The organism is Bacillus sp. JZ39 (assembly GCF_053903145.1).
In genome coordinates this window covers 2,281,459-2,338,384 of sequence record NZ_CP096389.1, presented here as the reverse complement: position 1 = coordinate 2,338,384, position 56,926 = coordinate 2,281,459, and the positions used below count along the sequence as shown (strand labels likewise).

The 56,926-nt window shown below is 45.3% G+C and carries 60 protein-coding genes (2 of these 60 running past the window's edge); 43 read left to right on the top strand and 17 right to left on the bottom strand.

The features are described from left to right. Positions 1–484 carry the 3' portion of a SpoIVB peptidase gene (gene spoIVB, locus M1D65_RS11910; protein ID WP_032726122.1) on the top strand. The gene continues 797 nt to the left of window position 1, outside the view, so the window shows 484 of its 1,281 coding nt (coding positions 798–1,281); the start codon falls outside the window, past its left edge; the stop codon is at positions 482–484. A gap of 275 nt (positions 485–759) precedes the next feature. Next, a complete protein-coding gene (gene spo0A, locus M1D65_RS11905) occupies positions 760–1,563 on the top strand; it encodes a sporulation transcription factor Spo0A (protein ID WP_032726121.1) in 804 nt (267 codons plus the stop codon). A gap of 465 nt (positions 1,564–2,028) precedes the next feature. Here the strand turns inward: spo0A and M1D65_RS11900 are convergent, their stop codons facing one another. Next, positions 2,029–3,147 (bottom strand): NADH-dependent flavin oxidoreductase, encoded by a 1,119-nt coding sequence (locus tag M1D65_RS11900; protein ID WP_456270585.1) that lies wholly within the window; start codon positions 3,145–3,147, stop codon positions 2,029–2,031. A gap of 72 nt (positions 3,148–3,219) precedes the next feature. Continuing rightward, positions 3,220–3,372 (bottom strand): hypothetical protein, encoded by a 153-nt coding sequence (locus M1D65_RS11895; RefSeq protein WP_014480226.1) that lies wholly within the window; start codon positions 3,370–3,372, stop codon positions 3,220–3,222. 307 nt (positions 3,373–3,679) lie between these two features. On the opposite strand from M1D65_RS11895, the gene M1D65_RS11890 reads away from it, so the two are divergent. From M1D65_RS11890 to prpB, 9 genes are all read left to right on the top strand, one after another. After that, positions 3,680–3,976, top strand: a complete 297-nt coding sequence (locus tag M1D65_RS11890) for a hypothetical protein (protein WP_014480225.1) — start codon at positions 3,680–3,682, stop codon at positions 3,974–3,976. A 19-nt stretch (positions 3,977–3,995) separates the two neighbouring features. Continuing rightward, positions 3,996–4,616 (top strand): N-acetylmuramoyl-L-alanine amidase family protein, encoded by a 621-nt coding sequence (locus tag M1D65_RS11885; protein ID WP_080477816.1) that lies wholly within the window; start codon positions 3,996–3,998, stop codon positions 4,614–4,616. Positions 4,617–4,694: 78 nt separating this feature from the next. Continuing rightward, on the top strand, positions 4,695–5,426 hold the full coding sequence (locus M1D65_RS11880) for a glycerophosphodiester phosphodiesterase (RefSeq protein ID WP_069703866.1): 732 nt from the start codon (positions 4,695–4,697) through the stop codon (positions 5,424–5,426). 126 nt (positions 5,427–5,552) lie between these two features. Further along, a complete protein-coding gene (locus tag M1D65_RS11875; RefSeq protein WP_072175556.1) occupies positions 5,553–6,734 on the top strand; it encodes an acetyl-CoA C-acetyltransferase in 1,182 nt (393 codons plus the stop codon). Positions 6,735–6,758: 24 nt separating this feature from the next. Continuing rightward, positions 6,759–7,622 (top strand): 3-hydroxybutyryl-CoA dehydrogenase, encoded by an 864-nt coding sequence (locus M1D65_RS11870; protein ID WP_456270584.1) that lies wholly within the window; start codon positions 6,759–6,761, stop codon positions 7,620–7,622. Positions 7,623–7,649: 27 nt separating this feature from the next. Then, positions 7,650–8,789 carry an acyl-CoA dehydrogenase gene (locus tag M1D65_RS11865; RefSeq protein WP_133953140.1) on the top strand — a complete coding sequence of 380 codons (1,140 nt, stop codon included), beginning with the start codon at positions 7,650–7,652 and terminating at the stop codon, positions 8,787–8,789. 33 nt (positions 8,790–8,822) lie between these two features. Further along, a complete protein-coding gene (gene mmgD, locus M1D65_RS11860) occupies positions 8,823–9,941 on the top strand; it encodes a citrate synthase (protein ID WP_046160570.1) in 1,119 nt (372 codons plus the stop codon). Positions 9,942–9,955: 14 nt separating this feature from the next. Beyond that, complete coding sequence (locus M1D65_RS11855) at positions 9,956–11,374, top strand: bifunctional 2-methylcitrate dehydratase/aconitate hydratase (protein WP_456270583.1); 1,419 nt, start codon at positions 9,956–9,958, stop codon at positions 11,372–11,374. Positions 11,375–11,391: 17 nt separating this feature from the next. After that, on the top strand, positions 11,392–12,297 hold the full coding sequence (prpB, locus tag M1D65_RS11850; protein ID WP_072173942.1) for a methylisocitrate lyase: 906 nt from the start codon (positions 11,392–11,394) through the stop codon (positions 12,295–12,297). 41 nt (positions 12,298–12,338) lie between these two features. On the opposite strand, the gene M1D65_RS11845 is transcribed toward prpB, so the two are convergent. Beyond that, entirely contained in the window at positions 12,339–12,575 is a 237-nt protein-coding gene (locus tag M1D65_RS11845) for a DUF2627 domain-containing protein (RefSeq protein WP_003230304.1), read from the bottom strand. A gap of 152 nt (positions 12,576–12,727) precedes the next feature. On the opposite strand from M1D65_RS11845, the gene M1D65_RS11840 reads away from it, so the two are divergent. From M1D65_RS11840 to bfmBB, 8 genes are all read left to right on the top strand, one after another. Beyond that, entirely contained in the window at positions 12,728–14,806 is a 2,079-nt protein-coding gene (locus M1D65_RS11840) for a sigma-54 interaction domain-containing protein (protein WP_004398669.1), read from the top strand. A 124-nt stretch (positions 14,807–14,930) separates the two neighbouring features. Further along, positions 14,931–15,830, top strand: coding sequence for a phosphate butyryltransferase (gene yqiS, locus M1D65_RS11835; RefSeq protein WP_326154208.1), 900 nt, complete (start codon positions 14,931–14,933; stop codon positions 15,828–15,830). A gap of 11 nt (positions 15,831–15,841) precedes the next feature. Beyond that, positions 15,842–16,936, top strand: a complete 1,095-nt coding sequence (bcd, locus tag M1D65_RS11830; protein ID WP_003230309.1) for a branched-chain amino acid dehydrogenase — start codon at positions 15,842–15,844, stop codon at positions 16,934–16,936. Between the two features lie 18 nt (positions 16,937–16,954). Beyond that, on the top strand, positions 16,955–18,046 hold the full coding sequence (buk, locus tag M1D65_RS11825) for a butyrate kinase (protein WP_003230311.1): 1,092 nt from the start codon (positions 16,955–16,957) through the stop codon (positions 18,044–18,046). A gap of 20 nt (positions 18,047–18,066) precedes the next feature. Continuing rightward, positions 18,067–19,491, top strand: coding sequence for a dihydrolipoyl dehydrogenase (lpdA, locus tag M1D65_RS11820; protein WP_014477284.1), 1,425 nt, complete (start codon positions 18,067–18,069; stop codon positions 19,489–19,491). Positions 19,492–19,512: 21 nt separating this feature from the next. Further along, positions 19,513–20,505 carry a 3-methyl-2-oxobutanoate dehydrogenase subunit alpha gene (gene bfmBAA, locus M1D65_RS11815; RefSeq protein ID WP_097080583.1) on the top strand — a complete coding sequence of 331 codons (993 nt, stop codon included), beginning with the start codon at positions 19,513–19,515 and terminating at the stop codon, positions 20,503–20,505. 13 nt (positions 20,506–20,518) lie between these two features. Further along, positions 20,519–21,502 carry a 3-methyl-2-oxobutanoate dehydrogenase subunit beta gene (gene bfmBAB, locus M1D65_RS11810; RefSeq protein WP_004398638.1) on the top strand — a complete coding sequence of 328 codons (984 nt, stop codon included), beginning with the start codon at positions 20,519–20,521 and terminating at the stop codon, positions 21,500–21,502. Between the two features lie 22 nt (positions 21,503–21,524). Next, the gene (gene bfmBB, locus M1D65_RS11805; protein WP_456270582.1) at positions 21,525–22,799 is read left to right on the top strand and encodes a branched-chain alpha-keto dehydrogenase complex dihydrolipoyllysine-residue (2-methylpropanoyl)transferase; all 1,275 of its coding nucleotides are present in this window, start codon (positions 21,525–21,527) and stop codon (positions 22,797–22,799) included. A 54-nt stretch (positions 22,800–22,853) separates the two neighbouring features. On the opposite strand, the gene bmrR is transcribed toward bfmBB, so the two are convergent. From bmrR to M1D65_RS11790, 3 genes are all read right to left on the bottom strand, one after another. Next, complete coding sequence (bmrR, locus tag M1D65_RS11800) at positions 22,854–23,690, bottom strand: multidrug efflux transcriptional regulator BmrR (RefSeq protein WP_172861333.1); 837 nt, start codon at positions 23,688–23,690, stop codon at positions 22,854–22,856. Positions 23,691–23,762: 72 nt separating this feature from the next. Beyond that, a complete protein-coding gene (bmr, locus tag M1D65_RS11795) occupies positions 23,763–24,932 on the bottom strand; it encodes a multidrug efflux MFS transporter Bmr (RefSeq protein WP_085186460.1) in 1,170 nt (389 codons plus the stop codon). A gap of 100 nt (positions 24,933–25,032) precedes the next feature. Beyond that, entirely contained in the window at positions 25,033–25,926 is an 894-nt protein-coding gene (locus tag M1D65_RS11790; RefSeq protein ID WP_064671045.1) for a diacylglycerol kinase family lipid kinase, read from the bottom strand. A 160-nt stretch (positions 25,927–26,086) separates the two neighbouring features. Here M1D65_RS11790 and brxB point away from each other — a divergent pair, with 160 nt between their 5' ends. The 6 genes from brxB (at position 26,087) to M1D65_RS11760 (ending at position 30,635) form a co-directional block, all read left to right on the top strand. After that, complete coding sequence (brxB, locus tag M1D65_RS11785; protein ID WP_003226477.1) at positions 26,087–26,524, top strand: bacilliredoxin BrxB; 438 nt, start codon at positions 26,087–26,089, stop codon at positions 26,522–26,524. Positions 26,525–26,792: 268 nt separating this feature from the next. Beyond that, positions 26,793–27,560, top strand: coding sequence for an arginine ABC transporter substrate-binding protein ArtP (artP, locus tag M1D65_RS11780; RefSeq protein ID WP_004398706.1), 768 nt, complete (start codon positions 26,793–26,795; stop codon positions 27,558–27,560). A 79-nt stretch (positions 27,561–27,639) separates the two neighbouring features. After that, positions 27,640–28,299, top strand: coding sequence for an arginine ABC transporter permease ArtQ (artQ, locus tag M1D65_RS11775; protein WP_003230340.1), 660 nt, complete (start codon positions 27,640–27,642; stop codon positions 28,297–28,299). After that, the gene (gene artR / locus M1D65_RS11770; RefSeq protein WP_003230342.1) at positions 28,292–29,014 is read left to right on the top strand and encodes an arginine ABC transporter ATP-binding protein ArtR; all 723 of its coding nucleotides are present in this window, start codon (positions 28,292–28,294) and stop codon (positions 29,012–29,014) included. Before artQ ends, artR begins: the two co-directional genes overlap by 8 nt. A gap of 70 nt (positions 29,015–29,084) precedes the next feature. Further along, on the top strand, positions 29,085–30,053 hold the full coding sequence (locus M1D65_RS11765; RefSeq protein WP_014480207.1) for an aromatic acid exporter family protein: 969 nt from the start codon (positions 29,085–29,087) through the stop codon (positions 30,051–30,053). Positions 30,054–30,104: 51 nt separating this feature from the next. Then, on the top strand, positions 30,105–30,635 hold the full coding sequence (locus tag M1D65_RS11760) for a L,D-transpeptidase (RefSeq protein ID WP_047182850.1): 531 nt from the start codon (positions 30,105–30,107) through the stop codon (positions 30,633–30,635). A gap of 19 nt (positions 30,636–30,654) precedes the next feature. Here M1D65_RS11760 and prli42 read toward each other — a convergent pair whose 3' ends face one another. Continuing rightward, positions 30,655–30,747 carry a stressosome-associated protein Prli42 gene (gene prli42 / locus M1D65_RS11755; RefSeq protein WP_003226489.1) on the bottom strand — a complete coding sequence of 31 codons (93 nt, stop codon included), beginning with the start codon at positions 30,745–30,747 and terminating at the stop codon, positions 30,655–30,657. 89 nt (positions 30,748–30,836) lie between these two features. Between prli42 and mce the strand changes: the two genes are divergently transcribed. The 3 genes from mce to M1D65_RS11740 are packed head-to-tail and all read left to right on the top strand — an operon-like array spanning position 30,837 to position 33,908. Next, a complete protein-coding gene (gene mce, locus M1D65_RS11750) occupies positions 30,837–31,259 on the top strand; it encodes a methylmalonyl-CoA epimerase (protein WP_021479984.1) in 423 nt (140 codons plus the stop codon). Then, complete coding sequence (locus M1D65_RS11745; protein ID WP_410617636.1) at positions 31,252–32,775, top strand: acyl-CoA carboxylase subunit beta; 1,524 nt, start codon at positions 31,252–31,254, stop codon at positions 32,773–32,775. Before mce ends, M1D65_RS11745 begins: the two co-directional genes overlap by 8 nt. A 17-nt stretch (positions 32,776–32,792) precedes the next feature. Beyond that, positions 32,793–33,908 (top strand): tripeptidase T, encoded by a 1,116-nt coding sequence (locus M1D65_RS11740; RefSeq protein ID WP_003230352.1) that lies wholly within the window; start codon positions 32,793–32,795, stop codon positions 33,906–33,908. Positions 33,909–33,948: 40 nt separating this feature from the next. Here M1D65_RS11740 and M1D65_RS11735 read toward each other — a convergent pair whose 3' ends face one another. The 3 genes from M1D65_RS11735 to mifM form a co-directional block, all read right to left on the bottom strand. Then, positions 33,949–34,677 (bottom strand): YqjF family protein, encoded by a 729-nt coding sequence (locus M1D65_RS11735; protein ID WP_072173319.1) that lies wholly within the window; start codon positions 34,675–34,677, stop codon positions 33,949–33,951. A gap of 180 nt (positions 34,678–34,857) precedes the next feature. Beyond that, positions 34,858–35,685 (bottom strand): membrane protein insertase YidC, encoded by an 828-nt coding sequence (locus M1D65_RS11730; RefSeq protein WP_003230359.1) that lies wholly within the window; start codon positions 35,683–35,685, stop codon positions 34,858–34,860. Positions 35,686–35,715: 30 nt separating this feature from the next. Continuing rightward, positions 35,716–36,003, bottom strand: coding sequence for a membrane protein insertion/folding monitor MifM (gene mifM, locus M1D65_RS11725; RefSeq protein ID WP_010886563.1), 288 nt, complete (start codon positions 36,001–36,003; stop codon positions 35,716–35,718). Positions 36,004–36,075: 72 nt separating this feature from the next. On the opposite strand from mifM, the gene M1D65_RS11720 reads away from it, so the two are divergent. Next, positions 36,076–37,320, top strand: coding sequence for a DNA polymerase IV (locus tag M1D65_RS11720; protein WP_043940162.1), 1,245 nt, complete (start codon positions 36,076–36,078; stop codon positions 37,318–37,320). A gap of 109 nt (positions 37,321–37,429) precedes the next feature. Then, positions 37,430–38,839, top strand: a complete 1,410-nt coding sequence (gndA, locus tag M1D65_RS11715; protein ID WP_003230365.1) for an NADP-dependent phosphogluconate dehydrogenase — start codon at positions 37,430–37,432, stop codon at positions 38,837–38,839. A 111-nt stretch (positions 38,840–38,950) separates the two neighbouring features. Here the strand turns inward: gndA and zwf are convergent, their stop codons facing one another. After that, on the bottom strand, positions 38,951–40,420 hold the full coding sequence (gene zwf, locus M1D65_RS11710) for a glucose-6-phosphate dehydrogenase (protein ID WP_456270581.1): 1,470 nt from the start codon (positions 40,418–40,420) through the stop codon (positions 38,951–38,953). Positions 40,421–40,646: 226 nt separating this feature from the next. Here zwf and rnz point away from each other — a divergent pair, with 226 nt between their 5' ends. Together rnz and rpmG are read left to right on the top strand one after the other, a co-directional pair. Beyond that, positions 40,647–41,570: a ribonuclease Z gene (gene rnz / locus M1D65_RS11705; protein ID WP_014477267.1), complete on the top strand. Its 924-nt coding sequence runs from the start codon at positions 40,647–40,649 to the stop codon at positions 41,568–41,570. An 81-nt stretch (positions 41,571–41,651) separates the two neighbouring features. Then, positions 41,652–41,801: a 50S ribosomal protein L33 gene (gene rpmG / locus M1D65_RS11700; protein WP_003226511.1), complete on the top strand. Its 150-nt coding sequence runs from the start codon at positions 41,652–41,654 to the stop codon at positions 41,799–41,801. Positions 41,802–41,843: 42 nt separating this feature from the next. On the opposite strand, the gene M1D65_RS11695 is transcribed toward rpmG, so the two are convergent. Both M1D65_RS11695 and namA read right to left on the bottom strand, forming a co-directional pair. Beyond that, on the bottom strand, positions 41,844–42,605 hold the full coding sequence (locus tag M1D65_RS11695) for an alpha/beta fold hydrolase (protein WP_014477266.1): 762 nt from the start codon (positions 42,603–42,605) through the stop codon (positions 41,844–41,846). A gap of 109 nt (positions 42,606–42,714) precedes the next feature. Further along, on the bottom strand, positions 42,715–43,731 hold the full coding sequence (namA, locus tag M1D65_RS11690) for an NADPH dehydrogenase NamA (RefSeq protein WP_003230377.1): 1,017 nt from the start codon (positions 43,729–43,731) through the stop codon (positions 42,715–42,717). A 171-nt stretch (positions 43,732–43,902) separates the two neighbouring features. On the opposite strand from namA, the gene M1D65_RS11685 reads away from it, so the two are divergent. Next, positions 43,903–45,546, top strand: coding sequence for a M20/M25/M40 family metallo-hydrolase (locus M1D65_RS11685; RefSeq protein ID WP_276352856.1), 1,644 nt, complete (start codon positions 43,903–43,905; stop codon positions 45,544–45,546). A gap of 40 nt (positions 45,547–45,586) precedes the next feature. Here the strand turns inward: M1D65_RS11685 and proC are convergent, their stop codons facing one another. Beyond that, positions 45,587–46,423, bottom strand: coding sequence for a pyrroline-5-carboxylate reductase (gene proC, locus M1D65_RS11680; RefSeq protein ID WP_014477264.1), 837 nt, complete (start codon positions 46,421–46,423; stop codon positions 45,587–45,589). Between the two features lie 404 nt (positions 46,424–46,827). Here proC and M1D65_RS11675 point away from each other — a divergent pair, with 404 nt between their 5' ends. The 5 genes from M1D65_RS11675 (at position 46,828) to M1D65_RS11655 (ending at position 51,415) form a co-directional block, all read left to right on the top strand. Next, on the top strand, positions 46,828–47,787 hold the full coding sequence (locus M1D65_RS11675; protein ID WP_038829766.1) for an MBL fold metallo-hydrolase: 960 nt from the start codon (positions 46,828–46,830) through the stop codon (positions 47,785–47,787). A 5-nt stretch (positions 47,788–47,792) separates the two neighbouring features. Next, on the top strand, positions 47,793–48,572 hold the full coding sequence (locus M1D65_RS11670) for an SDR family oxidoreductase (protein ID WP_032726087.1): 780 nt from the start codon (positions 47,793–47,795) through the stop codon (positions 48,570–48,572). Positions 48,573–48,646: 74 nt separating this feature from the next. Further along, positions 48,647–49,993 carry a D-serine ammonia-lyase gene (gene dsdA / locus M1D65_RS11665; protein ID WP_276352853.1) on the top strand — a complete coding sequence of 449 codons (1,347 nt, stop codon included), beginning with the start codon at positions 48,647–48,649 and terminating at the stop codon, positions 49,991–49,993. Positions 49,994–50,064: 71 nt separating this feature from the next. Further along, a complete protein-coding gene (gene coaA / locus M1D65_RS11660) occupies positions 50,065–51,024 on the top strand; it encodes a type I pantothenate kinase (RefSeq protein ID WP_003245966.1) in 960 nt (319 codons plus the stop codon). Between the two features lie 4 nt (positions 51,025–51,028). Further along, positions 51,029–51,415 (top strand): VOC family protein, encoded by a 387-nt coding sequence (locus tag M1D65_RS11655; protein WP_004398989.1) that lies wholly within the window; start codon positions 51,029–51,031, stop codon positions 51,413–51,415. On the opposite strand, the gene M1D65_RS11650 is transcribed toward M1D65_RS11655, so the two are convergent. The 3 genes from M1D65_RS11650 to M1D65_RS11640 all read right to left on the bottom strand — a co-directional run bounded on the left by M1D65_RS11650 (position 51,412) and on the right by M1D65_RS11640 (position 53,605). Continuing rightward, positions 51,412–51,570, bottom strand: a complete 159-nt coding sequence (locus M1D65_RS11650) for a hypothetical protein (RefSeq protein ID WP_004398585.1) — start codon at positions 51,568–51,570, stop codon at positions 51,412–51,414. The genes M1D65_RS11655 and M1D65_RS11650 overlap by 4 nt on opposite strands. Before the next feature lie 29 nt (positions 51,571–51,599). Beyond that, positions 51,600–52,853, bottom strand: a complete 1,254-nt coding sequence (locus M1D65_RS11645; RefSeq protein WP_122894919.1) for an MDR family MFS transporter — start codon at positions 52,851–52,853, stop codon at positions 51,600–51,602. A 545-nt stretch (positions 52,854–53,398) separates the two neighbouring features. Next, positions 53,399–53,605, bottom strand: a complete 207-nt coding sequence (locus M1D65_RS11640) for a YqzH family protein (protein ID WP_014477257.1) — start codon at positions 53,603–53,605, stop codon at positions 53,399–53,401. Between the two features lie 165 nt (positions 53,606–53,770). Here M1D65_RS11640 and M1D65_RS11635 point away from each other — a divergent pair, with 165 nt between their 5' ends. The 5 genes from M1D65_RS11635 to M1D65_RS11615 form a co-directional block, all read left to right on the top strand. Further along, the gene (locus tag M1D65_RS11635; RefSeq protein ID WP_010886562.1) at positions 53,771–55,009 is read left to right on the top strand and encodes a DNA polymerase IV; all 1,239 of its coding nucleotides are present in this window, start codon (positions 53,771–53,773) and stop codon (positions 55,007–55,009) included. Then, positions 55,006–55,344: a YolD-like family protein gene (locus M1D65_RS11630; protein WP_021479968.1), complete on the top strand. Its 339-nt coding sequence runs from the start codon at positions 55,006–55,008 to the stop codon at positions 55,342–55,344. The genes M1D65_RS11635 and M1D65_RS11630 overlap by 4 nt, the downstream gene beginning before the upstream one ends. A 184-nt stretch (positions 55,345–55,528) precedes the next feature. Further along, positions 55,529–55,999 carry a GNAT family N-acetyltransferase gene (locus M1D65_RS11625; protein WP_015384025.1) on the top strand — a complete coding sequence of 157 codons (471 nt, stop codon included), beginning with the start codon at positions 55,529–55,531 and terminating at the stop codon, positions 55,997–55,999. Positions 56,000–56,008: 9 nt separating this feature from the next. After that, positions 56,009–56,353, top strand: coding sequence for an antibiotic biosynthesis monooxygenase family protein (locus tag M1D65_RS11620; RefSeq protein WP_044144006.1), 345 nt, complete (start codon positions 56,009–56,011; stop codon positions 56,351–56,353). After that, positions 56,346–56,926 carry the 5' portion of a GNAT family N-acetyltransferase gene (locus M1D65_RS11615; protein ID WP_032726079.1) on the top strand. 451 nt of this gene lie beyond the right edge of the window, so 581 of the gene's 1,032 nt are visible here — the first part of the coding sequence; the start codon lies at positions 56,346–56,348; its stop codon lies beyond the right edge, outside the window. The genes M1D65_RS11620 and M1D65_RS11615 overlap by 8 nt, the downstream gene beginning before the upstream one ends.

Sequence of the window (56,926 nt, the reverse complement as noted above, 5' to 3'; positions counted from 1 at the left end):
AGGCGGTAATCCGGGTGAAAAACTGGCGCGATTTTCCTCAGAACGCAAAACGATCGGGGATATTAACAGAAACAGCCCGTTTGGGATTTTCGGCACACTGCATCAGCCGATTCAAAACAACATATCAGATCAAGCATTGCCGGTTGCGTTTTCTACCGAAGTCAAAAAAGGGCCGGCTGAAATTTTAACGGTTATTGATGATGACAAAGTAGAAAAATTCGATATTGAAATCGTCAGCACAACGCCGCAAAAATTCCCTGCGACAAAAGGAATGGTGTTGAAAATTACCGATCCAAGGTTGTTGAAAGAAACAGGAGGCATCGTACAGGGGATGAGCGGAAGCCCGATTATTCAAAATGGAAAAGTGATCGGTGCTGTCACCCATGTATTTGTAAATGACCCGACAAGCGGCTACGGTGTTCATATTGAATGGATGCTGTCAGAAGCAGGAATCGATATTTACGGAAAAGAAAAAGCAAGCTGACTGCCGGAGTTTCCGGCAGTTTTTTTATTTTGATCCCTCTTCACTTCTCAGAATACATACGGTAAAATATACAAAAGAAGATTTTTCGACAAATTCACGTTTCCTTGTTTGTCAAATTTCATTTTTAGTCGAAAAACAGAGAAAAACATAGAATAACAAAGATATGCCACTAATATTGGTGATTATGATTTTTTTAGAGGGTATATAGCGGTTTTGTCGAATGTAAACATGTAGCAAGGGTGAATCCTGTTAACTACATTTGGGGAGGAAGAAACGTGGAGAAAATTAAAGTTTGTGTTGCTGATGATAATCGAGAGCTGGTAAGCCTGTTAAGTGAATATATAGAAGGACAGGATGACATGGAAGTGATCGGCGTTGCTTATAACGGACAGGAATGCCTGTCGCTGTTTAAAGAAAAAGATCCCGATGTGCTCGTATTAGATATTATTATGCCGCATTTAGACGGACTTGCGGTTTTAGAGAGGCTGAGGGAATCAGATCTGAAAAAACAGCCGAATGTCATTATGCTGACAGCCTTTGGACAGGAAGATGTCACGAAAAAGGCCGTCGATTTAGGCGCGTCCTACTTTATTCTCAAACCGTTTGATATGGAAAACCTTGTCGGCCATATCCGCCAGGTCAGCGGAAATGCCAGCAGTGTGACGCATCGTGCGCCATCATCGCAAAGCAGTATTATACGCAGCAGCCAGCCTGAACCAAAGAAGAAAAATCTCGACGCGAGCATCACAAGCATTATCCATGAAATCGGCGTCCCAGCCCATATTAAAGGCTATCTCTATCTGCGCGAAGCAATCTCAATGGTATACAATGACATCGAATTGCTCGGCAGCATTACAAAAGTCCTCTATCCAGACATCGCCAAAAAATTTAACACAACCGCAAGCCGTGTAGAAAGAGCGATCCGCCATGCAATTGAAGTGGCATGGAGCAGAGGAAACATTGATTCCATTTCCTCGTTGTTTGGTTATACTGTCAGCATGACAAAAGCTAAACCGACAAATTCGGAATTCATTGCAATGGTTGCGGATAAGCTGAGATTAGAACATAAGGCTTCTTAAACATGAGCTTATTAAGTGGTCATTAAATCAAACGTCTTTTATTTATTAGTTTGCGCTGATAAATAGGAGGCGTTTTGTTTTGGGGACATTTGTAGTATGGGAGAAGAATATTAAGTATCCGCATATAGTAAAGGATAGGTTTGAAAAGTAAGGAAAGGCAAATGGCGATATTACCTGCACTCTTGGTCCATTCATACATCTTATAGGATCACGAAGCATGATCGACCCTAAATGTGTCCGTTATAAAATGAAACCTTTCTCCTGCAAAATCGTAAGTAAGGCGTATTCATGTAAAAAGGAGACGTACGAATGAAAAAGAAAAAAGCAAGAAAGCGTGAGGGGTTTTTCCTGGATTTTCTTTTCGAAGTTGGTGGGGAGCTCTTTCTTTTGCTGTTTAGATGTGTACACAAACTATTTATATAAAGGGAAAAAGACTGCCGAATCGTTTCGGCAGTCTTTTGCACATTAATCTTTATAAGGCACCCAGCCTGGCGTGTTCACAATTGCTTTCCAAAGCGGTTCAGGCAAATGATATTTTTCTTTATCTGTGCCTTTGATCACTGTTTCGATTTGCTTTTCACGGCCTTCTTTTACTTTTACCGTCCAGTTAGGGTCAACTAGAATTTCGCGTCCCATAGCGACTAACGGAATACCGTTTTCGATGACGGCAAGCGCGTCATCAGCGGAATGGATGGAACCGACGGCGATCAGCGGCACTTTGTTTCCGACACGTTCATTCAATAAGTCCATGCGTGTGCGAGTCGGATCTGCACCGCGGCGCGCTTTTGAATTCACGTCCATCAGTGAGATATGAAGATAATCCAATTCTTTATCCCCTAAAGCATCAACAAGCGTATAAGTTTCAGTCATTGTCAATCCCGGTGTCTCAGGTTCTTCCGGAGACAGACGGTAGCCGACTAAGAACGCACCCTTCGCATGTTCTGAAGCGGCTTTTTTCACTTCATCGACAATAGCGAGCGGGAAGGCTAATCGTTTTTCATCGCTTCCTCCCCAGCGATCCGTGCGCTGGTTGGTTTTCGGAGAATAAAACTGCTGAATTAAGTAGCCGTTTGCACCGTGAATTTCGACACCGTCAAAGCCGGCTTCAATGGCGCGTCTTGTCGCTTCTCCAAACGCCTTCACAATGTTTTCCACTTCTTCTTCTTTTAATGCGCGAGCAATTTGTTTGCCGTTATCAAACACGTCACTTGGCCCCACAACATCCTGTTGAGGAACGAGCTCAGACGGGCACTCAATACCGCCGTGATGAATTTGCACAACGGCTTTAGCGCCTTGTGCCTGAATGGCTTGTGCTAACTTTTTTAAACCTGGAATGTTGGAATCGTCATGGATGGCCGGCTGCCCGGGGAATGCTTTTCCGTCCGGTGTAACATTTGCGCAGGCTGTAATCACCATTCCCATCTCTTTTGAACGGGGGATGATGTAGTCGAGCTCCGCTTCAGATATTGTACCGTCTTCATTAGAAGCGTAATGAGTCATCGGTGCTACTGCGATCCGGTTGTTGATTGTAACGCCGCTTTTAAACGTAAATGGTTCAAACAGAGGCTTATACTTAGGATTCATTTGATCATCTTCTTTCGTTTGGATTCGCACATATTCTAGCCTATATGTAAAAATTAATGCAATTGATCTGCTTTACCGACTGAATATCTTGAGTGCAGAGTGATGTTTTCGCCGCTCTTTTTCGGGGCCTTTGTAGCCGCCGCTGATTTGGTGGCCGATGGAGCATGTGATGACAGCTGCCGCCAGCAGCAGAACGAATTTTTTCATGGCTTTAACTTCTTTCAATAAAGTAAATATCCTTTAAAAGGTTACGCTTGGCTGACCCACCCGTCAAACGATTTGCTCACCCTATTCTCAAATTTTTTAAAATGAATAAAAAGTTGCTTCTTTCCGCTAATTTTTTCTAATTGACGCCTCAATTAGAGCCATCCTCATAGACAAATCTGCTCGTTATCTTTCTAACAACAGGAAATGATCGGGTCGTATAGCCCTTTTGAAAATCATGGAACTTGCTCGCCTGCATTCGCGTTGTCTTTACAAATTCGCCATTCTGGTCAAAGATAAAAGCCAAACATCAGGAAGAGGTGGTCATGTGAAACAAACGGTTCTTTTGCTGTTTACTGCGCTCTTTCTTTCGGGGTGCAGTGTTGCAAGTGCGGATGACTCAGTGCCAAGGTTTACCGAAGAGGGAAAATACATTGGCTCGGCTGATCCTCATACGATTGCGGTTTCTCTTAATGGAGAAGAAACCATGATACAAGTTCCGAAGGATAAACGTGATGAATGTGAATCACTGCCAGATCAGACACATGTCCTGGTGAAATATACAAAGAAGGATAATGGAACTTTACAGCTGGAAGATATTCAGCTGCGAAAGAACTCGTCATAAAAAGACCGGAGGGAGTAAGTTGAGAATGTTATGGAGGAGCTTGGCGCTGTGCGGATTGGCTTTGACGCTCGCGCCTTGTGCACAGGCAGCAGAGCCGATAGAAGGAAAAACAGTGTATATTGATGCCGGACACGGCGGTGAAGACAGTGGAGCGGTCGGAAACGGGCTCTTTGAAAAGGATATTAATTTGGCTGTCTCAGAGCATGTGACAGACAAACTAAAAGAGGAGGGAGCCAATCCTGTTGCATCCCGGTCTGACGATCATTTTCTGACCTTGGAGGAAAGAGTGGCTAAGGCAAGTGCCAATCAGGCTGACCTTTTTGTCAGCATCCATGTGAATTCAGGGGTTACTTCAGCTTCAGGAACAGAAACGTATTTTCAATCTGATTATGAAGGGGAGAGCAGCCGGCGTCTAGCATCCGATATTCAGTCAGAGCTCGTTTCTTCCTTACAAACGAGAGACAGGGGCGTGAAAGAATCAGACTTTTACGTCATTACATATTCACAAATGCCAAGTGTGTTGGCGGAGCTTGGGTTTATCACGAACAGCTCTGATGCGGACAAGCTGGGAAGTGAAGAATACCAGCAAAAGGCCGCAGATGCGATTGTCAACGGCATTGATTCTTATTATGATCAGTAGATTGATACAGCCTTAATCCTAGAGTGGAGCCGACAAAATAAGTATAATGGAGAAAACTTTAGGGTTTGAGGTGAAACGATGACAAAGATTTTTGCCCACCGGGGGGCCTCAGGTCAATTTCCCGAAAATACAATGCTTGCATTTGAAAAAGGAATTGAAGCCGGAGCGGATGGGATAGAGCTTGATGTACAGCTGACGAAAGACGGACGCATTGTTGTGATTCATGATGAAAGACTTAATCGCACGACATCACTTAAAGGATTCGTGAAGGATACAGCCTATGATGAGGTAAAGACTGCGAATGCGGCCGCTGGTCACGATCAAGCGTACAGCGATATAAAAGTGCCGCTGCTAGAAGATGTGCTCTCGTGGGCGGTAAAAAAGGATTTTCTCATCAACATTGAATTAAAAAACAGCGTGATCCGCTATGAGGGAATGGAAGAAAAAGTGCTGGAGGCAGTGAAGCGATTCAATGTAGAGGAGAGAGTCATCCTATCCACGTTTAATCATGACAGCTTGGCGCTATGCGCCCGGCTTGCACCGCATATCGAACGGGCAGTATTAACTTCAGATGTGCTTTATCAGGCAGATCGATATATCGCGTCTATTCCGGCTTCCGGCTATCACCCGAAGTTAAACAGCCCAGGGGTCACAGATGAAGTGCTGAAGAAAATGAGGAACAGTTCGATTAAGGTAAGGCCGTATACAGTCAATCGTCCGGAAGATATGAAGTGTCTCATTGAAGCGGGAGCAGACGGCATGTTTACCGACTTTCCAGAAAAGGCTTCGGCATTGCTGAAAAATGAATAGTTGTTAGAAGGAGGCTGTTTGACGCAGCCTTCTTTTTTCATTCATTCATGCCCGTTTCAAAGCATACATTCATAGAAGACAACTAGAAATTGTAAGCGCTGTCTATCTTCTGAATGAGGTGAAACCATGAGGAAAACAGTCATTGTAAGTGCTGCAAGAACGCCATTTGGCAAATTCGGCGGAGTATTGAAAGAGGTGAAAGCTGCTGAGCTTGGGGGCATTGTGATGAAGGAGGCGCTGCAACGGGCTGGAGTCTCTGGAGATGATGTAGAAGGAAACGTCATGGGCATGGTTGTCCAGGCCGGCTCAGGGCAGATACCTTCCCGTCAAGCTGCCCGTCTGGCGGGAATGCCTTGGAGTGTGCCGTCAGAAACATTGAATAAAGTCTGTGCTTCCGGCCTTCGCGCTGTCACTTTATGTGATCAAATGATTCGGGCGCAGGATGCGGACATACTTGTTGCGGGGGGAATGGAAAGCATGAGCAATATTCCGTATGCCGTTCCCGCCGGGCGCTGGGGAGCACGGATGGGGGACGGCGAGCTTAGGGACTTAATGGTGTATGACGGATTAACGTGCGCATTTGACGAGGTGCACATGGCTGTTCACGGAAATACAGCTGCCATGGAATATGCAATCTCACGAAGAGAGCAGGACGAATGGGCGTTGAGAAGTCATGCAAGGGCAGCTAAGGCCGCCGATGAAGGGAAGTTTCAGGATGAAATTGTTCCCGTCAACTGGATCGGTCGAAAAGGAAAACCAAACGTTGTTGATAAAGATGAAGCGATTCGCCGTGACACAAGTCTGGATCAGCTCGCGAAACTTGCTCCTATTTATGCAAGTGACGGTTCTATCACAGCCGGCAATGCTCCTGGAGTCAATGACGGAGCCGGCGCGTTCGTGCTGATGTCTGAGGAAAAAGCTGCTGAGCTTGGCAAACGGCCTCTGGCTACAATTCTTGGTTTTTCAACTACGGGAATGCCAGCGCACGAGCTGGCGGCAGCGCCGGGATTTGCCATTAACAAGCTCCTGAAAAAGAACGGTTTAACTGTCCAAGATATTGACTTGTTTGAAGTAAATGAAGCTTTTGCTTCAGTTGTTTTGACATGTGAAAAAATCGTAGGTTTCGATCTTGAAAAAGTAAATGTAAATGGCGGTGCGATCGCGATCGGCCATCCGATCGGCGCGAGCGGGGCGAGAATTCTCATGACGCTTGTTTATGAATTAAAGCGGCGGGGAGGGGGGCTGGGCGTTGCCGCTATTTGCAGCGGGGCAGCACAGGGAGACGCCGTCTTAGTGCAGGTTCATTAAAACATGATGAAAAAGGGGATTTGAATGGAAATCAAACAAATCATGGTAGCTGGCGCAGGTCAGATGGGAAGCGGAATTGCTCAAACAGCTGCCGACGCGGGCTTTTATGTGCGGATGTATGATGTGAATCCAGAGGCCGCGGAGGCAGGATTGAAACGGCTGAAGAAACAGCTGGCCCGCGATGCTGAGAAAGGAAAAAGGACCGAGACGGAAGTGAAGAGCGTAATCAGCCGCATTTCGATTTCTCAAACGCTTGAGGAGGCAGAGCATGCGGACATTGTGATTGAGGCTATCGCAGAAAACATGGCGGCAAAAACTGAGATGTTTAAAACACTTGATCGCATGTGCCCGCCTCATACGATTTTGGCCAGCAATACATCTTCCTTGCCTATTACAGAAATCGCTGCTGTAACAAGCCGGCCTCAACGGGTTATTGGCATGCATTTTATGAATCCCGTCCCTGTAATGAAGCTGGTTGAAGTGATTCGCGGCTTGGCTACATCAGAAGAAACGGCCTTAGATGTTATGGCATTAGCGAAAAAGATGGGGAAAACAGCGGTAGAAGTCAATGATTTTCCTGGGTTTGTTTCCAACCGTGTGCTTCTTCCAATGATTAATGAAGCCATCTATTGCGTGTATGAGGGAGTGGCGAAGCCGGAGGCAATAGACGAAGTGATGAAGCTGGGCATGAATCATCCGATGGGTCCGCTTGCATTAGCGGATTTTATCGGACTGGATACGTGTTTATCAATTATGGAAGTCCTTCACTCAGGCCTTGGCGATTCCAAATACCGTCCTTGCCCGCTGCTCCGCAAGTATGTCAAAGCAGGCTGGCTTGGCAAAAAGAGCGGACGCGGTTTTTATGACTATGAGGAGAGGACTTCCTAAAGTCTATTCCATCCGGGGGTGGCCGAGTTGCATGTAACCCAAGAGCAAGTCATGATGCGAAAAATGGTGCGTGATTTTGCACGAAAAGAAATTGCTCCCGCTGCGGAAATCATGGAGAAAACGGACGAATTTCCCTTTCAGCTGATCAAAAAAATGGGTGAACACGGACTGATGGGAATACCGGTGCCGGAACAATACGGCGGTGCCGGGGCGGACGTTGTTTCTTATATTTTGGCGATTCATGAGATTTCTAGAATCAGTGCGGCTGTCGGCGTGATACTCTCCGTTCATACCTCAGTCGGCACGAATCCGATTCTGTATTTCGGCAACGAAGAACAAAAGATGAAATATATACCAAAGCTCGCGTCAGGAGACCATTTGGGCGCATTTGCACTAACGGAGCCTCACTCGGGGTCGGATGCCGGGAGCCTCCGCACAACAGCAATCAAAAAGAACGGCAAATATCTATTAAACGGATCGAAAATATTCATAACGAATGGCGGAGCAGCTGATATCTATATCACATTTGCTTTAACAGCTCCAGATCAAGGCAGGCACGGGATTTCGGCTTTTATTGTTGAAAAAAACACACCCGGTTTTACCGTTGGAAAAAAAGAAAGAAAGCTGGGGCTTTATGGCTCCAATACTACGGAACTGATTTTTGATAATGCAGAAGTGCCTGAAGCCAATTTGCTTGGCAAAGAGGGGGATGGCTTTCACATTGCCATGGCGAATTTAAATGTCGGCCGGATCGGCATTGCGGCACAGGCCCTCGGAATTGCAGAGGCAGCTCTTGAGCATGCCGTTGATTATGCGAAGCAGCGAGTGCAATTTGGAAGGCCGATCGCAGCCAATCAAGCCATTTCATTTAAGCTGGCTGATATGGCAACTAGAGCTGAGGCGGCAAGACATCTTGTCTACCACGCTGCAGACCTTCATAACCGCGGCCTAAACTGTGGAAAAGAAGCGTCTATGGCTAAACAATTTGCTTCCGATGCAGCCGTAAAGGCGGCGTTAGACGCCGTTCAAATTTATGGAGGATATGGCTATATGAAGGATTATCCGGTTGAGCGCTTGCTTCGCGATGCAAAGGTGACGCAAATCTATGAAGGGACGAACGAGATTCAAAGACTGATTATTTCTAAGTATTTGCTTGGCGGAACCTGATGGACAAAAAACGCATAAACGGAGGTTGAGGATATGGAGGAGAAACAGCAATATTCTCCAGGGTTGGACGGTGTGATTGCGGCAGAAACTCATATTTCTTATCTTGACACGCAGTCCAGCCAGATTTTGATAAGAGGCTATGATTTAATAGAACTTTCTGAAACAAAAAGCTATCTGGAGCTTGTCCATTTATTGCTGGAGGGCAGGCTGCCAGAAGAAAGTGAAATGGAGACGCTGGAACGTAAAATAAACAGTGCCGCAAGCCTGCCTGCTGATCATCTCCGTCTGCTTGAGCTGCTCCCTGAGGACACTCACCCAATGGATAGTCTGCGTACCGGCCTGTCGGCACTTGCTGGCTATGATCGGCAAATTGATGATCGGTCTCCCTCCGCAAACAAAGAACGCGCCTATCAGCTTCTTGGGAAAATGCCTGCCCTCACTGCTGCCAGCTACAGGATCATTAATAAGAAAGAACCGATTCTTCCGCTTCATACCTTATCCTACAGTGCGAATTTTCTATACATGATGACAGGGAAATTGCCGTCTTCATTGGAAGAACAGATTTTTGACCGGTCGCTCGTCCTGTACAGTGAGCATGAGATGCCGAATTCAACCTTTGCGGCCAGGGTCATTGCATCTACACATTCAGATCTTTATGGGGCTTTGACTGGGGCTGTCGCTTCCCTGAAAGGGAATCTTCACGGAGGAGCAAACGAAGCTGTGATGTATTTGCTTTTGGAGGCAAAAACGACATCTGATTTTGAGCAGCTTCTGCAAACAAAACTGAAAAGAAAAGAAAAAATCATGGGCTTCGGCCACCGGGTGTATATGAAAAAAATGGACCCAAGAGCACTCATGATGAAAGAGGCGCTGCAGCAATTATGCGATAAAGCCGGTGACCATCGTTTATATGAGATGTGTGAAGCGGGTGAGCGGCTGATGGAGAAGGAAAAAGGGCTTTACCCGAATTTGGATTACTATGCTGCCCCGGTGTATTGGATGCTCGGCATACCGATTCCTTTATATACGCCGGTCTTTTTCAGCGCGAGAACGTCCGGTTTATGCGCCCATGTGATCGAACAGCATGCCAATAATCGGCTCTTCCGTCCCCGTGTCAGTTACATGGGCCCGCGATATCAAACAAAATCATGAAAGGAGCTGGTAGAATGCCGAAAACGGATCGTGTAATCGTAGAAATCACAGACTATGTGCTTGAAAAAGAGATTACTAGTGCCGAAGCGTATACAACAGCGGGGCATGTATTGCTGGATACCCTGGGCTGCGGGATCTTGGCGCTACGATATCCGGAATGCACAAAGCTGCTTGGCCCGATTGTTCCAGGAACGACTGTGCCGAATGGAAGCAAAGTGCCGGGAACGTCATATGTTCTCGATCCTGTGAGGGCAGCGTTTAATATCGGCTGCATGATTCGCTGGCTCGATTACAACGATACGTGGCTGGCGGCGGAGTGGGGGCATCCATCCGATAACTTGGGAGGAATCCTTGCCGCTGCTGATTATGTATCAAGAGTGAGGCTGTCTGAAGGAAAAGAGCCGTTAACAGTACGCGAAGTACTTGAGATGATGATCAAAGCACACGAGATTCAAGGTGTGCTGGCGTTAGAAAACAGCTTAAATCGAGTTGGCCTTGACCATGTGCTGTTTGTCAAAGTTGCGACAACCGCTGTTGCGGCAAAGCTTTTGGGCGGCGGAAGAGAAGAAATCAAAAATGCGCTTTCGAATGCATGGATTGACAATGCAGCATTGAGGACATACCGCCATTCACCGAATACAGGCTCGCGTAAATCATGGGCGGCAGGAGATGCAACGAGCAGAGGTGTTCATTTGGCGCTGATGTCGTTAAAAGGGGAAATGGGTTATCCGACAGCCCTGAGTGCACCGGGTTGGGGGTTCCAAGACGTTTTATTCAATAAGAAAGAGATCAAGCTTGCCCGTCCGCTTGACGCTTATGTCATGGAAAATGTGTTATTTAAAGTGTCTTATCCTGCGGAATTTCACGCCCAGACAGCGGCGGAGTGCGCCGTCATTCTTCACCCGCAGGTAAAGAACCGGATTGACGAGATAGACCGAGTTGTTATCAGAACGCATGAATCCGCTATCCGTATCATTGATAAAAAAGGCCCGCTCCACAATCCGGCAGACCGTGATCACTGTCTCCAATACATTACAGCAATCGGTTTGCTTTTTGGTGATATCACCGCACAGCATTATGAAGCTGAAACAGCGAATGATCCGAGAATAGATAAACTTCGTGATAAAATGGAAGTGACTGAAAATAAAACATATACCGAGGATTATTTGAAGCCTGATAAACGCTCCATCTCAAATGCCGTTCAGGTTCATTTTAAAGACGGAACGAGCACGGAAATGGTGGAATGTGAGTTTCCCCTCGGCCATCGTTTTCGAAGAGAGGAAGCAGTGCCTAAACTGCTGGAAAAGTTTTCTGACAATCTCAAAACCCATTTTCCTGATAAACAGCACAAACACATTTATGAGCGCTGTACCAGCTATGAGACATTACAAACGATGCGCGTAAATGAATTCGTAGACATGTTCTGCATGTAAAAGGGGGATTTTGTTTCATGTCGTGGATCGTCAATAAGCAATCGTCACAAGAGGAGCTTGCCGGGCGTTTCCGCAAGCTGATGTCAGCACCGGACATTCTTCAAATTCCCGGCGCCCATGACGGGATGGCCGCTTTGCTTGCGAAAGAAGCCGGTTTTTCTGCTATTTATTTGTCCGGTGCTGCCTATACAGCCAGCAGGGGGCTGCCTGATTTAGGGATCATCACATCGGCAGAGATAGCTGAACGTGCCAAAGATCTTGTGCGTGCAGCTGATCTGCCTTTGCTTGTGGATATCGATACGGGATTTGGCGGTGTCTTAAATGCCGCCCGAACAGCCCGGGAGATGCTTGAAGCCAGGGTAGCAGCCGTTCAAATAGAAGACCAGCAGCTCCCAAAAAAATGCGGACATTTAAATGGCAAACAGCTAGTTCCGATAAAGGAAATGGCGCAAAAAATAAAAGTCATTAAACAAACGGCACCCTCCCTTATTGTTGTTGCCCGTACTGATGCCAGGGCGCAGGAAGGGCTTGATGCCGCAATAAAACGTTCAGAGGCTTACATTGGGGCGGGAGCGGACGCAATTTTCCCGGAAGCGCTACAGGCGGAGAATGAATTCCGCCAGTTTGCTGAGCGTATCCCCGTTCCGCTCCTTGCGAATATGACTGAATTTGGGAAAACGCCGTATTATCGTGCCGATGAATTCGAAGATATGGGGTTTCACATGGTGATATATCCTGTCACCTCGCTTCGAGCGGCGGCAAAAGCTTGTGAGCGGATGTTTGGTTTGATGAAGGAGCACGGCTCACAAAAAGAAGGACTTCATGATATGCAGACACGAAAAGAACTGTACGATACGATTTCTTATTATGACTATGAAGCGTTAGACAAAACGATTGCCAAGACCGTTTTGCCTGACGAATAGTGCAACAAAAAAAGCCGGAGCATTCTCCGGCTTTTTTTCAGCTATCGTTTTCTGAATCGCGGGCTGACTTGATTGCGTTTTCTGTCTCTGTATAAAATGAACCCGGCCAGCACATAGAGGCCGATCGCAAAAAAGATGAATCCTGACAACCCTTGGAGCCAAAGAGCTGAAAATGGCTTGATTGTATGGCCGAAAAGTGTATCTCTCATCAGTTTAATGCCTAAAGCAGAAATAGCCCCGGGGATGACTAATATTAAAAGCGCAAGAAGTCGGCTCATCTTCAGAAAACCCCTTTATCTTTTCATTTCCTTTATTGTCCAGCGGAAAAAATATTTTGTCAAGAGAAGAAAACGTGGTAACATAGGGTTGTGCAAATTATTGCAACGGAATAAATAGGTGTGCAAATTTTTTCATGCAAAGGGGTATCGGGATGCAAAAGGTACTGATAGTAGGTGCCGGCAAAAGGGGAACGGCGTTATTACATATTCTGATTAAAACAGCCATCATAGATATCATTGCCGTAGTTGACAAAGACCCCGAAGCGCCGGGATTGAAAGAAGCAGAACAGTATGGGATTGCCGTATCATCTGATTGGAAACCTTACATACAACAAAAACCGGATATCGTCATTCATACCACCGGCGATCAAGCCGTGTTTGACGAGCTCCTTCAAAGAAAGCATGAAGATACCATTGTCATGCCAGGAAAAATGGCATACATCGTTTTTCAGCTGATGGAAGAAAAGCAGCACCTGATTCAAATGCTAAAAGAGCAAACCTATAAATATGACAGAATTTTTAATTCCACCCATGATGGAATGATTTTTATTGATATCAATGAAGAAATCATTCTCTTTAACCATATGGCCGAAAAAATGGTCGGAAAAAAACGTGAGGAAGTCATTGGGCGCCCAATAAAAGAAGTGATTCCGAGCACTAAGATGCCGCGGATTTTAAAAACAAGAGTGCCTGAATACAACCAGAAGCAGCTGTTAGGCGATCATTTGCAAATTGTGACCACAAGACTGCCGATTATTGATGAAGGCGGACGTCTGCTCGGGGCTCTTTGTGTGTTTAAAGATATCACTGATGCGGTCGAGCTGGCAGAGGAAGTGACCAACTTAAAGCAGGTCCGTACGATGCTGGAGGCAATTATTCAATCCTCCGATGAGGCGATTTCTGTCGTTGATGAAAACGGCATCGGCCTGCTAATCAATAAAGCGTATACGAAAATGACGGGGCTTTCTGAAAAAGAAGTCATCGGCAAGCCTGCAAACACTGATATTTCCGAAGGCGAAAGCATGCATTTAAAGGTGCTTGAAACAAGACGTCCTGTCCGCGGTGTCAGAATGAAGGTCGGCCCGAATGAAAAAGAGGTCATCGTTAATGTAGCACCGGTGATTGTGGACGGGATTTTGAAAGGCAGCGTCGGCGTGATTCACGATGTTTCCGAAATTAAAATGCTGACAGCGGAGCTTAACCGCGCCAGACAAATTATTCGCACGCTTGAAGCGAAATACACGTTTGACGACATTATCGGCAAAAGCGAGCAAATGCTGGTTGCGCTTGAGCAGGCGAAGCTCGGTGCGAAAACACCTGCAACCATCTTGCTGCGCGGGGAATCAGGAACAGGAAAAGAACTGTTCGCCCATGCCATCCATAACGAAAGTGACCGGAAATACAATAAATTTATTCGCGTGAATTGTGCAGCCCTTTCTGAAAACCTGCTCGAATCAGAATTGTTCGGCTATGAGGATGGTGCGTTTTCAGGAGCGAAGCGCGGCGGTAAAAAGGGTTTATTTGAGGAAGCAAATAACGGCAGTATTTTCTTAGATGAAATCGGTGAGCTGACACAAAATATGCAGGCCAAATTGCTACGCGTCCTTCAAGAAAAGGAAATCGTCAGAGTGGGCGGCACGAAAGCGATCCCTGTCAACGTCAGAGTGATTGCGGCGACAAATGTAAATATTGAAAAGGCGATGGCGGACGGAACATTCCGGGAAGACCTGTATTACCGGATCAATCGCTATCCGATCTCCATCCCGCCTTTGCGGCAGCGGTTGGAGGACATTGAAGCATTGAGCGTCAGACTTATCCAAAAGATCAACCGGGATTACGGCAGGAATGTAAAAGGGCTCTCACAGCAAGCCTTGCGCGCCTTATCTGCCTACCATTGGCCTGGGAATGTCCGGGAGCTTGAAAATGTCCTTGGACGAGCCATGATTTTTCTGAATCCGCATATGGAATGGATTGAAAAAGATCACTTGCCTGTATTCGAACTTGAGCAAAAAGAAAATGACACAGATCAGGGAACAGGTTTTGATTTTCCGGATATTGAAGGCGAAAAGCTGTCTGTCGCAGTAGAAAAATTTGAAGCGCATTTGATCCAGCAAACGCTTGAAAAGCATCATTTTAACCGGACAAAAACAGCAAAAGCTCTCGGTGTCAGCATTCGGAACTTATATTACAAAATGGATAAATATGGCCTTGCAAATGAAGGCATGCAATAATTTGCAGAATAAACGCAAACATCTGCACGAATGTTTCGGTATACCTGGTATGACAGCACCCTTAAGAGCTGGCATGGAACTTGCATAATAAAAGGCGGAGTCGAAACAAGAAAGGTGGTAACAGATGAAGCTGAGAGATTTAATCGGCAAAGCGTCGATACACAAAAATAAGACCATTGCGGTTGCTCATGCTGAGGATGAGGAAGTGATCCGGGCTGTAAAGCTGGCAGCCGAGCACCTATCCGCCCGTTTCTTGTTAACGGGCGACAGCAAAAAACTGAACGAGCTGACATCATCCATGCAAGGGCATCAAGTGGAAATCGTCCATGCCAATACTCCTGAGGAATCGGCGAAATTAGCGGTTCGTGCTGTGCATCATAAAACAGCGGACGTTTTAATGAAAGGCAATGTGCCGACTTCTGTTTTGCTTAAAGCGGTATTGAACAGACAGGAGGGGCTTCGGTCAGCAAGTGTCCTTTCTCACGTGGCTGTCTTCGATATACCGGATTTTGACCGGCTGATGTTTGTGACAGATTCGGCAATGAATATTGCTCCTTCGCTGGAAGAGCTCCGGCAGATTTTGCAAAATGCCGTTCATGTGGCCCATGCAGTGGGGAGCAATATGCCAAAAGCAGCTGCCCTTGCAGCGGTCGAAACGGTGAACCCTAAAATGGAAGCGACCGTGAATGCAGCTGCTCTAGCTCAAATGTACAAAAGGGGCCAGATCAAAGGCTGCATTGTTGATGGACCGCTTGCTTTGGATAACGCAGTTTCACAAATTGCCGCGGCCCAGAAAAAAATTTCGGGAGACGTAGCGGGCAACGCAGATATCCTTCTCGTCCCAACAATTGAGGCCGGCAATATTTTATATAAATCACTGATTTATTTTGCCAAGGCCAGCGTGGCGGCTGTCATTACAGGAGCAAAAGCACCGATTGCTTTAACAAGCAGAGCGGACTCTGCTGAAAATAAACTGTATTCCATTGCGCTGGCAATATGCGCATCTGAAGAATACACACATTAGGAGGAACGAACATGGAACTTTTTAAATATATGGAGAAATACGATTACGAACAATTGGTATTCTGCCAGGATGAACAATCTGGATTAAAAGCGATTATCGCCATTCATGATACAACGCTTGGTCCGGCGCTTGGCGGAACGAGAATGTGGACATATGAAAATGAAGAAGCGGCAATTGAAGATGCGCTCAGATTGGCAAGAGGCATGACCTATAAGAACGCGGCGGCCGGCTTAAACCTTGGCGGCGGAAAAACAGTCATTATCGGCGATCCGCGCAAAGACAAAAATGAGGAAATGTTCCGCGCGTTTGGCCGCTATATTCAAGGACTGAATGGCAGATACATCACGGCTGAAGATGTGGGCACAACGGTCGAGGATATGGATATCATTCATGATGAGACAGACTATGTCACAGGGATTTCTCCTGCTTTCGGCTCTTCTGGAAATCCGTCCCCAGTCACAGCGTACGGGGTGTACAGAGGAATGAAGGCAGCAGCTAAAGCTGCTTTCGGAACCGACTCTCTTGAAGGAAAAACCATTGCTGTACAGGGTGTTGGGAACGTAGCCTATAACCTTTGCCGCCACCTGCATGAAGAAGGAGCAAACTTAATCGTTACGGATATCAACAAACAATCTGTACAGCGTGCAGTTGAAGATTTTGGCGCCCGTGCGGTAGATCCTGATGACATTTATTCACAAGACTGCGATATTTATGCGCCGTGTGCCCTTGGTGCAACGATTAACGACGACACCATTAAACAGCTGAAGGCGAAAGTGATCGCAGGTGCGGCTAACAACCAATTAAAAGAGACACGCCATGGTGATCAAATTCACGAAATGGGCATCGTTTATGCACCGGATTACGTGATTAACGCGGGCGGTGTTATCAACGTGGCAGATGAGCTTTACGGCTATAATGCAGAACGTGCATTGAAAAAAGTTGAAGGCATTTACGGCAATATCGAGCGTGTACTAGAGATTTCTCAGCGTGACGGCATTCCTGCATATTTAGCGGCTGACCGCTTGGCAGAGGAACGAATTGAACGCATGCGCCGCTCAAGAAGCCAGTTTTTGCAAAACGGCCACAGTGTATTAAGCAGACGTTAAGAAATTGATCTGGAGGTTATGAAAGTGCTACATGACGAAAAACGCATTCTCACAATTAATCCAGGCTCAACTTCAACGAAAATCGGTGTTTTTCATAACGAAAGAAGCATTTTTGAAAAAACATTGAGACACAACATAGAAGAGCTGCAGCGATTTGACCGAATTATTGATCAGTATGAATTTCGTAAAAACCATATTCTCGAAACGCTTCATGAACAGGGAATCAATATCTCAAAGTTTGATGCAGTCTGCGCAAGAGGCGGCCTTCTCCGGCCAATTGAAGGCGGGACCTACGTGGTGAATGATGAGATGATTGAGGATTTGAAAAGCGGCTACGCCGGTCAGCATGCTTCTAATCTCGGCGGCATTATCGCGCGGGAAATCGCTGATGGCCTGAATATCCCTTCGTATATCGTCGACCCTGTTGTCGTAGACGAAATGTCAGTGCTTGCGAAAGTTTCAGGCATGCCTGAAATTGAACGGAAAAGCATTTTCCATGCGTTAAACCAAAAAGCTGTCGCTCGTAAAGCGGCAGCCTCTCTTGGCAAACGATATGAGAACATGAAAATGATTATTACCCATATGGGCGGAGGTATTACAATTGGCGTCCATGACCGCGGGCGAGTGGTAGATGTCAATAACGGCCTGCACGGCGAGGGACCATTCAGTCCTGAACGAGCAGGAACAGTGCCTGCGGGAGATCTTGTTGATCTATGTTTTTCAGGGGAATATACAAAAGAAGAAATCATGAAAAAGCTTGTTGGCACCGGCGGACTTTTAGGCTATCTCGGTACAAATGATGCAGTAAAAGTAGAACAGATGATTCAAGGGGGCGATGAAAAAGCCCGCTTCATTTATGATGCCATGGCATATCAGGTAGCAAAGGAAATCGGGGCAGCCAGCGCGGCGTTAAAAGGCGAAGTTGAAGCGATTGTGCTGACGGGAGGCCTTGCGTACGGCAAAAGCTTTGTTTCTGCTATCAGATCATACATAGATTGGATTTCAGACGTTTTAGTCTATCCGGGTGAAAATGAACTGCAGTCTCTTGCCCAAGGGGCGCTCAGAGTATTGCAGGGCGAAGAGCAATCCAAACAATATCGTATTGAATAGACAGACAGGAGTGAGTCACCATGGCAACTGAGTATGACGTAGTCATTCTGGGCGGCGGTACCGGCGGTTATGTTGCGGCCATCAGAGCCGCTCAGCTCGGCTTAAAAACAGCCGTTGTGGAAAAGGAAAAACTCGGAGGAACATGTCTGCATAAAGGCTGTATCCCGAGTAAAGCGCTGCTTAGAAGCGCAGAGGTATACCGGACAGCTCGTGAAGCCGATCAATTCGGGGTGGAAACGGCTGGCGTGTCCCTCAACTTTGAAAAAGTGCAGCAGCGTAAGCAAGCCGTTGTTGATAAGCTTGCAGCGGGTGTAAATCATTTAATGAAAAAAGGAAAAATTGACGTGTACACCGGATATGGACGTATCCTTGGACCGTCAATCTTCTCTCCGCTGCCGGGAACAATTTCTGTTGAGCGGGGAAATGGCGAAGAAAATGACATGCTGATCCCGAAACAAGTGATCATTGCAACAGGATCAAGACCGAGAATGCTTCCGGGTCTTGAAGCGGACGGTAAGTCTGTACTGACTTCAGATGAGGCGCTCCAAATGGAGGAGCTGCCACAATCAATCATCATTGTCGGCGGAGGGGTTATCGGTATCGAATGGGCGTCTATGCTTCATGATTTTGGTGTGAAGGTAACGGTTATTGAATACGCGGATCGCATATTGCCGACTGAAGATCTAGAGATTTCAAAAGAAATGGAAAGTCTTCTTAAGAAAAAAGGCATCCAGTTCATAACAGGGGCAAAAGTGCTGCCTGACACAATGACAAAAACATCAGATGATATCAGCATACAAGCGGAAAAAGACGGAGAAACCGTTACCTACTCTGCTGAGAAAATGCTTGTTTCCATCGGCAGACAGGCAAATATCGAAGGCATTGGCCTAGAGAACACCGATATTGTTACTGAAAATGGCATGATTTCAGTCAATGAAAGCTGCCAAACGAAGGAATCTCATATTTATGCAATTGGAGACGTAATCGGTGGCCTGCAGTTAGCTCACGTTGCTTCACATGAGGGAATTATTGCTGTTGAGCATTTTGCAGGTCTCAATCCGCATCCGCTTGATCCGACGCTTGTGCCGAAGTGCATTTACTCAAGCCCTGAAGCTGCCAGTGTCGGCTTAACCGAAGACGAAGCAAAGGCGAACGGGCATAATGTCAAAATCGGCAAGTTCCCATTTATGGCGATTGGAAAAGCGCTTGTATACGGTGAAAGCGACGGTTTTGTCAAAATCGTAGCGGACCGAGACACAGATGATATTCTCGGCGTTCATATGATCGGCCCGCATGTCACCGACATGATTTCTGAAGCCGGTCTTGCCAAAGTGCTGGACGCAACGCCGTGGGAGGTCGGGCAAACGATTCACCCGCATCCAACGCTTTCTGAAGCAATTGGAGAAGCAGCGCTTGCCGTAGATGGCAAAGCCATTCATTTTTAAAAGCATAAAGGAGGGGCTTGAATGAGTACAAACCGACATCAAGCACTAGGGCTGACTGATCAGGAAGCCGTTGATATGTATAGAACCATGCTGTTAGCAAGAAAAATCGATGAAAGAATGTGGCTGTTAAACCGTTCTGGCAAAATTCCATTTGTAATCTCTTGTCAAGGACAGGAAGCAGCACAGGTAGGAGCGGCTTTCGCACTTGACCGTGAAATGGATTATGTATTGCCGTACTACAGAGACATGGGTGTCGTGCTCGCGTTTGGCATGACAGCAAAGGACTTAATGATGTCCGGGTTTGCAAAAGCAGCAGATCCGAACTCAGGAGGCCGCCAGATGCCGGGACATTTCGGACAAAAGAAAAACCGCATTGTGACGGGATCATCTCCGGTTACAACGCAAGTGCCGCACGCAGTCGGTATTGCGCTTGCGGGACGTATGGAGAAAAAGGATATCGCAGCCTTTGTTACATTTGGGGAAGGGTCTTCAAACCAAGGCGATTTCCACGAAGGGGCAAACTTTGCCGCTGTCCATAAGCTGCCGGTTATTTTCATGTGTGAAAACAACAAATACGCAATCTCAGTGCCTTACGATAAGCAAGTCGCATGTGAGAACATTTCCGACCGTGCCGTAGGCTATGGGATGCCTGGCGTAACTGTGAATGGAAATGATCCGCTGGAAGTTTATCAAGCGGTCAAAGAAGCACGCGAAAGGGCACGCAGAGGAGAAGGCCCGACATTAATTGAAACGATTTCTTACCGCCTTACACCACATTCCAGTGATGACGATGACAGCAGCTACAGAGGCCGTGAAGAAGTAGAGGAAGCGAAAAAAAGTGATCCCCTGCTTACTTATCAAGCTTACTTAAAGGAAACAGGCCTGCTGTCCCATGAGATAGAACAAACCATGCTGGATGAAATTATGGCAATCGTAAATGAAGCGACGGATGAAGCGGAGAACGCCCCATATGCAGCTCCTGAGTCAGCGCTTGATTATGTGTATGCGAAGTAGGGAGGAAGAACAAATGTCAGTAATGTCATATATTGATGCAATCAATTTGGCGATGAAAGAAGAAATGGAACGAGATTCTCGCGTTTTCGTCCTTGGGGAAGATGTAGGAAGAAAAGGCGGTGTGTTTAAAGCGACAGCCGGACTCTATGAACAATTTGGGGAAGAGCGCGTTATGGATACGCCGCTTGCTGAATCTGCGATCGCAGGAGTCGGTATCGGAGCGGCAATGTACGGAATGAGACCGATTGCTGAGATGCAGTTTGCTGATTTCATTATGCCGGCAGTCAACCAAATTATTTCTGAAGCGGCTAAAATCCGCTACCGCAGCAACAATGACTGGAGCTGTCCGATTGTCGTCAGAGCGCCATACGGCGGAGGCGTGCACGGGGCCCTGTATCATTCTCAATCAGTCGAAGCAATTTTCGCCAACCAGCCCGGACTGAAAATTGTCATGCCGTCAACACCATATGACGCGAAAGGGCTCTTAAAAGCCGCAGTTCGTGATGAAGACCCAGTGCTGTTTTTTGAGCACAAGCGGGCATACCGTCTGATAAAGGGAGAGGTTCCGGCTGATGATTATGTCCTGCCAATTGGCAAGGCTGACGTAAAACGGGAAGGCGACGACATCACAGTGATCACATACGGTCTGTGTGTCCACTTCGCCTTACAAGCTGCAGAACGTCTCGAAAAAGATGGCATTTCAGCGCATGTGGTGGATTTAAGAACAGTTTACCCGCTTGATAAAGAAGCCATCATCGAAGCTGCGTCCAAAACTGGAAAGGTTCTTTTGGTCACAGAAGATACAAAAGAAGGCAGCATCATGAGCGAAGTAGCCGCAATTATATCCGAGCATTGTCTGTTCGACTTAGACGCGCCGATCAAACGGCTTGCAGGTCCTGATATTCCGGCTATGCCTTATGCGCCGACAATGGAAAAATACTTTATGGTCAACCCTGATAAAGTGGAAGCGGCGATGAGAGAATTAGCGGAGTTTTAAAGACGTAAGGGAGGATACAATCATGGCAATTGAACAAATGACGATGCCGCAGCTTGGAGAAAGCGTAACAGAGGGGACGATCAGCAAATGGCTTGTCGCCCCCGGTGATAAAGTGAACAAATACGATCCGATCGCGGAAGTCATGACAGATAAGGTAAATGCAGAGGTTCCGTCTTCTTTTACGGGTACGATAACAGAGCTTGTAGGAGAAGAAGGCCAAACCCTGCAAGTCGGAGAAGTGATTTGCAAAATTGAAACAGAAGGCGCGAATCCGGCTGAACAAAAACAAGAACAGCCAGCTGCATCAAAAGCCGCTGAGACGCCTGCGGCAAAAAGTGCCGAAGCCGCTGATCAGCCCAATAAAAAGCGCTACTCGCCAGCTGTACTCCGTTTGGCCGGAGAGCACGGCATTGATCTAGAACAAGTAACAGGAACAGGTGCCGGCGGGCGCATCACACGAAAAGATATTCAGCGCTTAATTGAAACAGGCGGCGCGCAAGAACAGAAGGCTGAGGAGCCGAAAACAGCAGCTCCTGCACCGAAGTCTGCATCAAAACCTGAGCCAAAAGAAGAGACGGCATATCCTGCGTCTGCAGCCGGTGATAAAGAAATCCCTGTCACAGGTGTAAGAAAAGCAATTGCTTCCAATATGAAGCGAAGCAAAACAGAAATTCCGCATGCTTGGACGATGATGGAAGTCGACGTCACAAATATGGTTGCATATCGCAACAGTATAAAAGATTCCTTTAAGAAGACAGAAGGCTTTAATTTAACGTTCTTCGCCTTTTTTGTAAAAGCGGTCGCTCAGGCGTTAAAAGAATTCCCGCAAATGAATAGCATGTGGGCGGGCGACAAAATTATTCAGAAAAAGGATATCAATATTTCAATTGCAGTTGCCACAGAGGATTCTTTATTTGTTCCGGTGATTAAAAACGCTGATGAAAAAACAATTAAAGGCATTGCGAAAGAAATTACCGGTCTTGCCAAAAAAGTAAGAGACGGAAAACTCACTGCAGATGACATGCAGGGAGGCACGTTTACCGTCAACAACACAGGTTCGTTCGGCTCTGTTCAGTCAATGGGCATTATCAACTACCCTCAGGTTGCGATTCTTCAAGTAGAATCCATCGTCAAACGCCCGGTTGTCATGGACAATGGCATGATTGCTGTCAGAGACATGGTTAATCTGTGTCTGTCCTTAGATCACAGAGTGCTTGACGGTCTCGTGTGCGGACGATTCCTCGGACGAGTGAAACAAATTTTAGAATCGATTGACGAGAAGACATCTGTTTACTAAATAAGAAAAAAGAGCATTTTTTGAAGTTTTGTTTCAAAAAATGCTCTTTTTCTATTATTCAGCGATTCGTATTTTCATTTCGACACGATATTCTTCTTGTTTTTTCGGGGAGTAATGAATCGGTATGATTAACTCGTATACATCACTGACAACTGTTAATTGGCGGTCTGCGATATACTTGATAAGCTTCTGTAAGTTGAGAAAATAATGTTCAGGCGAAAAATTATACGCGATACACGCATACCTCCCTTTAGGGATTGTTGTGATTTCCATATCCGGCGTAATTGATGAAATCTGTTTATTCGTCAATACAGGCGTGAAAATATGACGGTAAGTCATTTCATCAATGCTGGTGTAGGGCTGAAAAGAGAAAGTAGCGCCGTAGCTATTGTTCGTAAATCCATCTGCTGATTCGATAAATTTTTTTAATTTGCTGTAGGAGGCGTTGAGCACGTTTTCAGGCCCGATTCCTTCTGCCTCTGTCTGAATAATCCGTATTTCTTCTTCATTTAAAACAAATACCTCACCGAGCGCGGGATATTCCATCTGCCGTTTCATCCGCTTTTTCACCAACGAAATGGTTTGCTCCAGTGCTGATAAAAAGACTAATTTCTCCCTGATTTGCCTCTCCTGCTCTGTATAAAAAGCAAACAGTTCTTCCATCTCTAAGTCCTGTGCTTTTTTCATCTCTTCTAAAGGTGTGCCGATATATTTCAATGATTTGATCAAATCCAGATGAATGAGCTGAGCATCTGTATAATAGCGGTAGCTGGTATCTGGGTCGACGTAGGCGGGTTTAAATAAATCAATTTTATCGTAATAACGGAGCGCTTTAATCGACACGTTTGCCAGTTTTGAAACTTCCCCAATTGAGTAATACGATTCCTTCATGTCATCACTCCTTCTATCATCAGTATAAAGAAGAAGCGCATTCTTTGCAGTACACAAAGAATGCGCTTCTTATCACGTGCTGGCTTTAAGATGTGCAGGCGCTTTCCAAGCAATGGTCAGTGCAATCCCTATGGCTAAGGTGACCGTTGCAAAGTAGAAAGGATAGTTTACATCAATATCGAACAGCATTCCGCCGATAATAGGCCCGAATACATTGCCGATACTTGTAAACATTGAATTCATACCGCCGGCAAACCCCTGTTCATTTCCCGCAATCTTTGACAGGTAAGTCGTTACCGCAGGCCGCATGAGATCAAATCCGACAAATACGGTGACCGTAACCAGCAGAATCGCAACATATGAATGGACTGTTGTTAGCAAGAATACCAGACTCGTAGAGAGAATTAAGCTGTACCGAATTAAATGGATTTCGCCAAACCATCTTGTGAAGCGGTCGAATAAGACGACTTGCGTAATGGCGCCAACAATCGCTCCTCCTGTAATCATAATGGCAATGTCGCTGGCCGTAAATCCGAATTTATGATCCACGAATAATGCAAATAAAGATTCAAATGATGCTAAACCAAAAGACGAAATTAAGATAATGAGAAAAGCTATGAAATACATGGGGGCAAAAATCCGTTTAAAGCCTGTCTTCTGTCCTTTTATTTCCTGATTTTCAGGGTTTCGTTCCGGCTCGCGCAGCGTGAGGATTGATAAAATGGCTGCTAACAGTGCAAAAGCTGCCGCAAAGAAAAAAGGCAGCCGGGAATGGACTTCTGCTAAAAATCCCCCGATGCCGGGGCCGATAATAAATCCTGTTGAAATAGCGGCTGACATATAACCGAGCGCTTTTGGCCTCGTTTTAATGGTCGTGATATCTGCAATAAAAGCCGTGACCCCGGGCATAATGAAGGCTGCGCTGATACCGCCCAGCATACGGGAGATAAATAACATCTCAACTGTTTTTCCAATGCCGAATAAAAACTCCGACACACTAAAGAACAACAGGCCGATCACGATCATGATCTTGCGCCCGAAGCGATCAACCCATCGTCCGGCTATTGGTGAGACAATGAGCTGTGTAATAGCGAAGCAGGCAACCATATAGCCGACCGCGCTCCCCGATAAATGCAATTCATTCATAATGGTCGGCGTTACTGGAATCACAAGCCCGATCCCCAAAAAAGCAATAAATAAATTGGTTAATAATATCGTTAAGGTAATATTTTTCTTCTCCATATGACTTCCCCTTTTTCAAGTGTGTATCCCTTATACTGTAAGACCTCCTCCTAGGGGAGAGTCAACGGATTTGCAAAATCTTTCTAAAGCCTTATGACAGTTATTCATTTGCGGGAACAAGCATGTCGATATGCTGCGGCAGGACCTGAATGACTGCGGGTGTATGTGTATAAACTTCTCCATCCATATCCGCCTTTTTGGCAGTGTCTGTTTCAATTTCGATACGGGAGGCCTGGACATAGGACAGCTCTCCGGTAAAACGATCAATTGAGCCCTGTTCCATGCTCATCAGCTCCCGCAGCGCGGTGAGGTTGGTATTGCGGCATATGAGAACATCAAGTAAGCCGTCTTCAATACTGGCATCGGGCAGAGGAATTCGATTCGTTCCAATGTATTGGCCATTCATCACAAGCAGCATAACGGCTTCTTCTTTAATTTCTTTTCCGTCAATTTTTAATGTCATCGGAAACGATGCAGCGGATGAGACGGTTCGCAACGCACTTGTAAAATAGCTGATTTTTCCCAATAATGCTTTTTCCGTTTCATTAATTTGATTCGACGTTTCTGCAATTAAGCCGATCCCCCAGAAATTTAAAAAATAACGGTCATTCATCTGACATACGTCTACGCTGGTTTTATTTCCTGCCATAAGTGCTTCCGCGGCCTTTGCAAGATTTTGAGGGATGCCAAGCACTCTTGAAAAGTCATTGCACGTGCCGCCGGGCAAAATTCCGACCGCGGGTTTTCTTTCTAGAGCGCTGATAGCATTTATGCATTGATGGATCGTGCCGTCGCCGCCGAGAATGAAGACGGTGTCGACAGAATCATCAATGGATCGGCAAAAATGATACGCATCATCCTTTTTCTTTGTCTGCTTAATAATCACCTCATCTAAATGGTGAGATAAAACCGGCACCACAGCACCAAGTGCTTTTTCTATATTTTTGTTGCCGGCATTTCCGTTATGAATCAGTAACGCTTTCCGGTGGCTCATATACAACTGCTCCTTTATTTTACTTCTGGTTATATAATCCCCTTTTTCTGTAAGCAGTAAACGAAGAGCAAAAAAAGTGCACGGCGAAGCAAAGTCATTTGCCGATATGGACGTTTCCTTGCTATCATAAGAACAGATGATGAAAAAGGAGAGGTCTTCATTGAACATGGACTTTAATTTATTTATGAATGATATTGTCCGCCAAGCGAGACAAGAAATAACAGCTGCCGGATACACCGAGCTTAAAACAGCCGAAGAGGTGGATGAGGCACTTACGAAAAAAGGAACGACGCTCGTCATGGTAAACTCTGTTTGCGGATGCGCCGGAGGAATTGCAAGACCGGCAGCCTACCATTCCGTTCACTATGATAAAAGACCTGATCAGCTCGTCACCGTTTTTGCCGGACAGGATAAAGAAGCGACAGCGCGTGCGCGTGACTATTTTGAAGGTTATCCGCCATCTTCTCCGTCCTTTGCGATTTTGAAAGACGGAAAGATCATGAAAATGGTAGAGCGCCATGAAATTGAAGGCCACGAGCCGATGGCCGTAGTGGCAAAGCTGCAGGAAGCCTTTGAAGAATATTGTGAAGAAGTATAAGACGAACAACCCGGATGCTCAAAGCGGCCCGGGTTTTTTTGTGCATAAATTTCCAAGAGTATATGAATAAATATTAAGGGATTATTCAATCGGATTGTACAGTGATTTTATTTTTATCTAGTAATATCAAAAAGAGATCACTGGAAAGATAAGCTTGAAGATAATTTTTAAAAATAGTATTGCATAAAAATAAGAAACTGTTTAAAATACAAATTAACGAATAAATATTCAAATACACCAAAAGTAATGAATACGGGGGAAATGGATCATGAAAAAATGGCTCTTATTACTTGTAGCTGCTTGCATCACCTTTGCATTAACTGCGTGCGGCTCAAGCAATTCAGGTTCAGAAAGCGGAAAGAAAAAATTAATTATGGGTACTTCGGCGGATTACAAACCGTTTGAATATAAAGAAGGAGATAATATTGTCGGCTTTGATGTAGAGCTGGCAAAAGCTCTGGCAAAGAAGGCAGGCTATGAAATTGAAGTGCAGGATATGGACTTCAACAGCTTAATTACAGCGCTTAAATCAAAACAGGTGGATCTCGTTCTGTCAGGAATGACACCAACGCCTGAGCGTAAAAAACAAGTTGATTTTTCAGATGTGTATTACACAGCGAACCATATGATTGTCAGCAAAAAAGACAGCGGCATTCAATCTTTGAAAGACCTGAAAGGAAAAACAGTTGGCGTTCAGCTTGGCTCTATTCAGGAAGAGAAGGGGAAAGAGCTTTCTCCGGAATATGGTTTTAAAACAGAAGACCGCAACAGAATTTCTGATTTGGTGCAGGAAATCAAATCTGACCGCTTCGATGCCGCGATTATTGAAGACATTGTTGCAGAAGGGTATTTCAAATCAAATGATGACCTGCAAGGCTTTGTGATTCCTGATGCGAAAGCGGAAGAAGCCGGTTCAGCAATTGCTTTCAGAAAGGACAGTGAACTGACAGACAAATTCAATAAAGCGCTCAAGGAAATGGAAGATAACGGAGAGCTTGAGAAATTGAAGAAAAAATGGTTCACTGGCGAGAAGTAAAAAAAGCGGCTCAACTTTTTCGTTGAGCCTTTTTATTGAATAGGAAACTTTTTTCCTGTAAGAAAAGGAGACAAAGGCTATGAATTTGGATTTTTCAGCAACGATCCCCCAAATTCCTTTTATATTAGAAGGCTTGGCAATTACATTAAAAATTGTTGTTGTATCTGCTATTATCGGACTTATACTCGGTATTGTGCTAAGCTTATGCAAGATCAGCACATTCCGCCCGTTTATCTGGATCGCTGATTTTTATACATCAGTGTTCCGAGGCACGCCTTTAGTGCTGCAGCTTATGATTGTCTATTTTGGCCTTCCTCAGCTGCTCGGATTTCAAATTGACCAGTTTTGGGCTGCGGTTGTCGCATTGTCTTTGAATTCCGCCGCTTATGTATCGGAAATTATTAGAGCCGGAATCAATGCCATTGATAAAGGGCAAAAAGAAGCTGCTGTTGCACTCGGTGTCCCGTATGGAAAAATGATGAAGGATCTGCTGCTGCCGCAGGCCTTCAAAAATATATCACCTGCAATTGTGAATGAATTAATTACGTTAACAAAAGAATCGGCGATCGTTACCGTCATCGGGCTTGGTGATGTCATGAGACGCGCATATCAAGCTGGCGCCGCCACTTACAATTACCTTGAGCCGCTCATTATCGCGGGATTGATTTATTATGTGCTTGTCCTGATTTTAACGTTTATCGGCAAGGCTGTAGAAAGGAAGCTGAAATCCAATGATTAAGGTTGAAAAGCTGTCAAAATCATTTGGGAAACACGAAGTATTAAAAAACATTTCAACAACAATCGCTGAGGGTGAGGTTGTTGCCGTGATCGGTCCTTCAGGCTCAGGCAAATCAACGTTCTTACGCTGTTTAAACCTGTTGGAAAAGCCTAACGGCGGAACCATTACAATAAAAGACACAGAGATTACGAAGCCAAAAACCAACACATTAAAGGTCCGGGAAAACATCGGGATGGTTTTTCAGCATTTTCATCTCTTTCCGCACAAAACGGTTCTCGAAAACATCATGTACGCGCCGGTCAATGTAAAAAAAGAAACAAAACAGGCTGCACAGGAGAAAGCTGAGGACCTGCTCCGCAAAGTCGGTTTGTTTGAAAAGCGAAATGACTATCCAAACCGTTTGTCTGGCGGACAAAAACAGCGTGTCGCGATTGCCAGGGCTCTTGCGATGAATCCGGACATCATGCTGTTTGACGAGCCGACCTCCGCCCTTGATCCAGAGATGGTTAAAGAAGTGCTACAGGTGATGAAAGAGCTGGTCGAAACCGGCATGACCATGGTGATTGTCACACATGAAATGGGCTTCGCAAAAGAAGTGGCAGACCGTGTGCTGTTTATGGACCAAGGAATGATTGTCGAAGACGGCAATCCGAAGGAATTTTTTATGTCGCCAAAATCCAAAAGAGCGCAGGACTTTTTAGAGAAAATATTATAGAATATAAAAAAGAAGAAGGCTGGCCGCCTCTTCTTTTTTATTGAAGAAACAAATAGAAATGGAGTCCGACATGTTTAAAATTGGTTATCGCACAATAAAGACCGCGCTAGGAACAGCTTTGGCTATTTATATAAGCCAGTTATTGCATTTGCAAAACTTCGCATCAGCAGGAATCATCACCATTTTGTGCATACAAATCACACAAAAACGGTCGCTTCAGGCCTCATGGGCCCGCTTTGCGGCATGTTGTCTGGCAATTGTTTTTTCTTATCTCTTTTTCGAGCTTATTGGCTACCACCCGTTTGTGATCGGAGCGCTTCTTTTGATATTCATTCCGATAACGGTTCTGTTAAAAATTAACGAGGGTATCGTCACCAGTTCCGTTATTATCCTTCATTTATACATGTCCGGCGGCATTACGCTTGCTTTCATCTGGAATGAAGTTCAGCTGATTACGGTTGGCATCGGCGTCGCTCTATTGATGAACTTGTATATGCCTAGTCTTGACCGGAAACTGATTGCCTACCGCAAAAAGATAGAGGATAACTTTGCTGTCATTTTTGCAGAAATCGAACGGTATTTGTTAACTGGTGAGCAAGATTGGTCAGGAAAAGAAATTCCGGAAACGCACCAGCTCATTACGGAGGCTAAAAACCTGGCATATCGAGATGTGCAAAACCACATTTTGCGTTATGAAAATCTGCATTATCATTATTTTAAAATGAGAGAAAAGCAATTTGAAATTATCGAACGCCTTCTCCCTAAAGTGACATCGATCTCCATTACGGTAGATCAGGGAAAAATGATCGCTGAATTTATTCATGATTTGCGGGAGGCGATACACCCTGGGAATACAGCGTACAAATTTCTGAAAAGACTTGCTGACATGAGAAAAGAATTTGAGGAGATGCCGCTTCCTGCGACTAGAGAGGAATTTGAAGCGAGGGCCGCTCTCTTCCATCTTCTCGGCGAAATGGAACAATATTTAGTGATTAAAAGTTATTTTAAAGGAATAAAAGCGCAAAAATCACTCGGATGATTCGCATGAGCTCTTCCTTCATTGGTCAACCTAATGAAAAAGGAGGAGCTTATGCGTTTTTTCTTATGTTCGATTTTTATGATGATTTCACCGATTTGGCCGCTCGGCGAAAATCCGCTGCCGGGTGATCCATATGTTATTGTCAACAAGCAAACAAATGAACTTGCTGTTATCCTCGACAACAAAGTAGAAGGCGTGTACAGTGTGGCGACTGGAAAAACAGATGATTTGACGCCTGAAGGAGAGTTTTCGGTAACGGTAAAAGCTGAAAATCCTTACTACAGAAAGAAAAATATTGAAGGGGGATCTCCTGACAACCCGCTTGGGGCCAGATGGATCGGATTTGACGCGAAAGGAACGGACGGGCGGATTTATGGAATTCATGGGACAAACCGAGAGGAATCAGTAGGGAAATTTGTGTCTAACGGCTGTATACGTATGCATAACGATGAGGTCGTTCATTTGTTTCAAACGATACCAGTAGGAACGAGAGTGCTGATCACGGACGACAACCGCTCTTTTGAGGAGATTGCCATCGAGCATAAAGCTCTGATAAAAAAGCAGGATATTCCCATTGAATAAGGCGCCTGCTTTTTTATCGTTATAAAAACATAACGATTCCTGAGAGTACAGTTGAAAGAATAAAAACTCCCAAAATCACGATCAAAACGCTTTTCATCAGTTTTTGAGACATGATTTTCACTCCTTAAACAATCTGTCTATATTTTAGCGTGTTTTGAATGGGTGGACAAGCGATATCTATTAGCGAAAGCAGGGATGCAAATGAACAGGCTTGACCATATCGGGATAGCCGTTTTTTCGATAAAAGATGCTAGAAGCTTTTATGAAAATGTATTGGGGCTTGCATTTCTTCATCAAGAAACGGTTGAAGAACAAAAGGTGAATGTTGCTTTTTTTCAAGCTGGTAGCGTCAAACTTGAGCTGATAGAGCCGTTGACAGCTGACAGCCCCGTCCGTTTATTTTTGGAGAAGAAAGGGCAGGGACTGCATCATATTGCGTTTTTGTGCAACGGCCTATCTGAACAGCTTCAAGCATTGTCTGACCGGCATGTTCGATTGATTGACAGGTATCCAAGACAGGGGGCAAATGGGAAAAAGATCGCGTTTATTTCCCCTCGGGAAACAAACGGTGTTCTTATAGAGCTTTGTGAACCGAAAGGAGACCAACACAATGAGCATGAATGAGCACATGGATCATTTATACACGAAACGCAAGCAGGCAGAAGAAGGCGGAGGACAGGAAAAGCTGGCTCAGCAGCGGCAAAAGGGCAAGCTCACTGCTCGGGAAAGGATCATATTTCTTCTAGATCAGGACAGCTTTATCGAATTACACCCCTTCATGGAAAGTCAAGTGTTAACAAGAGAACAGCGCATGTTAGGGGATGGGGTCGTGACAGGGTACGGCACAATTGACGGCCGCTCAGTTTATGTATTTGCGCAAGACTTCACAGTATTCGGAGGGGCGCTTGGCGAAACCCATGCCAGGAAAATCTGCGCTTTGATGGATCTGGCAGCAAAAAATAAGGCGCCGATTATCGGGCTGAATGACTCAGGTGGTGCGAGAATTCAAGAGGGTGTGGTATCATTAGATGGATACGGTCACATATTTTACCGAAACGTCTTATATTCCGGAGTCATTCCGCAAATATCGGTTATTTTAGGGCCGTGCGCTGGAGGCGCTGTATATTCTCCGGCACTCACAGATTTTATATTTATGGCTGAACAGACCGGCCGGATGTTTATTACCGGCCCGAAGGTGATTGAAAAAGTGACAGGGGAACAGGTTGATGCGGAGAGCTTAGGCGGAGCGGGGATACATAATGCCGTCAGCGGAAACGCCCACTTTTCCGGGCATACGGAGAAGGAGGTTCTGACAGGGGTGAGAAAACTGCTGTCTTATTTGCCGCTGAATGGCCGGACAACAGAGCCGAAGCCAGAGAAAGAGGCGTCCAGACCGTTATTAAACCGTCTAGTGCCTGCTGACACGACAAAGCCGTATGATGTTCGGACGGTGATTAAGGAGATGGCCGACCCGCAGTCTTTTTTTGAGATTCAGCCATTTTTTGCGAAGAACATTGTCATTGGGTTTGCAAGGCTGGGTGAAAAAACAATCGGCATCGTGGCGAGCCAGCCGAAGCATCTGGCGGGAAGCTTGACGATTGACGCTGCTGATAAAGCAGCAAGGTTCATCCGTTTTTGTGACGCATTTGATATCCCGCTGTTGACTGTTGAGGATGTCCCGGGGTTTCTGCCCGGTATTCAGCAAGAGCACAACGGAATCATCAGGCATGGAGCAAAATTATTGTTTGCTTATGCAGAAGCGACTGTCCCAAAAGTCACACTCATCATTAGAAAAGCGTACGGCGGCGCCTATGTGGCCATGAACAGCAAAGCAATCGGAGCGGACCTTGTGTTTGCATGGCCGAATGCTGAAATCGCAGTGATGGGTCCAGAAGGTGCGGCATCGATTTTGTATGAAAAGGAAATCAAAGCTTCAGCTGACCCGCAAAAGACGAAACGCGAAAAAACAGCTGAATACAAAAAGCAAAACGCCGGCCCATACAAAGCGGCCGCTTGTGGAATGGTCGATGACATCATTTTGCCGGAAGAATCAAGGGGAAGACTGATTCAAGCTTTTCATATGCTTGCACATAAGACAGAAGAGAGACCGAAAAAAAAGCACGGTAACATACCGCTTTAATATGGAGGGACTTACAAATGGTGAATGAAAAACGCCTGCTGGAAGAATTTTTAGAGCTTGTCCAAATTGACTCAGAAACAAAGCACGAAGCTGAAATCTGCAAAGTGCTGAAACGAAAATTTTCTGATTTAGGTGTGGACGTTAAAGAAGACGATACAATGGATATCACGGGCCACGGAGCCGGTAACCTGATTTGCACGCTAAAAGGGACAAAACAAACAGATACGATCTATTTTACATCTCATATGGACACAGTTGTACCCGGAAACGGCGTAAAACCAGTTGTAGAGAACGGTTACGTCAAAACTGACGGCACGACGATTTTAGGCGCTGATGATAAAGCGGGATTGGCTGCAATGTTTGAGGCGATTAAGGTGCTGAAAGAAGAAAACATTGAACACGGCACGATTGAATTCATCATCACAGTAGGGGAAGAATCGGGTCTGATCGGAGCGAAGGCTCTTGACCGTTCTATGATCACTGCATCCTACGGCTATGCCCTTGATTCAGACGGAAAAGTCGGAAATATCATTGTGGCCGCGCCGACACAGGCGAAGGTAAGAGCGGCAATTTTCGGGAAAACCGCTCACGCCGGGGTTGAACCTGAAAAAGGCATTTCAGCGATTACAATCGCTAGCAAAGCCATTTCAAAAATGCCATTGGGCCGTATCGATGAAGAAACAACAGCTAATATCGGCCGGTTTGAAGGCGGCACACAAACAAACATTGTGTGCGACGAAGTTCATATTCTTGCTGAAGCGCGCTCTTTAGTTCCTGAGAAAATGGAAGCTCAGGTTCAAAAAATGAAAGCTGCTTTTGAAGAGGCAGCTGCTGATATGGGCGGACGCGCAGAAGTCGAAATTGAGGTTATGTATCCGGGCTTTAAATATCAAGACGGCGACCAAGTTGTTGAAATCGCGAAGAAAGCGGCTGCTAAAATCGGACGTCCAAGCGAGCTGCAAACGAGCGGCGGCGGAAGCGACGCGAACGTAATCGCTGGTCATGGCATCCCGACGGTCAATCTTGCTGTCGGTTATGAGCAAATCCATACAAAAAATGAAAAAATGCCGATCGAAGAGCTCGTTAAAACGGCAGAAATGGTTGTTGCCATTATTGAAGAGGCGGCAAAATAAAAAAAGAAAACCCGAGTGCGATTTCCCGCATCGGGTTTTTTTAGCTCCGTTTCCTAAGCGGCCAAAATAACACATCCTGTTTTTTAGCGTAATGAAGCAAGGGATCTGACTCTGGCAATGTAATGCCGTGAGCATCAGTCACCGTATTGACTGAAATTTCCGCTTCGGCGTTTTGCAGCAGCCATGGATGATGATGGATGTCTTCGTAATAGAGTTTGCTTTGATTGGTAGTATAGAGTCTATACCGTTCTGTCAGCCAGTAATCGAGCGAATCCTTTTCTGCTGTAAAAGGCGCTGAAATGGGCCGATATGCGGCGTGGAATGCTGCTTCTTTGTCATCTTTCCGCTTGCTGACATAGTCAATGGCATCACCGTTTTTTTCGGCTTTCATATCCGCGTAAAAATAAGGCAGATGAAAGAATGTGCGAGCGCCAAGGACCGCCAGACGATGATCGGCATCTAAGCTAAAAAAATAAATGCCGGGCTTACCTTTATACGTGACATAGGTGCGGAGGTTAAGCTCAGGAAATGCACGCGCACCGGGAATGGCAGGAAGATAACGCGCCCTCAGGTTCGTGAGCATAAAGGGAAGCATGCTGATCCAAGCTTGCCCGTTATATGTATCTAATTCTAAAACGGACGGTACCAAAGCGCGAAGGATAGAAACATCAACAGGCCAGTGAGCAAATAAGACATCATTCCAGGTTTGTCTCATGATCCAGATTCCTTCAGGTACAGAAATGTTTTTTTGCTGAAAGTGTTCCGTCAACGTATATGCTCCTTTCGTTTGGAGATGAGTAAAGGTATTCCCGATTTCCTTCTTTTTAAACGATACGGCTATTTTTTGGATGGCCATTTCTGCTTCAGCCATGATAAACAAGACTGTTTGGCGCGGTATGCTTTGCAAGTAACAAAAAACAACCCCGGCTTTTCGCACGGGGTTGCTTTTTTATTTCACCGACTCAGTAAGAGCGGCTGTTTTTTTACTTTTATGATGCGTCATCTGAAGGACGATGTTTTGCACTGTCAAAAACAGTCCGCTTGTAAACCAGTACAGCGGAAGGGCTGCCGGCACATTAAGCGAGAAAATCGTCATCATCACAGGGAAGATGAACACCATCAATTTTGCGGATTGCTGCGCCGCAGGGTTTTGCGGGACAGCGGAATATTTCGCGCTCAGTTTTTGAGCGATATAGGCTTGGACAAAATACATAATCCCTGCACTAAGGGACATGAGAATATCAGATTGCCCTAAACTGAACCATAGAAACGAGTGTGACGCAATTTCAGGTGTTGAGCGAATCGCGTAATAAAGCCCAATCATAATCGGAGACTGAATCAGCATTGGAAGACAGCCCATCGCAAGCGGGTTGATATTATGCTCCTGATACAGCTTCATCATTTCCATTTGCAGCTCTTTTTGCTTTTCCGGGTCCTTCGTCTTTTTCAACTTAACCTGGATACTGTCAACCTGAGGTTTAATAACGGCCATTTTCTCTTGGAAGATGCGCTGTTTTTTGAACTGATTGACAAACAAAGGCAATACAACTATACGCACAATAATGGTTACGAGGATAATAGAGAGTCCGTATTCTCCGTGAAACAGCCCGGCAACACCCTTAAGCAGAGCGGAAAACGGTTCGATTAAATAATCGTGGAAAAAACCTACGTTGCTGAGGCCTCCCACCTGATTAGTCGCTGCAAATGCAGCATTGCCCGAGCATAATACGATCAAAAAGATACCCATAGCCAAAAGTTTTTGATATGTTTTTAACAATTTTGTTCTCCTCCTTTTTATAAATGCGGTTTATAAAAGAAGAGAACCGGCGTCTTCCTCATCGTTCACAGGCGAATTCATGCGGAAGACTTTACGTATCCAAGTTGTAATGCGATGATATATAATAATAAGAAAGTCTGTTCGGTTAATGTGAAAGACCGTCTGATGTTCATCTGTTCGTTTTGATTTCCATTGCTCGCCCGCACGGCACTCCCGTAAGAGAAATGCAATTCCGATTGCCGTCAGAGCAGGAAGAATAATTGTGAAAAAATCGACTAAGAATAAAACGTCATTTATCGATTCCACAAACATTGTCATCACATCCATTCAATAGCTTCATTTTACTATATGTACAAGCTGTTGTCTAATGACCGAAAAGGAGATTTGTTTATGCCGGGAAAGAGCCGAATTATTTTCCATATTGATATGAATAGCTTTTATGCGTCGGTTGAAATGGCATATGATCCGGCTCTCCGGGGAAAGCCGGTCGCAGTTGCCGGAAACGTAAAGGAGCGAAAGGGCATTGTGGTAACATGCAGCTACGAAGCAAGAGCGCGCGGCGTCAAAACAACGATGCCGGTTTGGCAAGCGAAGCGCCATTGTCCTGAGCTCATCGTTCTTCCGCCGAACTTTGACCGCTATAGAAACTCTTCCAGAGCAATGTTTACCATTCTCCGTGAATATACTGACCTGGTGGAGCCTGTCTCCATCGACGAAGGCTATATGGACATGACCGATACACCATACAGCAGCCGCGCTCTGGAGACGGCAAAAGAAATCCAAAGCAGATTGCAAAAAGAGCTGCTGCTTCCGTCAAGCATAGGAATCGCGCCGAATAAATTTCTCGCTAAGATGGCGTCTGATATGAAAAAACCGCTTGGAATTACGATCTTAAGAAAGAGGCAAGTGCCTGATATCCTGTGGCCGCTTCCTGTTGGAGAGATGCACGGAGTCGGCAAAAAGACAGCGGAAAAACTGAAGGGACTCGGCATCCATACAATCGGAGAGCTAGCTGCAGCTGATGAACACTCGCTGAAGCGCCTGCTTGGCATCAACGGTCCGCGCCTTAAAAATAAAGCAAATGGCATTCACCATGCGCCGGTTGACCCGGAGCGCATTTACGAATTTAAAAGCGTCGGCAACTCATCGACACTTTCCCATGATTCCAGTGATGAAGAAGAGCTGTTAGGCGTTTTTAGAAAGCTTGCCGCTTCTGTGAGTGCCCGTTTACAGCGAAAGGAAGTCATGGCTTCGAAGCTTTTTATTATGATTAGATATGCGGATTGGAAAACCATCACAAGAAGCACCACGCTGAGAAACCCGATTGATCAAAAAAACGACATTTTGAAAGAAGCGGAGCACCTCTTTTTTAAACATTGGAGTAAAAATCCTGTCAGGCTGCTTGGCATTACCGGAACGGATTTAGTAGAAAAAGAGCAGGCCTATAAGCAGCTCGATTTGTTCAGCTTTAATGAGGATGCGAAGGATGAGCCCATTCAGCAGATGATGGAAAAGCTGAATAAAAAGTACGGTACCAAACTGATCAGAAAAGGGGCAACATTAAAAAAAGAGGAGAGCAAAACACAGGGAACAAGCTTTAATAAAGATTTTTTTCAAGATGAAAAGAAAAGCTGAATCGCTTGAAAAAAAGGGTGAATGTATGGTAATTTCTTTATTATAAATATCATTTTATTTTAATTTAAATTTTAAAATGATTAAACGTTTGCAGAAGGGACGTTAGAATATGTCAAAACAACAAATCGGCGTTATCGGACTTGCGGTCATGGGTAAAAATCTGGCTTTAAATATCGAAAGCCGGGGATTTTCTGTTTCTGTTTACAACAGATCAAGCAGTAAAACTGAGGAGTTTTTACAGGAGGCAAAAGGAAAAAATGTTGTTGGCACTTACAGCATTGAAGAATTTGTCCAATCCTTGGAAACACCGCGCAAAATCTTATTAATGGTTAAAGCGGGAACTGCAACAGATGCGACAATTCAATCTCTTCTTCCTCATCTAGAGAAGGATGATATTTTAATTGACGGCGGTAATACATACTATAAAGATACACAGCGCCGTAACAAAGAACTCGCTGAAAGCGGCATTCATTTTATCGGAACAGGCGTTTCCGGCGGAGAAGAAGGGGCGCTTAAAGGACCTTCTATCATGCCTGGCGGACAAAAAGAAGCACATGAGCTTGTAAAACCGATTCTTGAAGCCATTTCTGCAAAAGTTGACGGAGAACCTTGTACGACATATATCGGTCCGGACGGCGCCGGCCATTACGTAAAAATGGTGCACAACGGAATTGAATACGGAGATATGCAGCTGATCTCTGAATCATATTTCATTCTGAAACAGGTGCTGGGCCTTTCTGCTGATGAGCTTCACGAAGTTTTCGCTGAATGGAATAAAGGTGAGCTTGACAGCTACTTGATTGAGATTACAGCTGACATCTTTACGAAAAAAGACGAAGAAACAGGCAAACCGCTTGTTGATGTGATTCTTGATAAAGCAGGCCAAAAAGGAACAGGAAAATGGACAAGCCAAAGCGCACTTGACTTAGGTGTTCCGCTTCCGATTATTACTGAATCTGTATTCGCGCGCTTTATCTCAGCTATGAAGGAAGAGCGTGTGAAAGCGAGCGGCCTTCTTTCAGGACCAGAAGTGAAGCCTGTTACAGAAAATAAAGAAGAGCTGATTGAAGCGGTCAGAAAAGCGTTGTTCATGAGTAAAATCTGCTCGTACGCGCAAGGATTTGCCCAAATGAAAGCTGCTTCTGAAGAATACAACTGGGATCTGAAATATGGTGAAATCGCTATGATCTTCCGCGGTGGCTGCATCATTCGCGCGGCATTCCTTCAGAAGATCAAAGAAGCTTACGATCGCGAGCCTGAGCTTGACAACCTGCTTCTTGACAGCTATTTCAAGAATATTGTAGAAAGCTACCAAGGAGCGCTTCGCCAAGTGATTTCACTTGCAGTTGCCCAAGGTGTGCCGGTGCCATCATTCTCAAGCGCATTGGCCTACTATGACAGCTACCGCACAGCCGTACTGCCTGCAAACTTAATCCAAGCACAGCGCGACTACTTTGGCGCTCATACGTATGAGCGTACTGACAAAGAAGGCATCTTCCATACTGAATGGATGAAGTAATCAATAGAAACCCCCGAAGCTCTTAAGCTTTGGGGGTTTTGTTATTAAAGAGATTGTTCAGCGTAAAAAAGCCGAAAATGCTTGTAAACATTTTCGGCTTTTTTCTTCTTATTATATATTCCACCAGTGTAAGCCGTCTTTCGCCAAAAGATCATCAGATTCTTTCGGTCCCATGGAGCCTGATTCGTAGTTAGGAGATAAGGTTTTGTTTGCTGCCCATGTTTCAGAAATAGAGTCGACAAAGCTCCAAGAAAGGGCAACTTCATCCCAGTGTGCAAAGTTTGTTGCATCGCCAAGAAGACAGTCGTGAATTAGTTTTTCATATGCTTCAGGGGTGTTCAACTCGTCATTGCAATTGCTGCAATAATCGAGTTTGATTGGCTGCGCGTGTGCTGCTCCGCCAAGCTTTTTAGCATTTAGGTAAAGCGTGATGCCTTCGTCAGGCTGAATATGAATGACAAGCAAGTTGGGATTCATGTTGTTTTCATTGCCGTAGTACAGGTTCATCGGAATGTCCTTAAATTGAACGACAATTTTTGTGGTCTTTTCTTTCATTCGTTTTCCTGTACGGATATAGAATGGAACACCAGCCCATCTGAAGTTGTCAATCAAGAGCTTGCCGGCAACAAAGGTTTCTGTATTGGAGTCAGAAGCGACATTATCTTCTTCTGTATAAGAAGGAACCGGTACACCGTCAATTTCACCAGCTTGATATTGTCCGCGCACAAAGTATTCATCCACTTCGTCTTTTGCAATAGGACGCAGTGCTCTCAGCACCTTCACTTTTTCGCTGCGGATTTCTTCTGTGTTCAATTTGATAGGCGGCTCCATTGCAAGAAGGGCAACCATCTGCATAATATGGTTTTGCACCATGTCGCGAAGGGCGCCTGATTTTTCGTAATATCTTGCGCGGTCTTCAACGCCTAGTGATTCGCTAGATGTGATTTGAATGTTTGAAATGTAGCGGTTTGTCCAAAGCGGTTCGAAAATCGCATTGGCAAATCGAATCACTTCAATGTTCTGAACCATTTGTTTGCCTAGATAATGGTCGATTCTGTAAATTTGATCTTCCGTAAATGCTTCGCGGATTTCTTTATTCAATGCCTGTGCGCTTGGCAGATCATGGCCGAACGGTTTTTCGATGACAAGGCGGGACCAGCCGGTTGTAGCTGTTACACCCTCTGATTTTAATGTTTTTGCAATCGTTCCGAAGAATTCAGGAGCCATTGCCAAGTAGAACATTCTGTTGTTAGGAATTTGATATGTATCTTCCAGCTGGTTAAGCAATACGTTTAGCTCTTGATAAGAACCAGGGTTTGTCACGTCAAACGGGTGATAGTAAAAATGAGACGTGAAATCATCTATATGCTTATCTGCAGATGAGGAAATGGATGTTTTAACAGTTTGGCGAAGATCCTCATTAGACCAAGGTCTTCTTCCAACTCCTACCACTGCAAACTCTTCTCCGATTTGTCCGTTTTGATATAAACGGTGAATAGACGGATACAATTTTCGTTTTGCTAAATCTCCAGTTGCACCGAATATGACAATTACTGCTTTTGGTTGTTGGTTTGTTTTCACTAAAAGTACCTCACTTTATTCGAAGCTTTATTTTAGTACACCCCGTATATTTCCTTCATTTTAAATCTAAAATTCAACGAAAGCAAACATTTAAGCCCTTTTTTAAGCAGAATGCTGAAAAAATGTTTCTAGCACGAAAGGATTGTTCTTTTCAGAGGCAAGATTCACATTTTGAGCTTGATCCTGTATTCTTGTAGGTATCTGGTTCTAGTAGGAGGAAGGAAACGTGGAATTACTTTTTTTAGGGACGGGAGCCGGCATTCCCGCCAAGGCGAGAAATGTAACGTCGGTGGCATTAAAATTGCTTGAAGAAAGGCGTTCGGTATGGCTTTTTGACTGCGGGGAAGCCACACAGCATCAAATTTTACATACAACGATTAAACCTCGTAAAATAGAGAAAATCTTTATTACACACATGCACGGCGATCATGTATACGGACTTCCGGGGCTTCTGGGGAGCCGTTCCTTTCAAGGCGGAGAGGACGAGCTGACAGTGTACGGACCTAAAGGGATCAAGGCGTTTATTGAAACAAGCCTTGCCGTCACGAAGACCCATTTGACATATCCGCTTGCGGTCCAGGAAATTGAAGAAGGAATCGTGTTTGAGGACGATCAGTTTATTGTCACAGCGGTATCTGTTATTCATGGAGTGGAAGCCTTCGGGTACCGTGTGCAGGAAAAAGACGTACCGGGTTCCTTGAAGGCTGATGTATTAAAAGAAATGAACATCCCGCCCGGACCTGTATATCAGAAAATCAAAAAAGGCGAAACGGTAACGCTTGAAGACGGACGAATCATCAATGGGAATGATTTTCTGGAGCCTCCTAAAAAGGGAAGATCTGTTGTGTTCTCCGGTGATACGAGAGTAAGTGACAAACTAAAAGAGCTTGCGAGGGATTGTGATGTGCTTGTTCATGAAGCAACCTTTGCTAAGGAAGACCGTAAACTTGCTTATGATTATTATCACAGTACAACGGAACAAGCGGCTGTAACAGCGAAAGAAGCAAGAGCGAAGCAGCTCATTTTAACCCATATCAGCGCAAGATATCAGGGAGATGCTTCTTTGGAGCTTCAAAAAGAAGCGGTTGACGTTTTCCCCAATAGCGTGGCGGCATATGATTTCTTAGAGGTAAACGTCCCGCGAGGCTGAAGGCGGAGCTCTTATTTGACAATTTGTGATGACGTTGTATAATAAAACGTAATAATTACGTTTTATAAGGAGGTGTTAATTATGAGAGTAAATGTTACTTTAGCCTGCACTGAAACGGGAGACCGAAATTACATCACAACAAAAAATAAACGCACCAATCCAGACCGTTTGGAGCTGAAAAAATATTCACCGCGTTTAAAGAAATATACCCTTCATCGTGAAACAAAATAATATAAAAGACCGGGAATCCCTTACGGCCCGGTCTTTTTTACGTTAATTGACTGCCTGGTAAAGAGGAGCGGCCTGCTGGCACGCTGCGCACCATACGTCATAAATAGCCAAGTGAACGATATGAGGTTCATCATGATGGATGTTGTGGGAGCTGTTTTTAGCTTGAATCCAGCCGCTTTGGTTAGATAGAGACAATATGCTGCTGTGCAAGTTTTGCCACTCCTGTTCAGCAGCGAATTTCTCAGTCCGTTCTCCTGATGACAACACAAGAAGAGGCATGTTTCCTAAGTGGACTTGCCGCTTTTTGAGCTCCTGCAGACTTTTTGAAAACTCAGCATGTGTGCCCTCAAGCATCATCTTTCTCGTATGTGATTTGTGCATTTCTTCGGGTATAAAGGTAAAGCTGGCGCAATCGCCTAAAGCTGGGTCAAGAAGGACCATGCCGATAATATCATACTTGTTTTTGCAGGCCCATAAACCGGTGATGACAGCTCCGTATGAGTGTGAAACAGCCAAATAAGGAGGTTTTACATCAGCTGCTTTAAGCAAACTCTCCAATTCTTTCACTTGTTGATCAGCTGTTCGTTTAGCTCTGCTTTGCCCGCTTTTTCCTATGCCTGCCCGATCATATGTGAAAATGCCAAATTCATCATCAATGTCCGCCATTAATGGTTTCCACGTCTCAGAAGAAGTACCATAGCCGGCCTCAAAGACAATCGTTACACCGCTTGATCCTTTCCGGTGTTGTGTATGAAACGCACATCCGTCAATTGTATATGTCTTTTCCATCCAAGCTGATTTCATTGGAGTCATCTCCTCTAATTGGTTCTACTAGGGAGACGGAGAACCTTAGCCGATCGTTTCTCTAAAAATAAAAAAAGAGATATCCTCTACAGGATATCTCTTATGGGCATTACCAGCCTCTTTCGTATTGGACAGGGGCCGGAATCTCTGTATTGAGCTGTTTCGCAGCAGTTCTTGCAAAGAATGGATCCCGCAAAAGCTCTCTGCCGATAAAGATGAGGTCAGCACGTCCGTTTTGCAGAATTTCTTCAGCCATTGAACCGTCTGTAATCATGCCGACGGCACCAGTAGCCATGTCCGCCTGTTCACGGATTTTCTCAGCGAAGCTGACCTGATAGCCAGGGAATACGTTAATGTCTGCGTGAACAAGGGCGCCTGAGCTGCAGTCAATTAAGTCAACTCCCTGCTCCTTCATCCATTTTGCAAAACCGATGTGATCGGCAATGTCTAAGCCTTTGTCAGTGTAGTCAGAAGCAGATACACGGACAAATAAAGGACCGTCCCATACTTGTTTGACTTCATCAATGATCTCTCTCAAGAAACGATAGCGGTTTTCAGGTGAGCCGCCGTATTCATCTGTGCGATGGTTGGAAAGCGGAGACAAAAATTCGTGAATTAAATATCCGTGTGCCGCATGAATTTCAATCACATCAAAGCCGGCTTCTTTTGCGCGGGCAGCCGCTTGCTTGAACTCCTGAACTGTTTCTTTTACTTTTTCTGCTGACATTTCTACAGGTGTTGCTGATTGTTCGTCAAACGCAATCGCCGATGGAGCGAAGATATCTCCTTCAAGCTCAGCTTTACGTCCGGCATGGGCAAGCTGAATGCCGATTTTTGAACCTTGTTCTTTGACCTGCTCAGTCAGTTTGGCAAAGCCTTCAATATGCTCGTCGCTCCAAATGCCTAAGTCTTGGTCAGTGATTCGTCCTTGAGGGTTAACCGCTGACGCCTCTACAATAATCAGTCCGACCTGGCCGATTGCGCGCGATATGTAATGTGCCATGTGGAACGGTGTTAATTTTCCGTCCTTTTCATGAGAAGAATACATGCACATTGGCGACATGACAATGCGGTTTTTTAACGTCATATCTTTAATTGTAATAGGTGTAAATAATTTTCTGGCCATTTCTTTCGCCTCCCGTAAGGTTTTTAGAGATTGATTATATCAAGTCATTTCTTTCCCGTCATATAAACTGCTCAAAAGAACCGCTTTTGTCAAACATTTCTGTATAATAAACGAGAAATCAGTTTATTTTTCAGTATAGAAGCATTTTTATTCATAGGAGGGGCGAAATCAATGAATTGGCAGACGAAGGACGAATTGCTGGCACTTTTAACTTCTCTTGTGCAATACGAAAGCATCACCGGTTCAAAGGGCGAGGCAGCGCTTGCAGAGTATCTTTATTTTATTTTGAAGGACAAGCCCTATTTTCAAAAGCACCCTGATGATGTAACACTTCATCCGATGGACGATGGCAGATCTTTTCTTACGGCTCTAGTCAAAAAGAAGAATGTCAAAAAGACAGTGCTTCTGCTGAGTCATTTTGATGTCGTTGACATAGAAGATTACGGCGAATTTAAACATATGGCTTGCAAGCCTGCTGAGCTTTTGAGCTCCTTTTTAGAGAAAAAAGAGCTGCTCCCGGAAAGTGTGAGAAGAGATGCCGAAAGCGGAGACTGGCTGTTCGGAAGAGGGACGATGGATATGAAAGCGGGGCTTTGTGTTCAACTGTCGATGCTGGAGAGGGCAATGAACGGGCATTTTGAGGGCAATCTGCTGTTGATAACGGTTCCGGACGAGGAAGTGAATTCAAGAGGCATGATTGAAGCGGTTCCTGCATTGAAGGAAATGGAGAAAAAGCATGATATCACATTAACCGCTTGCCTGAATGCCGAACCGATGTTTGAAAAATTTCCCGGCGATCAGCAGCAATATTTTTATACAGGAAGCATTGGCAAGGTGCTTGCGGGTTTTTTCTGCAAGGGGATTGAGACACATGTTGGAGAGCCGTTTTCAGGCCTAAACGCAAATTTAATGGTATCTGAGATTAACCGTTTGCTTGAACTGAATGCTGATTATTGCGAAAAGGTTGATGGCGAGGTCACTCCGCCGCCGGTAAACTTAATGCAAAAGGACTTGAAAGAGGCATATTCAGTCCAGACACCGCATACAGCTGTCACATTATTTAATGTGCTGTCAATGAAACGCTCAGCTAGTGAGCTGCATCAGATGCTGCTTAAAACAGCAGAACAGGCGGCGGAGGAAATCATGTCGAACGTTCGGAAGAAAACACAGGATTTTCAACAATTTGAGCCATTTCAGCCGATTGAGCGGGACGTCACTGTTTTGACATTTGATGAGCTGGTCTCGCGTGCAAAAAAGCGTGCGGGGATCTCGGAAACAGAGCGGGCTCTAAATTATGCCTTTGCTAACAGGGGCGAGCTTGGAGACAGGGATTTTTCGACGAAAATTGTTTCTGAGCTTGCTTCGCTTTGTAAGGAGGATGCGCCGCTCATCGTTCTGTTTTATAGTCCGCCGCTTTATCCAGCTGTTTCTTCAAAGGATGATCAATTGATCAGAAATACAGCAGATCAGTTAAAGCATTATGCGGCTGAGCGATACGGCATTGCATTACGGGAGGTTCAGTACTTCCCCGGACTTTCGGACTTGAGTTATCTTCAGCTGGAAAAGCAGGAGGTTGATGCATACACAAGCAATATGCCGCTCTTTAACAGAGGGTATTCATTGCCAAGCGGTAAAAATCAGGCTTTATATGTCCCGGTTTTAAATGTCGGTCCGGCTGGTAAAGACCCGCATAAATGGACGGAAAGATTGTATATGCCTTATTCCTTTGAAGTGCTTCCCGATTTGCTTTCATTTACGATCTCCGCGCTATTAAAGCAATCAGAATCTGCCGGCCAGCTGCTGCGGGAAAAATAAAAAACAGAAGGCACTGTGCCTTCTGTTTTTGTCCTTACATCTAAGAGTGTCTCTCTAAGGCGGCACCGGCAAACTGTTCTTTGATTTCTGCGCTCCGTTTAGCTGTTTCTTCAATACAGTGAATAATTGCTTCTTCAAAGCGGGAGTCCTGTAAAGCGCGAAGACCTGCCTCTGTAGTGCCCCCAGGACTGGTGATTTCTTTACGCAGCTTTTCCGGCTGTTTGCCGCTTTGGAGGAGCATATCTGTTGCCCCTGCCATTGTCTGCAAAATGAGTGCTTTTGCCGTTTCTTTATCTAATCCTACTTTTTGTGCTGCTTTTTCCATCGCCTCAATATAACGATACACATAGGCCGGGCCGCTGCCTGCGATTGCAGTGACAGCGTCAAGATGCCGCTCCTCAACCAGTGTTGCATCACCGATTGTTTCCAATAGAGCTTTTGCGGCAATAATATCATTCTTGCTTGCTTCCGTGCTTACGGAAAATCCGGTTGCTGATTTTCTGATTGCCGCTGATGTATTAGGCATGACGCGAATGACCGCGAGCTTTCTGCCAAAATAATGCTGAATGGTTTCGATGGTAAGGCCTGCAAGTACTGAAATGACAAGCTGGTCCTTGATATACGGCCGGATGCTGTCGATGCTTTCCGCCGCGTCTTTCGGTTTGAAAGCGAGGATAATGATATCGGTGTGAGTGAAAAACTCATTTTTATCTCTGCATGGACGCACGCCGTACGTTTCCTTTAATTCAATCAGACGCTCGTCATTTGAGCGATTTGTAATATAGATATGTTCTGGTTTTGTGATGCCGCTTTGCAAAATGCCGTTGATCATTGCTTCTGCCATTGACCCGGCGCCGACAAATCCTATCTTTTTCATTGATATCCTCCTTCTATCAGAACAACAAAAAACCTTTTCATCACGTAAAGGACGAAAAGGTTCGCGGTACCACCCTCATTAGCACAAATTGTGCTCAGCTCAAATCCCCGTAACGCGGGAAACGTTTAGGTTTTCCTAACCGCGACTTGAGGGCAGGTTCTACAAACAAGCGGGCCGCAACACCTTTCAGCCGGGGGTATCGCTCTCTTAGGCCATTGCCTTGTATACTATTCCTCGTCATAGCGTTCCAATGGTTCTCGTTTTAGTTTGTTGTTCATTATGCAATGGCGGACAAGCTAATGTCAATAGCTTTTTCAAAAAGGTTTGTTCTCATTCTGCAATAATGACACAAGACCGAGAAAAAGCTAAAATATGAATAATGAATGAAGACAAGGAGCGAAAGGATGACAACTGAAGATGTAATTGCGATCCGCGTCCCGACACCGTTTGCTGTCGGCGATGTTATCGTTTACCTCGTAAAAGGTGATGCGCTGACACTTATCGATGCCGGGCCGAATACAAAAGAGGCTGCCAGAGCCCTACAAGAGCAGCTTGCTGCTGTAAATGTGAAAATATCAGATATCGAGCAGGTTGTACTGACTCACCATCATGCTGACCATGCAGGCTTGCTTGATGTCTTTTCAGATGAAATCGAAGTGATTGGGCATGCGTTCAACGAACCTTATATCAGCCGAAATCAAGCCTTTGTGGATTGGCAAAAACGTTTTTTTCAAAAGCTGCTGCCTGAATTAGGCGTTCCATTTGATACGGGGAAGGCGGAAAAGCTGATTCGGTCAGCGTACGCATTTTCCTGTACGAGATCTCTGACAAAATCAATCAGAGAAGGTATGGGCATAGATGGGCTTGAGGGCTGGTCTGTGTTGGAGATGCCTGGACATGCTGAATCGCATATCGTTCTGTTCCATGAAAAAAGCGGAAGGATGCTTGGCGGCGATCTACTGCTGGCAAACAGCTCATCTAATCCGATTTTGGAAGCGCCGAAAGCGGGAGACGTCAGGTCAAAGCCTTTAGTGGATTATCAGCGGTCATTGCGAAGGCTGTCTCAACTTGATCCAACAATCGTATTTCCTGGTCACGGCGAGCCTATCACCAGTGTACAAGCGCTGATTGAGAAGCGTTTTGACAAGCAGAGGAACAGGACGGAGGATGTTCGTCGCATGCTGGATGAAAAGCCGATGACCGCTTTTCAGGTCTGTCAGCAGCTTTTTCCTGCTGTATATGAAAAAGAATTGTTTTTAACGATGTCAGAAACGGCAGGTCACCTTGATGTGTTGGAGGCTGAAGAAGCCATCACGTCATATTGGGAAGGAAATACCGCATACTTTAAAACAATGAAGAGGTGAAATGGGTGAAACATATAGCGGGAAAAAGGATTTGGATAACCGGCGCTTCAGGAGGGCTTGGTGAAAGAATCGCATACTTATGCGCGGCTGAAGGAGCCCATGTCCTTCTGTCGGCTAGACGCGAGGATCGTTTGATAGAAATCAAAAGGAAAATAACCGAAGAATGGAGCGGACAGTGTGAGCTTTTTCCTCTGGATGTCGGCCGCCTAGAGGATATCGCCCGGGTCCGCGATCAGATCGGCTCGGTTGATGTACTGATTAACAATGCGGGCTTTGGTATATTTGAAACGGTTTTAGACTCTACATTGGATGACATGAAAGCGATGTTTGATGTGAATGTCTTCGGCCTGATCGCCTGTACAAAAGCGGTGCTTCCGCAAATGCTTGAGCAAAAAAAGGGCCATATCATCAATATCGCCTCTCAAGCGGGGAAAATCGCAACACCGAAGTCTAGCCTGTATTCCGCGACCAAACATGCCGTGTTAGGTTACTCAAACGCTTTGCGGATGGAGCTTTCAGGAACCGGCATTTATGTGACAACAGTCAACCCGGGACCGATTCAGACGGACTTTTTTTCCATTGCTGATAAAGGCGGGGACTACGCCAAAAATGTCGGCCGCTGGATGCTTGATCCTGATGACGTGGCAGCTCAAATTACAGCTGCAATTTTTACGAAAAAGCGGGAGATCAATCTTCCGCGTTTAATGAATGCCGGCACTAAACTGTATCAGCTGTTTCCAGCTCTTGTAGAAAAGCTGGCAGGACGCGCGCTCATGAAAAAATAATATGGAACTGCCTGTTATGGAATGGCTTGATTCGAACGAGGCAGTTTTTGATAGTGGAAGGGAGAGATTGTTGAATGTTAGTTCATTCAGAAGTCCTTCATGCTCTGCTTAAAGATCCGTTTATTCAGAAACTGATTGATGCAGAGCCTGTATTCTGGGCAAATTCAGGCAAGAAAGAGGGGCCAATACCCCGTGCAGATGAGTGGGCAACCGAGATAGCGGAAGCGGAAAAAAGAATGCGGCGGTTTGCATCTTACATTGCCGAGGTGTTTCCTGAGACGAAAGGCGCTAAAGGAATCATCGAGTCTCCGCTTTTTGAGGTGCAGCATATGAAGGAAAAGCTGGAAGCAACATATCAGCAGCCATTTCCGGGAAGATGGCTTTTAAAGTGCGACCATGAGCTTCCGATTTCAGGATCGATTAAAGCGAGGGGCGGGATTTATGAAGTGTTAAAGCATGCTGAAAATCTCGCGCTTCAAGAAGGGATGCTTCAGGAAACCGATGATTACCGCATCTTACAGGAAGAGCGGTTTACCGGGTTTTTCTCCCGCTATTCGATTGCTGTCGGTTCGACAGGAAATCTAGGTTTAAGCATCGGCATCATCGGCGCGGCACTCGGGTTTCGCGTGACAGTGCATATGTCCGCCGATGCTAAGCAGTGGAAAAAGGATCTCCTCCGCCAAAAGGGAGTCATTGTTATGGAGTACGAAACAGATTACAGCGAAGCGGTGAACGAAGGGAGACGGCAGGCGGAACAAGATCCATTCTGTTATTTTATTGATGATGAACATTCTCGTCAGCTGTTCTTAGGATATGCTGTTGCTGCAAGCCGATTAAAAACACAGCTTGACTGTATGAATATAAAGCCAAGTCTTGAGACGCCCTTGTTTGTGTATCTGCCGTGCGGAGTCGGCGGAGGACCGGGCGGTGTAGCATTTGGGCTGAAGCTTTTATACGGAGATCATGTTCATGTGTTTTTCGCAGAACCAACTCATTCACCTTGTATGCTGTTAGGGCTTTATTCAGGACTTCACGAGAAGATCTCCGTCCAGGATATCGGCCTGGATAATCAGACGGCTGCTGACGGACTTGCCGTAGGGAGGCCGTCAGGATTTGTCGGCAAGCTGATTGAACCGCTTCTGAGCGGCTGTTATACGGTAGAGGACAATACGCTTTATACTTTGCTTCATATGCTGGCTGTATCTGAAGATAAATATTTAGAGCCCTCTGCTCTTGCCGGCATGTTCGGGCCGGTTCAGCTTTTTACGACAGAAGAGGGAAGGCACTATGCTCAGAAATATAAGATGGAACATGCCGTACATGTCGTCTGGGGAACGGGAGGAAGCATGGTTCCAAAAGATGAAATGGCTGCGTATAACCGAATCGGTGCTGATTTGCTAAAAAAACGAAATGAAAAATAAGCAGACAGTGAAAAGGTTTTCCGTTACAATCTTTGTAAGGGTTTTAACCTACAGAGAGTCAGGTGTAAACAGTGAAAAATAAAGAACTTAACCTACATACTTTATATACACAGCACAATCGGGAGTCTTGGTCTGGTTTTGGGGGGCATTTGTCGATTGCTGTATCTGAAGAAGAGGCAAAAGCTGTGGAAGGATTGAATGATTATCTATCTGTTGAAGAAGTGGAGACGATCTATATTCCGCTTGTTCGCTTGCTTCATTTACATGTCAAGTCTGCGGCTGAACGCAATAAGCATGTCAATGTTTTTTTGAAGCACCCACATTCAGCCAAAATTCCGTTTATTATCGGCATTGCCGGCAGTGTCGCAGTCGGAAAAAGCACGACGGCGCGGATCTTGCAGAAGCTGCTTTCGCGTTTGCCTGACCGTCCAAAAGTGAGCCTTATCACGACAGATGGTTTTTTATTTCCTACTGCCGAGCTGAAAAAGAAAAATATGATGTCTAGAAAAGGGTTTCCTGAAAGCTATGATGTAAAGGCGCTGCTTGAGTTTTTGAATGACTTAAAATCAGGAAAGGACAGCGTAAAGGCCCCGGTGTATTCCCATCTAACCTATGACCGCGAGGAAGGTGTGTTCGAGGTTGTAGAACAGGCGGATATTGTGATTATTGAAGGCATTAATGTTCTTCAGTCGCCCACCTTGGAGGATGACCGGGAAAACCCGCGTATTTTTGTTTCCGATTTCTTTGATTTTTCGATTTATGTGGATGCGGAGGAAAGCCGGATTTTCACTTGGTATTTAGAGCGTTTTCGCCTTCTTCGGGAAACTGCTTTTCAAAATCCTGATTCATATTTTCATAAATTTAAAGACTTGTCCGATCAGGAGGCTGACGAGATGGCAGCCTCGATTTGGGAGAGTGTCAACCGGCCGAATTTATATGAAAATATTTTGCCGACTAAATTCAGGTCAGATCTCATTTTGCGTAAGGGAGACGGGCATAAGGTCGAGGAAGTGCTGGTAAGGAGGGTATGAAATTGTGCATCATATTGAACTGTATGTCTCTGATTTGGAGGCGTCTAGGCGGTTTTGGGGCTGGTTCTTAAAAGAACTTGGCTATAAAGAGTATCAAAAATGGAGCTCAGGCATCAGCTGGAAGAAAGATCGTTTTTACCTAGTGATTGTGCAGGCGAAAGAGCCATTTCTAGAGCCGGAATACCATAGATGCCGAGTCGGTCTGAACCATCTCGCATTTCATGCTGAATCCAAGCTTCAAGTCGATCAGATGACTGAAAAATTGACGGCAAAAGGCTATCGTGTGTTGTACCGAGACAGGCATCCTTTTGCCGGAGGAGACGGGCATTATGCAGTCTTTTGTGAGGATCCAGACCGGATTAAGGTAGAGCTCGTTGCCCCAAGCTGTTAATCGTGATCTTCGGACAGGCTGTTCAGCTTTTTCTCAATGCGATCCAGCTGCGCTTTTCGGTTTTTCGCATACTTGAAGCCTGTAACAGCCGCAAAGACGACAGCGGCAAATATAATAAATACAAACAGCTGAAACATCACATCACCTATATTCATGTTCTTCACCTCATGTTTGCGGGAGAGATTCATTCTCTTCCGTTTTTTATGTAAAGCGGCTTTTCCAGACGGGAACGGTGTTTTGTGGTCTCCATTTTCATTTGCCGATAGGCGAACGCTAAAAATGGCAGGCCGAGCAGGGTAATGCCGCTCAGGACAGAAAAAATATAAATCGGCCGGCCAGCGCCAAACAGGTCTATACATATCCCCCCGACCCAAGGGCCGATGACGTTTCCGAGCTGTGAAAAACCGATTGCCCCGAAATAAGTGCCTTTTAATCCTGGTTTTGCAATCTGGTCTACATACAAATCCATCATAGAGAATAAAAGCACTTCGCCAATTGTAAATGTGATGACAATCATCACAATTGATGGAACACCGTGTGATACGGTGAAAATGGCCATGCTGATGCTAACCATCACATTACCGAGCATCAGAGAACAAAGCGGCGAAAACCGTTTTGCAAAATGGACAATGGGAAATTGCGTCGCCAACACAACGATTGCGTTTAATGTCAGCATCAGCCCATACAGCTTCGTTCCATTGCCGATCAAGGGGTTCTGCGCCATATACTGAGGGAATGTGGAACTGAATTGTGAGTAGCCGAAGGTGCATAGCGTAATGCCGACCAAAGCAATGGTAAAAAGATAATCCTTTTGCGTGACCATAAACGCTTCCCGCACGCTCATATTTCGGGACTGGGCTGGTGCTGATAAGGATGGATGTTTTTTAAATTGGAGGGCAAGCACAATTCCGTATAGTCCGTAAATGACTGCAGGCACCAAAAAGGGCGTAGTCGATTGCGATGAGCCGAAATATAGGCCAAGCACAGGTCCGAAGACAACGCCGATATTAATAGCCGCATAGCGTAAATTAAAAACTAGCAGTCTCGTTTTTTCTTCTGTCATATCAGACAGCAAGGCCTTTGAAGCGGGCTCAAACAGTGATTTGCAAAGACCGTTTAATGCGTTTACTACAAAAAACACCCAGAGATGAGATGCTGCCGCAAAGCCTGCAAATACCAGCATCCATCCGAAAATCGATACAAGCATCATGTTTTTTCTGCCGAATTTATCTGAGATATATCCGCCGTAAAAGCTTGCGAGGATGCCGACTGATGAGCTCGCGGCGATGACCAGCCCTGCATAGGAAGCTGATGCGCCTTGGACGGCTGTCAAATAAATCGCTAAAAAAGGAATGCTCATCGATGTTGCCATTCTGCCGAAAATGGTTCCGATTATAATTGTCCAGCTGATCGGGTGGATATCTTTCCATTTCTTCATGAATTATATTCTCTCCTGTATGTATGATCTTTCTCTATCATATATGAAAAAATTTCCTTCTCCAATAGATCGTTCAAAATATTTCGTTATTGACATGTAGTATGCCTGATTGTATGGATGGCAATATACTATGCGTTGAGGATGCGTGTGGCGGGGGTTACATCTTGAATTTGAAGGTGATGACAGAAGGAAAATGACGGTATGTCCGAATTCAGTGAGGGTGTGTTTGAAACATTAAAAGAGTTTAAGCCGCCAGGACGTAGATCATATCGGCAGTGAAACCGGCTATGAGATCAAGATGTACGCTGAAAACCGATGGACCGCATGACAGAACAAGAGAGCACATCTCTTCGAAAAAGTGTATACGCGTGATCATGGACAGCTTATTCCGTTTTGCGCGAGCATTGAGGGGAATTTTACGCCAGGCCATATGAATCTATGGAGCGTGAGAAAATCCTGCTTTTTTTCTGTAAGCCTGAGACTGTTTATTTGTTTCAGGCGGTGTTTTCAAGGGGAAGCCGCATCAGCGGCTAAAAGTCATGCGTTTAAGAGAACAAGCCTTGGTTTGTGACATAGTCATAAATGATATCTTCTATATGCGCATGCAAATCCTCATCCGGTTCTTCATTCCGTCTCTCTTGTAGAGCCGCTTTCAGGCTTTGTTTTTCATACGGGCTTAACGGATCTATAGCAACGTTTCTGCCGTATTGCCGCAATGCTTGTTCCATCATTTTTTCGACAAATTTCTCCATCATGACTCTCCTATCCTTATGCTTCGCTTTTATTCTACTAAATGTTTTTCTTCTCTCAAACCCTTGGATCATATTTTCTGTCAGACAAGAATCATTTACCAGTATAAAACGAACATACTTTCGCATATAATGAAAAACGAACATAAGTTCTTTTTAGAGGTGTGTATGATGAAAGAAAAAGTGATTTTTCTCGTTGACATGCAATCGTTTTATGCATCTGTAGAGAAAGCGGAAAATCCACATTTGAAAAATAGGCCCGTCATTGTTTCGGGTGACCCTGAAAAAAGGGGCGGAGTCGTATTGGCTGCCTGCCCGCTGGCGAAACAAAAGGGTGTGGTGAATGCTTCACGGCTGTGGGAGGCGCAGGAAAAGTGTCCTGAGGCTGTTGTGCTCCGGCCGCGTATGCAGCGGTATATTGATGTATCACTGCAAATTACGGCCATTCTCGAGGAGTATACAGACCTTGTGGAGCCTTATTCTATCGATGAACAGTTCATGGACATTACAGGCAGCCAGAAGCTGTTTGGGACGCCGATGGAGATCGCGAAAAGCATTCAGGGCAGAATCATGCGGGAGATCGGCGTTTATGCACGGGTCGGAATCGGCCCTAACAAAGCGCTGGCCAAAATTGCGTGTGACAATTTTGCCAAAAAGAATAAGAACGGTATTTTTACCTTAACGAAAGAAAATATGAAAACCGAAATGTGGCCGCTCCCGGTGGGCAGCATGTTTGGCGTCGGGAGCCGCATGAAGCATCATTTAAATCGGATGGGCATCAGCACGATCGGCGGGCTCGCGGCTTTTCCGCTCGATCTTTTAAAAAAGAAATGGGGCATTAACGGCCACGTGCTGTGGATGACGGCAAACGGAATCGACTATTCCCCTGTGTCAACTTCGTCTCTGGACGGGCAAAAGGCGATAGGCCATGGAATGACTCTCCCGAGAGACTACGAACACTTTGACAAAGAAATCAAGGTCGTATTGCTTGAGCTGAGTGAAGAAGTGTGCAGGCGAAGCCGAAACGCCGGAGTCATGGGGCAGACGGTGTCAGTGAGCTGCCGGGGTGCTGATTTTGATTGGCCGACGGGCTTCAACCGGCAAGTGAAGCTGGCAGAGCCGACTAATTCTACTCAGGATGTATATGAGGCTGTACGCCGGCTGTTTCTTACATTTTGGGACGGGAAACCTGTCCGCCGCCTCGGTGTCAATCTGTCTCAGCTCTCATCTGATGACATATGGCAGCTCAATTTATTTCAGGATTATGCAAAGAAAATGAGCCTAGGCTATGTGATGGATGGCATTAAAAATCGATTCGGCGATACAGCAATCATCAGGGCGGCGTCACTGACAGCGGCAGGCCAGGCATTTGAACGTGCGGCTAAAATAGGGGGGCATTATAAATGAACGATCATTTAAAAAGGGGCAACCTGCTGTGGGAAGGGAGCAGGATGTTTCTGCCGGAACATAAGCAAAGCCTGCTGGAGAGAAAGCGACTTAAACAGAAGCTGCAAAAGCCGATCCTTGACCCCAATAAGCTGGAAGAGATGAATCAAACGCTTTGCGCCGCGATGGAGTTCGCTCAGGATATCACTGTCAGCTGCTTTCAGGACGGTGAGATTGTCCGCTGCACCGGGAAGATCTGCCGGTATGAAGAGTTTGAAAAAGCAGTATGGATAAAAGGAGACGAGGATCAGCTTTATAAGCTGAGACTTGATCAAGTGCTTGATATTGTGCTGTAAAGTCTCTCCTCCTGCTTGGGGGAGAAATAGGCTAAAATGATGAAACATTGTTCCCTCGGCAGTCTGGAAACGTATGATAAAGGAAAGAAGGCATTTACAATTCCAGCCAGGCAAAATATAATTTTTATATTGTGAGAAAAAGAGCTGACATTCGTTTTGCCAGACGGAGGGAGATCAAATCGTAATGGATATTCGAACAATCACGTCTTCAGATTATGAAATGGTAACGTCTGTACTGAATGAATGGTGGGGCGGCAGACAGCTGAAAGAAAAATTGCCGAGACTATTTTTTGAGCATTTTCAGGACACAAGCTTTATTACATCCGAACATAACAGCATGACGGGATTTTTAATCGGATTTCAATCGCAATCGGATTCTGAAACGGCGTACATTCATTTTTCCGGTGTGCATCCAGATTTCAGAAAAATGCAAATTGGGAAACAATTGTATGATGTATTTATCGAAACAGTAAAACAAAGAGGCTGCACCCGGGTAAAGTGCGTCACTTCACCTGTGAATAAGGTATCAATCGCATATCACACAAAATTGGGGTTTGATATTGAAAAGGGCACCAAGACGGTAAATGGCATCTCAGTGTTTGCAAACTATGATGGCCCAGGCCAAGACAGGGTACTGTTTGTCAAAAACATATGAGGGGGAAATATGATGAATTTTTTATCAAAAACACCTGAGCCTCCTTACTATGCAGTCATTTTTTCTTCTGTCAAAAGCGAAAATGACACAGGATATGGAGAAACAGCGGAGCGGATGGTATCGCTTGCGGCGGATCAGCCTGGATTTTTAGGCGTGGAAAGCGTACGTGAAGCGGATGGAAGGGGCATCACAGTTTCCTATTGGGACAGTATGGACGCAATTAACCATTGGAGGCATCACACTGAACATCAAGCAGCAAAAGAAAAAGGAAAAAGCCTTTGGTACGAGTCGTATGCAGTCCGCGTCGCAAAAGTCGACAGACAGCGGCTGTTTCAGGAGAACACGAATGATTGAATTTCTCCAGCATAAGGAAGCCGCTATAGCGCGTGAGATTTTAGCCGTACAGATCCCCGCCTACATAAAGGAAACAGAGATTATCGGTTTTGACGGTATTCCCGCTTTACAAGAGAAGGTGAAGGATATTCAAGCATCCCATGAACGGTTTGCGGGATATCGGGAAAACGGCAAGCTGATCGGTGTCATTTCATATGAGAAAAACATGCATCATCTCACCATTTGCAGGCTTGTTGTACATCCTGACGGTTTCAGAAAAGGAATTGGACGAGCGCTTCTGCAATTTGTCATTGATCATAATGAAGACGCTGAGAAAATCGAAGTAGTCACAGCCGAGAACAATATCCCGGCCGTGTCACTCTATACACAGGCCGGATTCCAAAAGGCAGAAACCGTCAAAGCAGCGCAGGGTCTATTGCTGTCGGTCTTTCATTTGTATCCGAAAAGAAAAGTTGAGGTCATTCTCTACAACGAAAAATGGGCAGAATGTTTCGATGAAGAAAAAGAACGGCTGAAACTTGTGTTCGGGTCGGAGATTATCGCTGTTCATCACATCGGAAGCACATCAATACC

What these genes read in the sequence shown, in the direction of transcription:
- M1D65_RS11900 (WP_456270585.1), bottom strand. Translation starts at nt 3,147, where the DNA reads ATGAATCCTAAGTATAAGCCTCTGTTTGAACCATTTACGTTTAAAAGC.
- M1D65_RS11880 (WP_069703866.1), top strand. Translation starts at nt 4,695, where the DNA reads ATGACAAAGATTTTTGCCCACCGGGGGGCCTCAGGTCAATTTCCCGAA.
- M1D65_RS11875 (WP_072175556.1), top strand. Translation starts at nt 5,553, where the DNA reads ATGAGGAAAACAGTCATTGTAAGTGCTGCAAGAACGCCATTTGGCAAA.
- M1D65_RS11870 (WP_456270584.1), top strand. Translation starts at nt 6,759, where the DNA reads ATGGAAATCAAACAAATCATGGTAGCTGGCGCAGGTCAGATGGGAAGC.
- mmgD (WP_046160570.1), top strand. Translation starts at nt 8,823, where the DNA reads ATGGAGGAGAAACAGCAATATTCTCCAGGGTTGGACGGTGTGATTGCG.
- M1D65_RS11855 (WP_456270583.1), top strand. Translation starts at nt 9,956, where the DNA reads ATGCCGAAAACGGATCGTGTAATCGTAGAAATCACAGACTATGTGCTT.
- prpB (WP_072173942.1), top strand. Translation starts at nt 11,392, where the DNA reads ATGTCGTGGATCGTCAATAAGCAATCGTCACAAGAGGAGCTTGCCGGG.
- M1D65_RS11845 (WP_003230304.1), bottom strand. Translation starts at nt 12,575, where the DNA reads ATGAGCCGACTTCTTGCGCTTTTAATATTAGTCATCCCCGGGGCTATT.
- M1D65_RS11840 (WP_004398669.1), top strand. Translation starts at nt 12,728, where the DNA reads ATGCAAAAGGTACTGATAGTAGGTGCCGGCAAAAGGGGAACGGCGTTA.
- yqiS (WP_326154208.1), top strand. Translation starts at nt 14,931, where the DNA reads ATGAAGCTGAGAGATTTAATCGGCAAAGCGTCGATACACAAAAATAAG.
- bcd (WP_003230309.1), top strand. Translation starts at nt 15,842, where the DNA reads ATGGAACTTTTTAAATATATGGAGAAATACGATTACGAACAATTGGTA.
- buk (WP_003230311.1), top strand. Translation starts at nt 16,955, where the DNA reads ATGAAAGTGCTACATGACGAAAAACGCATTCTCACAATTAATCCAGGC.
- lpdA (WP_014477284.1), top strand. Translation starts at nt 18,067, where the DNA reads ATGGCAACTGAGTATGACGTAGTCATTCTGGGCGGCGGTACCGGCGGT.
- bfmBAA (WP_097080583.1), top strand. Translation starts at nt 19,513, where the DNA reads ATGAGTACAAACCGACATCAAGCACTAGGGCTGACTGATCAGGAAGCC.
- bfmBAB (WP_004398638.1), top strand. Translation starts at nt 20,519, where the DNA reads ATGTCAGTAATGTCATATATTGATGCAATCAATTTGGCGATGAAAGAA.
- bfmBB (WP_456270582.1), top strand. Translation starts at nt 21,525, where the DNA reads ATGGCAATTGAACAAATGACGATGCCGCAGCTTGGAGAAAGCGTAACA.
- bmrR (WP_172861333.1), bottom strand. Translation starts at nt 23,690, where the DNA reads ATGAAGGAATCGTATTACTCAATTGGGGAAGTTTCAAAACTGGCAAAC.
- bmr (WP_085186460.1), bottom strand. Translation starts at nt 24,932, where the DNA reads ATGGAGAAGAAAAATATTACCTTAACGATATTATTAACCAATTTATTT.
- M1D65_RS11790 (WP_064671045.1), bottom strand. Translation starts at nt 25,926, where the DNA reads ATGAGCCACCGGAAAGCGTTACTGATTCATAACGGAAATGCCGGCAAC.
- artP (WP_004398706.1), top strand. Translation starts at nt 26,793, where the DNA reads ATGAAAAAATGGCTCTTATTACTTGTAGCTGCTTGCATCACCTTTGCA.
- artQ (WP_003230340.1), top strand. Translation starts at nt 27,640, where the DNA reads ATGAATTTGGATTTTTCAGCAACGATCCCCCAAATTCCTTTTATATTA.
- artR (WP_003230342.1), top strand. Translation starts at nt 28,292, where the DNA reads ATGATTAAGGTTGAAAAGCTGTCAAAATCATTTGGGAAACACGAAGTA.
- M1D65_RS11765 (WP_014480207.1), top strand. Translation starts at nt 29,085, where the DNA reads ATGTTTAAAATTGGTTATCGCACAATAAAGACCGCGCTAGGAACAGCT.
- M1D65_RS11760 (WP_047182850.1), top strand. Translation starts at nt 30,105, where the DNA reads ATGCGTTTTTTCTTATGTTCGATTTTTATGATGATTTCACCGATTTGG.
- prli42 (WP_003226489.1), bottom strand. Translation starts at nt 30,747, where the DNA reads ATGTCTCAAAAACTGATGAAAAGCGTTTTGATCGTGATTTTGGGAGTT.
- mce (WP_021479984.1), top strand. Translation starts at nt 30,837, where the DNA reads ATGAACAGGCTTGACCATATCGGGATAGCCGTTTTTTCGATAAAAGAT.
- M1D65_RS11745 (WP_410617636.1), top strand. Translation starts at nt 31,252, where the DNA reads ATGAATGAGCACATGGATCATTTATACACGAAACGCAAGCAGGCAGAA.
- M1D65_RS11740 (WP_003230352.1), top strand. Translation starts at nt 32,793, where the DNA reads ATGGTGAATGAAAAACGCCTGCTGGAAGAATTTTTAGAGCTTGTCCAA.
- mifM (WP_010886563.1), bottom strand. Translation starts at nt 36,003, where the DNA reads ATGACAATGTTTGTGGAATCGATAAATGACGTTTTATTCTTAGTCGAT.
- M1D65_RS11720 (WP_043940162.1), top strand. Translation starts at nt 36,076, where the DNA reads ATGCCGGGAAAGAGCCGAATTATTTTCCATATTGATATGAATAGCTTT.
- gndA (WP_003230365.1), top strand. Translation starts at nt 37,430, where the DNA reads ATGTCAAAACAACAAATCGGCGTTATCGGACTTGCGGTCATGGGTAAA.
- rpmG (WP_003226511.1), top strand. Translation starts at nt 41,652, where the DNA reads ATGAGAGTAAATGTTACTTTAGCCTGCACTGAAACGGGAGACCGAAAT.
- M1D65_RS11695 (WP_014477266.1), bottom strand. Translation starts at nt 42,605, where the DNA reads ATGAAATCAGCTTGGATGGAAAAGACATATACAATTGACGGATGTGCG.
- namA (WP_003230377.1), bottom strand. Translation starts at nt 43,731, where the DNA reads ATGGCCAGAAAATTATTTACACCTATTACAATTAAAGATATGACGTTA.
- M1D65_RS11685 (WP_276352856.1), top strand. Translation starts at nt 43,903, where the DNA reads ATGAATTGGCAGACGAAGGACGAATTGCTGGCACTTTTAACTTCTCTT.
- proC (WP_014477264.1), bottom strand. Translation starts at nt 46,423, where the DNA reads ATGAAAAAGATAGGATTTGTCGGCGCCGGGTCAATGGCAGAAGCAATG.
- M1D65_RS11675 (WP_038829766.1), top strand. Translation starts at nt 46,828, where the DNA reads ATGACAACTGAAGATGTAATTGCGATCCGCGTCCCGACACCGTTTGCT.
- dsdA (WP_276352853.1), top strand. Translation starts at nt 48,647, where the DNA reads ATGTTAGTTCATTCAGAAGTCCTTCATGCTCTGCTTAAAGATCCGTTT.
- M1D65_RS11650 (WP_004398585.1), bottom strand. Translation starts at nt 51,570, where the DNA reads ATGAATATAGGTGATGTGATGTTTCAGCTGTTTGTATTTATTATATTT.
- M1D65_RS11645 (WP_122894919.1), bottom strand. Translation starts at nt 52,853, where the DNA reads ATGAAGAAATGGAAAGATATCCACCCGATCAGCTGGACAATTATAATC.
- M1D65_RS11640 (WP_014477257.1), bottom strand. Translation starts at nt 53,605, where the DNA reads ATGGAGAAATTTGTCGAAAAAATGATGGAACAAGCATTGCGGCAATAC.
- M1D65_RS11635 (WP_010886562.1), top strand. Translation starts at nt 53,771, where the DNA reads ATGATGAAAGAAAAAGTGATTTTTCTCGTTGACATGCAATCGTTTTAT.
- M1D65_RS11630 (WP_021479968.1), top strand. Translation starts at nt 55,006, where the DNA reads ATGAACGATCATTTAAAAAGGGGCAACCTGCTGTGGGAAGGGAGCAGG.
- M1D65_RS11625 (WP_015384025.1), top strand. Translation starts at nt 55,529, where the DNA reads ATGGATATTCGAACAATCACGTCTTCAGATTATGAAATGGTAACGTCT.
- M1D65_RS11620 (WP_044144006.1), top strand. Translation starts at nt 56,009, where the DNA reads ATGATGAATTTTTTATCAAAAACACCTGAGCCTCCTTACTATGCAGTC.